The sequence below is a fragment of the Pantoea sp. Mb-10 genome (genome assembly GCF_021272205.1).
Classification (GTDB): domain Bacteria; phylum Pseudomonadota; class Gammaproteobacteria; order Enterobacterales; family Enterobacteriaceae; genus Pantoea.
This window is the reverse complement of record NZ_JAJSDX010000005.1, coordinates 285,679-343,349: the sequence shown is the minus strand read 5'-3', so window position 1 is coordinate 343,349 and position 57,671 is coordinate 285,679. Positions and strand designations below refer to the sequence as shown.

The 57,671-nt window shown below is 58.2% G+C and carries 44 protein-coding genes (1 of these 44 running past the window's edge); 18 read left to right on the top strand and 26 right to left on the bottom strand.

What is annotated here, in order from left to right; genetic code table 11:
- Nucleotides 1-63 precede the first annotated feature (63 nt).
- The 3 genes from LU196_RS12965 to LU196_RS12955 are packed head-to-tail and all read left to right on the top strand — an operon-like array spanning nt 64 to nt 6,763.
- Nucleotides 64-1,428 carry an SrfA family protein gene (locus tag LU196_RS12965; RefSeq protein WP_232757430.1) on the top strand — a complete coding sequence of 455 codons (1,365 nt, stop codon included), beginning with the start codon at nt 64-66 and terminating at the stop codon, nt 1,426-1,428.
- A 2-nt stretch (nt 1,429-1,430) separates the two neighbouring features.
- Nucleotides 1,431-4,403 carry a virulence factor SrfB gene (locus tag LU196_RS12960; protein ID WP_232757431.1) on the top strand — a complete coding sequence of 991 codons (2,973 nt, stop codon included), beginning with the start codon at nt 1,431-1,433 and terminating at the stop codon, nt 4,401-4,403.
- Nucleotides 4,400-6,763 carry a virulence factor SrfC family protein gene (locus LU196_RS12955; RefSeq protein WP_232757432.1) on the top strand — a complete coding sequence of 788 codons (2,364 nt, stop codon included), beginning with the start codon at nt 4,400-4,402 and terminating at the stop codon, nt 6,761-6,763. The genes LU196_RS12960 and LU196_RS12955 overlap by 4 nt, the downstream gene beginning before the upstream one ends.
- A gap of 79 nt (nt 6,764-6,842) precedes the next feature.
- On the opposite strand, the gene LU196_RS12950 is transcribed toward LU196_RS12955, so the two are convergent.
- Nucleotides 6,843-7,286, bottom strand: a complete 444-nt coding sequence (locus LU196_RS12950; RefSeq protein WP_232757433.1) for a ribonuclease domain-containing protein — start codon at nt 7,284-7,286, stop codon at nt 6,843-6,845.
- 87 nt (nt 7,287-7,373) lie between these two features.
- Entirely contained in the window at nt 7,374-7,721 is a 348-nt protein-coding gene (locus LU196_RS12945) for a helix-turn-helix domain-containing protein (protein WP_232757434.1), read from the bottom strand.
- A 290-nt stretch (nt 7,722-8,011) separates the two neighbouring features.
- Here LU196_RS12945 and LU196_RS12940 point away from each other — a divergent pair, with 290 nt between their 5' ends.
- Both LU196_RS12940 and oqxB read left to right on the top strand, forming a co-directional pair.
- On the top strand, nt 8,012-9,166 hold the full coding sequence (locus tag LU196_RS12940; RefSeq protein ID WP_232757435.1) for an efflux RND transporter periplasmic adaptor subunit: 1,155 nt from the start codon (nt 8,012-8,014) through the stop codon (nt 9,164-9,166).
- 18 nt (nt 9,167-9,184) lie between these two features.
- Nucleotides 9,185-12,337 carry a multidrug efflux RND transporter permease subunit OqxB gene (gene oqxB / locus LU196_RS12935; protein ID WP_232757436.1) on the top strand — a complete coding sequence of 1,051 codons (3,153 nt, stop codon included), beginning with the start codon at nt 9,185-9,187 and terminating at the stop codon, nt 12,335-12,337.
- A gap of 63 nt (nt 12,338-12,400) precedes the next feature.
- Here the strand turns inward: oqxB and LU196_RS12930 are convergent, their stop codons facing one another.
- Nucleotides 12,401-13,297 carry a LysR family transcriptional regulator gene (locus LU196_RS12930; RefSeq protein ID WP_232757437.1) on the bottom strand — a complete coding sequence of 299 codons (897 nt, stop codon included), beginning with the start codon at nt 13,295-13,297 and terminating at the stop codon, nt 12,401-12,403.
- Nucleotides 13,298-13,422: 125 nt separating this feature from the next.
- Between LU196_RS12930 and LU196_RS12925 the strand changes: the two genes are divergently transcribed.
- Both LU196_RS12925 and LU196_RS12920 read left to right on the top strand, forming a co-directional pair.
- Nucleotides 13,423-14,802, top strand: coding sequence for an MFS transporter (locus LU196_RS12925; RefSeq protein ID WP_232757438.1), 1,380 nt, complete (start codon nt 13,423-13,425; stop codon nt 14,800-14,802).
- Entirely contained in the window at nt 14,799-15,194 is a 396-nt protein-coding gene (locus LU196_RS12920; protein ID WP_232757439.1) for a DUF4440 domain-containing protein, read from the top strand. Before LU196_RS12925 ends, LU196_RS12920 begins: the two co-directional genes overlap by 4 nt.
- A gap of 36 nt (nt 15,195-15,230) precedes the next feature.
- Here LU196_RS12920 and LU196_RS12915 read toward each other — a convergent pair whose 3' ends face one another.
- Entirely contained in the window at nt 15,231-16,310 is a 1,080-nt protein-coding gene (locus tag LU196_RS12915) for a LacI family DNA-binding transcriptional regulator (RefSeq protein WP_232757440.1), read from the bottom strand.
- Between the two features lie 190 nt (nt 16,311-16,500).
- Between LU196_RS12915 and LU196_RS12910 the strand changes: the two genes are divergently transcribed.
- From LU196_RS12910 to LU196_RS12890, 5 genes are all read left to right on the top strand, one after another.
- A complete protein-coding gene (locus LU196_RS12910; RefSeq protein WP_232757441.1) occupies nt 16,501-17,322 on the top strand; it encodes an ABC transporter substrate-binding protein in 822 nt (273 codons plus the stop codon).
- 73 nt (nt 17,323-17,395) lie between these two features.
- Entirely contained in the window at nt 17,396-18,202 is an 807-nt protein-coding gene (locus LU196_RS12905; protein ID WP_232757442.1) for an amino acid ABC transporter permease, read from the top strand.
- A gap of 1 nt (nt 18,203) precedes the next feature.
- Complete coding sequence (locus tag LU196_RS12900; protein WP_232757443.1) at nt 18,204-18,950, top strand: amino acid ABC transporter ATP-binding protein; 747 nt, start codon at nt 18,204-18,206, stop codon at nt 18,948-18,950.
- On the top strand, nt 18,947-20,023 hold the full coding sequence (locus LU196_RS12895) for a Gfo/Idh/MocA family oxidoreductase (protein ID WP_232757444.1): 1,077 nt from the start codon (nt 18,947-18,949) through the stop codon (nt 20,021-20,023). Before LU196_RS12900 ends, LU196_RS12895 begins: the two co-directional genes overlap by 4 nt.
- A 29-nt stretch (nt 20,024-20,052) precedes the next feature.
- Nucleotides 20,053-21,174: an NAD(P)/FAD-dependent oxidoreductase gene (locus LU196_RS12890; RefSeq protein ID WP_370640998.1), complete on the top strand. Its 1,122-nt coding sequence runs from the start codon at nt 20,053-20,055 to the stop codon at nt 21,172-21,174.
- A 38-nt stretch (nt 21,175-21,212) separates the two neighbouring features.
- Here the strand turns inward: LU196_RS12890 and LU196_RS12885 are convergent, their stop codons facing one another.
- On the bottom strand, nt 21,213-21,467 hold the full coding sequence (locus LU196_RS12885) for an EexN family lipoprotein (RefSeq protein ID WP_232757446.1): 255 nt from the start codon (nt 21,465-21,467) through the stop codon (nt 21,213-21,215).
- A gap of 357 nt (nt 21,468-21,824) precedes the next feature.
- On the opposite strand from LU196_RS12885, the gene LU196_RS12880 reads away from it, so the two are divergent.
- A complete protein-coding gene (locus LU196_RS12880; protein WP_232757447.1) occupies nt 21,825-23,399 on the top strand; it encodes a methyl-accepting chemotaxis protein in 1,575 nt (524 codons plus the stop codon).
- A 506-nt stretch (nt 23,400-23,905) separates the two neighbouring features.
- On the opposite strand, the gene LU196_RS12875 is transcribed toward LU196_RS12880, so the two are convergent.
- From LU196_RS12875 to LU196_RS12805, 15 genes are all read right to left on the bottom strand, one after another.
- Nucleotides 23,906-25,558, bottom strand: coding sequence for a methyl-accepting chemotaxis protein (locus tag LU196_RS12875; protein ID WP_232757448.1), 1,653 nt, complete (start codon nt 25,556-25,558; stop codon nt 23,906-23,908).
- A 382-nt stretch (nt 25,559-25,940) separates the two neighbouring features.
- Nucleotides 25,941-26,252, bottom strand: a complete 312-nt coding sequence (locus LU196_RS12870) for a cupin (protein WP_232757449.1) — start codon at nt 26,250-26,252, stop codon at nt 25,941-25,943.
- A 184-nt stretch (nt 26,253-26,436) separates the two neighbouring features.
- A complete protein-coding gene (locus LU196_RS12865; RefSeq protein ID WP_232757450.1) occupies nt 26,437-27,327 on the bottom strand; it encodes a sugar phosphate isomerase/epimerase family protein in 891 nt (296 codons plus the stop codon).
- Between the two features lie 161 nt (nt 27,328-27,488).
- A complete protein-coding gene (locus LU196_RS12860; protein ID WP_232757451.1) occupies nt 27,489-28,658 on the bottom strand; it encodes a Gfo/Idh/MocA family protein in 1,170 nt (389 codons plus the stop codon).
- 10 nt (nt 28,659-28,668) lie between these two features.
- Nucleotides 28,669-29,592, bottom strand: coding sequence for a TIM barrel protein (locus LU196_RS12855; protein WP_232757452.1), 924 nt, complete (start codon nt 29,590-29,592; stop codon nt 28,669-28,671).
- Nucleotides 29,593-29,789: 197 nt separating this feature from the next.
- Nucleotides 29,790-30,812 carry a LacI family DNA-binding transcriptional regulator gene (locus LU196_RS12850; protein ID WP_232757453.1) on the bottom strand — a complete coding sequence of 341 codons (1,023 nt, stop codon included), beginning with the start codon at nt 30,810-30,812 and terminating at the stop codon, nt 29,790-29,792.
- A gap of 339 nt (nt 30,813-31,151) precedes the next feature.
- Nucleotides 31,152-32,459: an SIR2 family protein gene (locus tag LU196_RS12845; RefSeq protein WP_232757454.1), complete on the bottom strand. Its 1,308-nt coding sequence runs from the start codon at nt 32,457-32,459 to the stop codon at nt 31,152-31,154.
- Nucleotides 32,460-32,602: 143 nt separating this feature from the next.
- On the bottom strand, nt 32,603-33,832 hold the full coding sequence (locus tag LU196_RS12840; RefSeq protein WP_232757455.1) for a deoxyguanosinetriphosphate triphosphohydrolase family protein: 1,230 nt from the start codon (nt 33,830-33,832) through the stop codon (nt 32,603-32,605).
- Between the two features lie 583 nt (nt 33,833-34,415).
- On the bottom strand, nt 34,416-35,738 hold the full coding sequence (locus LU196_RS12835; protein ID WP_232757456.1) for a PAS domain-containing methyl-accepting chemotaxis protein: 1,323 nt from the start codon (nt 35,736-35,738) through the stop codon (nt 34,416-34,418).
- A gap of 200 nt (nt 35,739-35,938) precedes the next feature.
- Nucleotides 35,939-37,174, bottom strand: a complete 1,236-nt coding sequence (locus LU196_RS12830; RefSeq protein WP_232757457.1) for an MFS transporter — start codon at nt 37,172-37,174, stop codon at nt 35,939-35,941.
- Nucleotides 37,175-37,262: 88 nt separating this feature from the next.
- Nucleotides 37,263-39,617 (bottom strand): GNAT family N-acetyltransferase, encoded by a 2,355-nt coding sequence (locus LU196_RS12825; RefSeq protein ID WP_232757458.1) that lies wholly within the window; start codon nt 39,615-39,617, stop codon nt 37,263-37,265.
- Nucleotides 39,595-40,911: a lysine N(6)-hydroxylase/L-ornithine N(5)-oxygenase family protein gene (locus LU196_RS12820; RefSeq protein WP_232757459.1), complete on the bottom strand. Its 1,317-nt coding sequence runs from the start codon at nt 40,909-40,911 to the stop codon at nt 39,595-39,597. The genes LU196_RS12825 and LU196_RS12820 overlap by 23 nt, the downstream gene beginning before the upstream one ends.
- 9 nt (nt 40,912-40,920) lie before the next feature.
- Nucleotides 40,921-42,474 carry an aspartate aminotransferase family protein gene (locus tag LU196_RS12815; RefSeq protein ID WP_232757460.1) on the bottom strand — a complete coding sequence of 518 codons (1,554 nt, stop codon included), beginning with the start codon at nt 42,472-42,474 and terminating at the stop codon, nt 40,921-40,923.
- Nucleotides 42,475-42,894: 420 nt separating this feature from the next.
- Nucleotides 42,895-43,425: a GNAT family N-acetyltransferase gene (locus LU196_RS12810; RefSeq protein ID WP_232757461.1), complete on the bottom strand. Its 531-nt coding sequence runs from the start codon at nt 43,423-43,425 to the stop codon at nt 42,895-42,897.
- Between the two features lie 71 nt (nt 43,426-43,496).
- On the bottom strand, nt 43,497-44,564 hold the full coding sequence (locus LU196_RS12805; RefSeq protein ID WP_232758220.1) for a mechanosensitive ion channel family protein: 1,068 nt from the start codon (nt 44,562-44,564) through the stop codon (nt 43,497-43,499).
- A 546-nt stretch (nt 44,565-45,110) separates the two neighbouring features.
- Here LU196_RS12805 and LU196_RS12800 point away from each other — a divergent pair.
- Nucleotides 45,111-46,361 carry a sensor domain-containing diguanylate cyclase gene (locus LU196_RS12800; protein WP_232757462.1) on the top strand — a complete coding sequence of 417 codons (1,251 nt, stop codon included), beginning with the start codon at nt 45,111-45,113 and terminating at the stop codon, nt 46,359-46,361.
- Nucleotides 46,362-46,449: 88 nt separating this feature from the next.
- Here LU196_RS12800 and LU196_RS12795 read toward each other — a convergent pair whose 3' ends face one another.
- Nucleotides 46,450-46,935 carry an Rrf2 family transcriptional regulator gene (locus tag LU196_RS12795; RefSeq protein WP_232757463.1) on the bottom strand — a complete coding sequence of 162 codons (486 nt, stop codon included), beginning with the start codon at nt 46,933-46,935 and terminating at the stop codon, nt 46,450-46,452.
- A 159-nt stretch (nt 46,936-47,094) separates the two neighbouring features.
- Nucleotides 47,095-48,282, bottom strand: a complete 1,188-nt coding sequence (locus tag LU196_RS12790; protein WP_232757464.1) for an MFS transporter — start codon at nt 48,280-48,282, stop codon at nt 47,095-47,097.
- Between the two features lie 158 nt (nt 48,283-48,440).
- Here LU196_RS12790 and tus point away from each other — a divergent pair, with 158 nt between their 5' ends.
- Nucleotides 48,441-49,367, top strand: coding sequence for a DNA replication terminus site-binding protein (tus, locus tag LU196_RS12785; protein WP_232757465.1), 927 nt, complete (start codon nt 48,441-48,443; stop codon nt 49,365-49,367).
- Nucleotides 49,368-49,399: 32 nt separating this feature from the next.
- On the opposite strand, the gene fumC is transcribed toward tus, so the two are convergent.
- Complete coding sequence (fumC, locus tag LU196_RS12780) at nt 49,400-50,797, bottom strand: class II fumarate hydratase (protein WP_232757466.1); 1,398 nt, start codon at nt 50,795-50,797, stop codon at nt 49,400-49,402.
- 192 nt (nt 50,798-50,989) lie between these two features.
- Here fumC and manA point away from each other — a divergent pair, with 192 nt between their 5' ends.
- The 3 genes from manA to add all read left to right on the top strand — a co-directional run bounded on the left by manA (nt 50,990) and on the right by add (nt 54,985).
- Entirely contained in the window at nt 50,990-52,165 is a 1,176-nt protein-coding gene (manA, locus tag LU196_RS12775) for a mannose-6-phosphate isomerase (protein WP_232757467.1), read from the top strand.
- Between the two features lie 128 nt (nt 52,166-52,293).
- Complete coding sequence (locus LU196_RS12770; protein ID WP_232757468.1) at nt 52,294-53,793, top strand: YdgA family protein; 1,500 nt, start codon at nt 52,294-52,296, stop codon at nt 53,791-53,793.
- Nucleotides 53,794-53,986: 193 nt separating this feature from the next.
- Nucleotides 53,987-54,985: an adenosine deaminase gene (add, locus tag LU196_RS12765; RefSeq protein ID WP_232757469.1), complete on the top strand. Its 999-nt coding sequence runs from the start codon at nt 53,987-53,989 to the stop codon at nt 54,983-54,985.
- Nucleotides 54,986-55,042: 57 nt separating this feature from the next.
- Here add and LU196_RS12760 read toward each other — a convergent pair whose 3' ends face one another.
- The 3 genes from LU196_RS12760 to araH all read right to left on the bottom strand — a co-directional run.
- Entirely contained in the window at nt 55,043-56,083 is a 1,041-nt protein-coding gene (locus tag LU196_RS12760) for an oxidoreductase (RefSeq protein ID WP_232757470.1), read from the bottom strand.
- A gap of 74 nt (nt 56,084-56,157) precedes the next feature.
- A complete protein-coding gene (araC, locus tag LU196_RS12755) occupies nt 56,158-57,075 on the bottom strand; it encodes an arabinose operon transcriptional regulator AraC (protein ID WP_232757471.1) in 918 nt (305 codons plus the stop codon).
- Between the two features lie 78 nt (nt 57,076-57,153).
- Nucleotides 57,154-57,671: the 3' portion of an L-arabinose ABC transporter permease AraH gene (araH, locus tag LU196_RS12750; protein WP_232757472.1), read on the bottom strand. The gene runs 469 nt beyond the window's last position; only the last 518 of its 987 coding nucleotides appear in the window; its start codon lies off the right edge, out of view; the stop codon is at nt 57,154-57,156.

Sequence of the window (57,671 nt, the reverse complement as noted above, 5' to 3'; positions counted from 1 at the left end):
TGGCTTAAGATCACTTTTATCGCCAATCACACACCTCCGATAACCACCGATAAGGGCCAACGAGTGGCAAAAACTTTTCTGCGTAGCGGCAATCTGGACGCATTACTGGCACTGGGTGAAAACGGTCAGCCCGTCTGGAGCTCTGCGCTGCAAATCCGTGAAACGCTGCGCTTACGCGGCCACACTGGGCTCGCCGAGTGTCTGGCTATTCCGCAGGCTAACGAGCGCGGTGACCGCCTTGACTGGTATGCGCCGTTTCAGGGCAAAGTGAAATCCTGGCTGGCGGGCAGCGACCACGAGCGCCGCGACGCGCTGGCGCTGCTGAGCCTCAACCAGGAAGATTTACTGGCCCTGAGTCTGCGCGCACGCGAAGCGGACAACCCCGCCATGCGGCTGTTTGGCGCGCTGTTGGGCAAAACGCTGCAATTCCCGGATCAGCAATATGTCTATCTGGTCAATGGCAAACCGGTGATCACCTTTTGGGGGTTTGTGGATCCGCAGGCGCGCACGCGTGATGATGCGCTAGCCTGCCTGCGCGACACCCTGGAGGAGGCGCTACCGCCGCTGCTCGCTGAGCCAGCCGCGCCGATCCCGGCCCCTATCAGCGTCGCGCCGATCATTGCACCACTGATTGAGATCCCGCCGGCCGCTGCCGCGCCCGCGCCTGAACCGCAGCCTGAGCCTGAGCCCGCGCCCGAACCGGAAACGCCCGCATTGGTGCCGGAACCGTTACCGCAAGCCACCCATGCACCGCGACCGCACCCTGCGCGTCCGCTGCTGCTGTTACTGCCGGTCGCCGCCGCCGTCGCCGCCGGTGTGGCCTGGTGGCTGCATCAGGCCCCGACGTCTGCCCCGCCATCGCCGTCGCCAGCGGCACAGCAGAGCGTGCCCGCGCGCGCTGTCACACTGCCACCGGTAAGCAAACTGGCCGCCACCCTGCCGCAAAAACCGGCCAGCGTTATCGCGACGGCAACGGCCGCGGCGACGCCGGTAACGCCTCCCGCGTCGCCTGCAGCAATCGTGGCGGAGCACACCGAACCGGCCAAACCGGACGACCTGGTGATGACCGCCGATGATGCCCGCATTGGCTCGGTGAAATTTATCAACGGCACCTGGCGCGTGGTGCTGCGTCAGACTAATCTCCCCACCGGTAAGCCACCGAGCCTGCGCTACCAGCTGCGCAACGGCAAAGGCACCGCCATGATCACCCAAGGCGATAATATTCGCTGTAAAGCGGATGTGACCGCCGCCATGACCGTGGAAGGCACCATGGTGGTACGCAGCCGCTATACCGCCACCTGCAGCGACAAGTCGCGCTACCGCATGCCGGAATTGGTGTGCAAGGCTGGCGACGGTATCGCCAGTTGTACGGCGCAGTACGGCGCCGATCAGGTCTTCCCGTTGACGATTAAGCGTGAGAGTAAGTAACCATGTTGGCACCCCTCATCGATGACAAACAGAAAATCACGCTGATTGAAGACAGCGGCGTGCAGTTTCTCGATTTTGGCCTGCGCTTACCGGCGCTTCAGGCGCGTCGCCAGTTTGTGCGCCAGACCGCCAACGGCCCGCTGCTGCGCCTGCACGTTGATGGCAACAGCGGAAAGTTCCTGCTCTACCCGGAAGACGGTGGCGCAGCGGAAGTGGTGCGCCCCGAATCGGATATCGCCCTTGCCGATTCGCTGACGCTGCTGGCGCACCAGTGGCTGCCCCTGCCGGTGCTGCGCTGCACCAGCGGCCGCCGCTTTATTGGCGGCCCGGATAACTGGGCGCGGCTGCACCTGGCACCGCTGTCACAGCCGGATGCCGCAGGCAACACGCACCGCATCACCCTCGCCTTTGATACGCGCCTGGTGGCGGAGCAAGACGGCGGTGAGCAGCACGGCTTGAGCAAGGCGGATGCACAAAACGGCGTGAGCTTCGCGCTGGCCTGGCATAACTATGAGCTGGGCGAATTTCTTGATCACACGTGGGTTGACGGCTGGCTGCGCGAAACGTTTGCTCAGCAAGTGACCGCGCTGGAATCGCGCCGCGAGCAGGCAATCAACCAGGCGCTGCGGGAATTTGAGTATCAGGCCCACTACCTGAATATTCTGGAGCTGCTGGGCGAACAGCTCGATCTGGCCGAGATCGTGATTCAGGCCACGTCACTGCAAACCCCAGCGGTCAACGTCGATATCATTCTGGACGTCGGTAACTCACACACCTGCGGTATTTTGGTGGAAGATCATGCCGAAGAGAGCAACGGGCTGCGTCAAACCTATGAGCTGCAGCTGCGCGATCTCTCTGAGCCGCACAAAGTCTATAACGAGCTGTTTGACAGCCGCGTGGAATTTGCCGAACCGCGCTTTGGCAAAGCCAATTTTTCGCTGGAGAGCGGCCGGGAAAATGCCTTTATGTGGCCCTCGCTCACGCGCGTTGGCCGCGAAGCCAGCCGCCTGGCGCTGCAGCGCGCCGGCACCGAAGGCAGCACCGGGCTCTCCAGCCCGCGCCGCTATTTGTGGGATGAAGCCCGCTATCAGCCGGGCTGGCGTTTCAACGCCAGCGGCAGCAGCGACGAACCCGCTGCCACCGCGCTGCCCTTTACCCTGTTACTGAACGATGAAGGTCAGCCGCTGCACGCGCTGCCCGCCGACGAGCGCCTGCCGGTGTTTTCCGCCAGCTACAGCCGTAGTTCGCTGATGACTTTTATGCTGTGTGAACTGCTGGCGCAGGCAATGATGCAGATGAACAGCGCCGCGCAGCGCGCGCGCATGCCGCAGAGCCAGGCCCCACGCCAGCTGCGCCATGTGATCCTGACGCTGCCTTCCGCCATGCCGAAGCCCGAGCGCGAGATTTTCCGTCGCCGTATGCAGGAAGCGATCGCTTTGGTGTGGAAAGCCGAAGGTTGGCATCCTGCGGAGACGCCTTTCACGCCGGAGGAGCAGGCGACAAGCCGCCGCCCCGTGCCGGATGTGCAAATGGAGTGGGATGAAGCCACCTGCGGTCAGATGGTATGGCTGTTTAACGAAACGCAGGTGAATTTTGCCGGTCGCGCAGAAGATTTCTTTAGCAGCATGGCGCGTCCCGATCGCCCGCGCGACGCGGATGAGCTCGCGGGCAAGAGCCTGCGTATTGCCTCCATTGATATCGGCGGCGGCACCACGGACTTAGCCATCACCCACTACCGTTTGGATGACGGTCAGGGCAACAACGTGAAAATCACGCCGCGCCTGCTGTTCCGCGAAGGCTTTAAAGTCGCGGGCGATGACATTCTGCTGGACGTGATCCAACTGTGGATTTTACCGGCGCTGCAGCAGAGCCTGCAAAAGGCCGGACTGACGCTGGCCGAGCCGCTAATGAACAAACTGTTTGGCCATGACAGCCGTATGGACGGTCAGGCCACACTGCGCCAACAGGTGACGCTGCAGCTGTTTATTCCCCTGGCGCAAGCGGTGCTTGAGCGCTACGAGACGTGGGACCCGCTCGACAGCCACAGCGAGATCAATGCGCTGTTTGGCGAACTGGTGCCGCAGAAACCGGCCAGCAGCGTGCTGGCATTTGTTAACGGCGAGATTCAGCGCACCCTCGGCGGCACCACGCGCTTTGACCTGCTGGAGGTGCCGCTGGTGGTGAGCATGGCGCAGCTACATGGCGAATTCTTGCAGCACCGCATGGCGATCATCCCGGCGCTGCGCGCCATGTGTGAAGTGGTATCGCTCTATCAGTGCGATGTGCTGCTGCTTACCGGGCGCCCGTCGCGCTTCCCGGGCGTCCAGGCGCTGGTGCGTCATCTGCAGCCGCTGCCTGGCAGCCGCATCCTGTCGCTGGAGGGCTATCACACCAGCGACTGGTATCCCTTTAACAAACTGGGCCGCATTGATAATCCCAAATCCACCGCCGCCGTGGGCGCGATGTTGTGCCTGCTGGCGCTGGATCTGCGTCTGAGCAGCTTCTGGTTCCGCGCCGGGGACTTTGAACCCTACTCCACGATCCGCTATCTTGGCGTGCTGGATGAGACCGCCACGTTGAGCGACGATAATTTGTGCTACAGCGAAATTGACCTCGACAGCGAGAGCTTTGCGCTGGATCGCAAAAGCAGCTTCCGCATTCGCGGCAACGTCTGCCTGGGCTTCCGCCAGCTCGACAACGATCGCTGGCCCGCGTCGCCGCTGTATAGCCTGAGCATCACCGATCCGCAGCTGGCGCGTAAAGTGGCGGGCGAAAGCGTGCTGCGCATTAAGCTGGCGGTCGAGCCCGGCCCAGACCATGCCGGCCCTGAGCGGCTGGTGCTGAGCGATGCCCGACTGGACGACGGTACGCGCGTGCCGCTGTCGCAGTTAAGTTTGAAATTGAATACGCTGTCGGCTACCGGCAATGCCAACGCCCAATATTGGATCGACAGCGGGAGCGTCTGTAAACGATGAGAACGGCCAAGAAAAATACCGCCGCCACCCCGGCAAAGCGTCTGAGCCTGATGCAGGAAACCCTCGACAGCGCGCTGGGTTGGATTGACACCCATCAGGCACACGCCCCGCGCCTGGCGCTGGAGGCGGATACGCTGCGCCTCCAGCTGCGTCGCGCGCGCGTGGAGAGCCATGCGCTGGCACGTCAGCTGGCGCGTCCGGTGACGCTGGCGCTGTTTGGTCAGTCACAGGCGGGAAAAGCCTGGCTGCTCAGCGAAATGGTCGGCGATGCGCAAGGGCAGCTTTTGGCCCAGCTGGGCGACAAGAGTGTTAACTACTTTCAGCAAATCAATCCCGGCAACCTCGACTTTGCCACCGCCACGCGCTTCAGCCATCTCCGCGAGGCGCAATCCAGCGCTTGGCCTGTAGAGATGACGCTGCTCAGCGATGCCGAACTGCTGCGTCTGATGCTGGCCAGCGCCACCGTTGACGCGCAGCCGGATACGGCCACTATGGATGCCGCCATCCAGCGCCTGCAGCGCCATCGCCAGGAGGGGGTGCAGCCCGGTCTGGACAGCGATGCGCTGATCACGCTGTGGGCCTGGAGCCGCCGCCAGCACCGCCATGCCGACGTCCTGGATCGGCACTTTTGGCCGCAGGCGGTGGAGCTGGCACCGTGGCTGAGCGTGGACGATCGCGTACAGCTTTTTGCGCTGCTGTGGCCTAACCAGCGTGCGCTGAGCGAAAGCCTGCGTCAGCTGATGCATCTGCGTCACCAGCTGCGTCAGGCACCGCGCCTGCTGGCGCCGCTCAGTTTGCTGGTGGATGACACCGCGCTGCCCGCCGAAAAGCTGATCGGCAGCGAGGCCGACCTGCAGGAGATGATTGAAGTCTGTCCGGTGGTGGCCAACCGCATCAGTAAACCGCAGGCGGTGCCGCTGGGCTGGCTGGCCCTGCTGACGCTGGAGATCACCATTCCGCTCGGCTCCACGCCGCGTCAGGCGTTGTATGACGATGCGGATATGCTGGAGCTGCCCGCGCCCGGCACGCCTGCCGATGCGGAACACCAGCAGGACCGTGCCGCCTTGCAGCGGCGCGATCCGCTGCGCGCCACGCTGCTGGAACAGAAACGCGCCCTGCTGCCCGGTTTTTACGCCGCGCGTCAGGGCATCGATTTGATGCTGATTTGCACCGCAGCCAGCCAGCGTCAAGATGCAGAGAGGGCCGCCAGCGCCTTGCGCGAGTGGCATCTGCATCAGAGCATCCCCAACGGCGGTGAAAAACCGCGCCTGATTTGGGCTATCACGCCGCACGACGCGCGTCATCAGCAGATCAACGTGGACGAAGCGGTACAGCGTCAGCTGGGTCAGCCGGGACAGACGTGGGGGTCGATGCTGGCGCTGGATCGCGCGGGCGTGGATCGCATGGGGGCCTGGCTGCAGGACGAGATGCAGCCCGAGGCCAGGCGCGATCGGCTGGCGCAGCAGTTAAGCAGCCTGCAGCAAAAATTGGTGGCGCGCCTGCAACCGTGGACCGAAGCCAGCGCGACGCCCGAACAGGCCGCGCGCAAGCAAATCATCGCTGACACCTTACTAAAATGCCTGCAACACCGCACCGGCCTGCACGGCGAACTGCTCGAACGGCTGCAGCCGTCTCGCGAAGCGGTGCGCCAGCTGTGGCTGAGCAGCGGCAGCGCCGCCCTCTCCAGCAGCAAAAGTCCCGCAGCGGCGGAAGAGAGCTATTTTGGCATCGGCTTTGAGTTTGACCTGTTCAACGACCAGCCGGTAGCGCCCGCGGAGCCACGCCACGGCGGTGGCCAGCGCGATCAGCAGTTCCCGCAGCAGGTGTTTTCCCTGTGGCTTGAGCATCTGCGCCAGCTGCCGGAGAGCCGCAGCCTGCTGGCGCTGCTGAATGTGGATAAACCCACCCTGGAGCTGCTGGTTGAGGAGTTGATCACCGCCAGTTTCCGCCTTAACGTGCTGCAAAAATTGCAGCAGGCGCTCAACGAACCGGATGCGCAGGCCAGCGCCCACGACGCGCGTACCGATCGTCAAGTGTCACGCGCGATGACGGTACTGGGCGATTTTGTTGCCTGGCTGGGCTTTTTACAGCGTCCGGAAAGCGAGCGTCCCGAGAGCCGGGTAAACCGTGGACAACCGATTTTTGCCCGGCCGCCCGCGCCGAGCGTCAATTTCTCTGCCGGGCAGCGTCTGACGCGCCTGTCGGCGGCACCCGCGAATCACACGGCCTATTACATCTATGACTGGCTGGTGGGGTTAAACTCGGTGATTGTTGAGAACAATGGCTACACCGGCGGCGGCGATTTGCCCGCCAGCGCCCGTCAAACATTGACCATGCTGATCCTGCCGCTGCACGCGTAAGCTCCTTCACACTAAGCGTCGCGTGCACGTTGGCGCGGCGCCACGCCCATTGCGCACCTCAACGCGTGCGCGGGTATCGTCAAGGCCGTGCGTTTACTGGCTGAAAACTGCGGTAGTGATCGGTGGTGAGGAAGATGAGCCCATCGGACGAGTAGAGCAGCCGGTCGGCGTCGCGCCGTCCGCAGTCGTAATTCACATCGGCTTCATACCACTGCCGCCCCGCCTGCATCGGCAGACGGTGTTCGCGGTTGCTAAAGCGATCGCCGCCAATAGCGCGCCCCGGCAGCACCTCACACAGATTGCCTTTGGCCGGATCCCATCCCTGACGACGCGCCTGGCTTTTGGTGATATAGCCCTCGGGCAGCTGATGGTGCAGCGTAATCCAGCGCGCAACGGCGTGCGGCTCGGTAAAGGATGCAAGGGCGCCAGGATGAACGGGCGCGTGTGAGCCTAAATGGGGTTTCAGCCCGGCCCAGGTGGCTATCAGCGCCAACAGCAGACCTAGCCAGCGTTTTTTCGACATCGTGACATCCTCAACACAGAGGCGACGATGATAGCAGGTTTACGAGGGGAAAAACGCGGGCCAGCAAGGCTGGCCCTGGCGGCGGGGTTACTGCACAGCGCGGGGGGCGTGCGCGGCATGACGGCGCCATGCGCCCGGCGCCACACCATACTGTCGTTTAAAGCTGCGGTTAAACGACTGCTGCGAATCAAACCCCAGCGAAATGGCCACGTTCAGAATGGGCTCATTGGTGGTGGTCAGGCGATCCGCTGATTTCTTCAGCTTTTTCGCGCGAATGTACTCGCCCAGCGGATGACCGGTGTGCTCTTTGAACATGCGCTGCAGGTGCCACTTGGAGTAACCGGCGCGGTCAGCCACCGTGTCCAGATCCAGGCGGGCTTCGATATTGTTATCAATCCAGTCGATTAGATCGTGCATAAATGCGTCGCTCATCATCCCATTCTCTCCCATCGCCGTAGCGAAAAGTATCAGTATCAGTTGCAGTTACACTTTAAGGGTGACTGACTATGCCATTTAATGCAAGTTTTATTATTGCATTAAATGCCGCACTCGCAGTAGGGACTTTCTGCTGCCCGCCCAGGCGAGGATCAAAACCGCACGTAAAGTGTATCAGATATTCTTGCAGATGCAGTTCGCACAAGCCTACACTCCTCGCGTTTAAATGCAATCTTAAAAGTTGCAGATTTTTCGTACATCTCTTTTCACACCAACGCGGAATAACAACAATGCATCTGCAAACAAATGGGGTTCGTCAGGCGCTCAGCCTGTCAGGCGCGATCTTGCTGGGAAGCCTGCTCGCCGGCTGCGATCGCGGGGAGGCACAAAGCGCCCCGCCGCCGCCGCCCGAGGTCAGCGTCGCGCAGGTCGTCGAGCAGAAGGTCAGCCGCTGGGATAGCTTCAACGGGCGATTTGACGCCGTGGAGAGCGTGCAGCTGCGCCCGCGCGTGTCGGGCTATATCGACAAGGTCAATTACCGCGAAGGCGACGAGGTTAAAAAAGGTCAGGTGCTGTTTACCATCGACGACCGCACCTATCGCGCCACGCTGGAGCAAGCGCAGGCCGCGCTGAACAACGCACGCAGCCAGGCAGCGCTGGCGCGCAGCGAAGCGGCGCGCACCGACAAGCTGATTGGCACCAACCTGGTCTCGCGCGAGGCGTGGGAACAGCGTCGCTCTGCCGCCAGTCAGGCGCAGGCTAACGTCCAGTCGGCGCAGGCGGCGGTGGACATGGCACAGCTCAACCTGAGTTTTACCCGCGTCACCGCGCCGATTGACGGCCGCGCCAGCCGCGCGCTGATCACCACCGGCAACCTGGTCTCCGCCGGCGACAGCGCCAGCGTGCTGACCACCCTGGTGTCGCTTGATAAGATCTTTGTCTATTTCGATGTCGATGAAGCCACCTATTTGCAGTACCAGGCAATGGCGCGTCAGGGGCAGCAGCGCGGTGCGCTGCCGGTGGAAGTCGGCCTCACCGGTGAACGCGGCTATCCGCACCGCGGCAGCGTGGATTTCCTTGATAACCAGTTGACCGCCAGCACCGGCACCATTCGCATGCGCGCCACGCTGGATAACGCGCAGCGACAGTTTACGCCGGGATTGTTTGCCCGCGTCCGCCTGCCGGGCAGCGCCGACTTCACCGCCCTGCTGGTGGACGACAAAGCCGTCTTGACCGATCAGGATCGTAAATACGTTTACGTCATAGATGGCGAAGGGAAAGCCCAGCGCCGCGACATTCAGGTAGGTGATTTAGCCAACGGCCTGCGCATTGTGCAATCCGGCCTGAAGCCGGGTGACAACGTGATCGTCAACGGTCTGCAAAAAGTGTTTATGCCCGGTATGCCGGTGAAGGCGCAGCCGGTGGCGATGCGCTCCGCTCAATAACAATCGAGACTGCCCGTTATGGATTTTTCCCGCTTTTTTATCGACCGACCGATCTTCGCGGCGGTGCTGTCGATTTTGATCTTTACCACCGGCCTGATCGCCATTCCGCTGCTGCCGATCAGCGAGTACCCCAACGTGGTGCCGCCCAGCGTGCAGGTGCGCGCCGAATATCCGGGTGCCAACCCCAAAGTGATCGCCGACTCCGTGGCCACGCCGCTTGAAGAGGCGATCAACGGGGTGGAAAACATGATGTACATGAAATCGGTCGCCGGCTCGGATGGCGTGCTGGTCACCACCGTGACCTTCCGCCCCGGGACCGATCCGGACCAGGCGCAGGTGCAGGTGCAGAACCGCGTGGCGCAGGCGGAAGCGCGTTTGCCCGAAGCGGTGCGCCAGCTGGGTCTCACCACCCAGAAAATGTCGCCTACGCTGACGCTGGTGGTGCACCTGTTCTCACCGCACGGCAAATACGACTCGCTCTACTTGCGCAACTACGCCACTCTGAAGGTGAAAGATGAGCTGGCGCGTCTGCCTGGCGTCGGTCAAATTCAGATCTTCGGTGCCGGCGAGTACGCCATGCGCGTCTGGCTCGATCCCAATAAAGTCGCGGCGCGCGGCCTGACCGCGGGCGATGTGGTCAGCGCGATGCAGGAGCAGAACGTGCAGGTGTCCGCCGGGCAACTGGGCGCGGAACCCACGAAAAAAGCCAGCGATTTTCTGCTGTCGATCAACACCCAAGGGCGACTGGAGAGCGAAGCTGAATTTGGCAACATCATTCTGAAAACCGCCGATGATGGATCGCTGGTGCGGCTGCGTGACGTGGCGCGCATTGAGATGGGCTCGGGCAGCTACGCGCTGCGCTCGCAGCTCAACAATAAAGACGCCGTGGGCATCGGTATCTTCCAGGCGCCGGGCGCCAACGCCATCGATCTCTCTAACGCGGTGCGCGCCAAAATGACCGAGCTGGCCACCCGCTTCCCTGAGGATGTGCAGTGGGCCGCGCCTTACGATCCCACGGTATTTGTGCGCGACTCGATCCACGCCGTGGTGCAAACGCTGTTTGAAGCGATTGTGCTGGTGGTGCTGGTGGTGATTTTGTTCCTGCAAACCTGGCGCGCGTCGATCATCCCGTTGCTGGCCGTGCCGGTGTCGGTAGTGGGCACCTTTAGCGTGCTGTATCTGCTGGGCTTCTCGCTCAACACCCTCAGCCTGTTTGGTCTGGTGCTGGCGATAGGCATCGTGGTGGATGACGCCATCGTGGTGGTGGAAAACGTCGAACGCAATATCGAGCTGGGCCTGTCGCCGCGTGATGCGGCGCATCAGGCGATGCGCGAAGTGTCCGGGCCGATTATCGCTATCGCGCTAGTCTTGTGCGCTGTGTTTGTGCCAATGGCGTTTCTGTCGGGCGTGACCGGCCAGTTCTATAAGCAGTTTGCCGTCACCATCGCGATTTCCACCGTGATTTCGGCGATCAACTCCCTGACGCTGTCGCCCGCGCTGGCCGCCATGCTGCTGAAAGATCACGCCGCGCCCAAGGACCGCCCTACACGCATTATCGATCATCTGCTGGGCTGGCTGTTCCGCGGCTTCAACCGCTTCTTCCACCGCAGCGCCAGCGGCTATGAGTCGATGGTGGCGAAAACCTTGCGGCGGCGCGGCGCGGTGTTTGGTGTCTATGTGCTGCTGTTGGCCGGGGCCGGATGGATGTTCCATACCGTGCCGGGCGGGTTTATTCCCACCCAGGACAAACTCTACCTGATTGGCGGCGTGAAAATGCCGGAAGGCGCCTCGCTGGCCCGCACCGACGCGGTGATCCGACAGATGAGTGAAATTGGCATGCATACCGAGGGCGTAGCCTACGCGGTGGCGTTTCCTGGCCTGAATGCGCTGCAATTCACCAACACGCCAAATACCGGCACGGTGTTCTTTGGCCTGAAGCCGTTCAGTGAACGCACGCGCAGCGCGGTCGCCATCAACGCCGAGCTGAATGCCAAAATCGCCAAAATTCAACAGGGATTTGGCTTCTCTATTATGCCGCCGCCGATCCTGGGCTTAGGTCAGGGGTCCGGCTATTCGCTCTACGTGCAGGATCGCGCGGGGCTGGGCTACGGTGCGCTGCAAACCGCCATCAATACGCTGTCCGGCGCGGTGATGCAGACCCCCGGCATGATGTTCCCGATCTCGTCGTATCAGGCTAACGTTCCGCAGCTGGACGTGCAGGTGGATCGCGATAAAGCCAAGGCGCAGGGCGTGTCGTTGACCGATCTGTTCAGTACGCTGCAGGTGTATCTCGGCTCGGCTTACGTCAATGATTTCAATAAGTTTGGACGGACATGGCGCGTAATGGCGCAGGCGGACGGCGATTTTCGCGGCACAGTGCAGGACATTGCGAATCTGCGCACCCGCAACGATCGCGGCGAGATGGTGCCGATTGGCAGCATGGTCAACATCACCACCACCTACGGGCCCGATCCGGTGATCCGCTACAACGGCTATCCGGCGGCGGACCTGATTGGCGATGCCGACCCGCGCGTGCTCTCTTCTGCGGAAGCCATGCAAAAGCTGGAAGCGATGTCTGGTCAGGTGCTGCCCAACGGCATGAACATTGAGTGGACCGACTTGAGCTACCAGCAGGCCACGCAGGGCAATACCGCCTTTATTGTGTTCCCGGTGGCGGTGCTGCTGGCCTTCCTGGTGCTGGCGGCGCTGTATGAGAGCTGGACGTTGCCGCTGGCGGTGATCCTGATTGTGCCGGTGACGATGCTGTCGGCGCTGGTGGGCGTGTGGCTTACCGGCGGCGATAACAACGTGTTTGTGCAGGTCGGGCTGGTGGTGCTGATGGGCCTGGCATGTAAGAACGCGATCCTGATTGTTGAATTCGCGCGTGAGCTGGAGATGCAGGGCAAAGGGATTGTGGAGGCGGCGCTGGAAGCCTGTCGTCTGCGTCTGCGGCCGATTGTCATGACCTCCATCGCCTTTATTGCCGGCACCGTGCCGCTGATCTTAGGCGAAGGCGCGGGCGCGGAAGTGCGCGGTGTGACCGGGATCACCGTGTTCTCCGGCATGCTGGGCGTCACGCTGTTCGGGCTGTTCCTCACGCCGGTGTTTTATGTGTCGCTGCGGAAGCTGGTGGCGCGTAAACCGCTGCACACGCACTCGCCTACGCCCTAACCGGCGTGGTTAAGACGATCCGGGCCTGCGCCCGGATTTTTTTGCGCACCCGCGGTGAACGCGCTACGCCGCGTGAGCCAGCCGCGCGCACAGCAGATCGATGGCGGTGCGCACTTTTTCCGGGACGTGCCGCGTGTGGGGATAGACCGCGTAAATACCCTGGCGGGGAAAGCCATGATCCGGCAGCAGCGCCACCAGCTTCCCCTCGGCGAGCGCCTCGTTCACCAGCCAGTCGGGCAGCAGCGCAACGCCCGCTCCCGCCCGGGCAAACGCCAGCAGAGATGCAGCGCTGTCGGCCACAATCGCGGCGGGTGATTGCGCCTCAAACGCGACCGTTTCGCCTGCGGGCGTGGTGACTTGCCAGCTGAGCGGCGCGGTTAAACGGCTATGGGCAATCCACTGCGCTTCTGCCAGATCGGCGAGCTGCCGCACAGGATGGGTACGCAGATAGGCGGGTGACGCCACCGGCACAATCGCAAATTGGTCAATCAGTCTCGCGTGGTGCGTGGAATCGGCCAGCTGCCCAAGGCGGATGGCCAGGTCAAAACGCCCGGAAATCAGATCGTCACTTTGTGAAGAAGCGACGTGCTGGATGCGCAGCTGCGGATGCGCTGCGCGCAGTGCGGCCAGCGCGGGCACCACCACGCGAGCGCCATATTCCGGCGTGGTGGTGACACGCAGCAAGCCGCGTAATCCGGCGTGATTGCCGCGCACCTCTTCCAGCACGCGCGCCGCATCCTGCAGCAGCCCTCGCCCTTGATGGTAAAAGCGTTCGCCCGCCTCTGTTGCTGAGACGCGGCGCGTGCTGCGGGTGAGCAGCGCCACCGCCAGCTCCGCTTCGAGCTGTTTAATGTTCACGCTTACCACCGCTTTGGTCAGCCCAAGCGTATGGGCGGCACCGGTAAAACTCCCGGCGTCCACCACCGCAATAAAGATCTCAATGCGCTGCAGATTAAGCACAGCGTTTCCCTCTTCCTATGAACGATTGTCAAAAAATTTTTGACAGTGTAGCGGCTGCGGCTGGATTTATCTGCGTTTTTGCCCGCCTTATACTGCGTCGTCTGATCGGCTTGTTGGGAACGCTTATGCGTTATCGTGTCCAGGTGGCCAGCGTCTATTTGCTCGGCTTCTTTCTTGATTTAGTGAACATGTTTATCGCCAATGTGGCTTACCCGGATATCGGTCGCCACTTTAACGCGCCCTTAAGCCAGCTGGCGTGGGTGAGCAACGCGTATATGCTGGGCCTGACGCTGGTGATCCCCATCAGCGGCTGGCTGGCAAGCCGCGTTGGCGGGAAACGCGTGCTGATGGCCTCGCTGGCGCTGTTTATGCTGGCTACCTGCGGCGTTGGCGCCTCCGCGTCCCTCACGCAGCTGATCGTCTGGCGCGGACTGCAGGGCATGGGCGGCGGCCTGCTGATCCCGTTGGGCCAAACGCTGACCTACGCCCTGTTCCGCCCACACGAACGCGCCAAATTATCCTCGGCGGTGATGCTGGTTGCGCTGCTGGCACCGGCCCTCTCTCCCGCGCTGGGCGGCGTGCTGGTAGAGCATCTTGGCTGGCGCGGGGTGTTTTTGATTAGCCTGCCGCTGGCGCTGCTCACGTTTACGTTGGCGGGCTGCGGGCTCAAGCAGGAGCCGCCTACGCCCAACACCGAGCCGCTGGATAGCGTGGGCCTGGTAAGCGGCTGCGCGGCCTTAACCCTGCTGCTGCTGGGATTGACCTGGCTGGGCGAGGCGCACGCCGCTGCGCGGGGCGCGGCCACCCTGCTGGCGGGTGCACTTTGTCTCACTGGCTTTATCCGGCATAGTCTGAGGACGCGGGCACCGCTGCTTAACCTGCGCCTGCTCAACGCGCCGCGGTTGCGCACCGCCATGCTGCTGTATCACGGCGTGCCTGGCGTGTTTACCGGCGTGAATCTGCTGGCCATGCTCTATTTGCAGGGCCCGTTGGGAATGCGTGCGACGTGGGTCGGCGCCATGATGCTGCCTTGGGCCGCCGCCGCGTTTGTTGCAATTAGCCTAACGGGCAAGACCTTCAACCGCGGGGGCCCGCGTCCGCTGTTTCTTGCAGGCTGCGTGACGCAGGCGCTAGGGATGGGGTTGCTCGCCACCCTGGCTCACGACGGGATGGCGATACGCTGCGCCGTGGCCTTCGCCCTGATGGGCTTTGGCGGCAGCCTGGTGAGCAGCGCGGCGCAAAGCGCCGCATTTGTTGACCTTGCCGATGCCGACCTGGCGGATGCCAGCGCCCTGTGGAATATCAATCGTCAGCTGAGTTTTTGCGGCGGCGTGACGCTAATGAGCCTGCTATTTGCGCTTCTGCTCCTCACCGGGCAGCCGCAGGCGCATGCCTATCGTCTGTGCTTTATCTTCGCCGCGTGCAGCGCGGCAATCCCCCTGCTGTGCTGTATGCGTTTGGCAAACACGCCCGGCATTTCGCCCTTAACTCAGGAAAAAAAATGAACCGTTATCGACAGGAAGTGCGGGATGCGCACGTGCTGATTCAACGCTGGCTGAGCGATGCCGACGCCGATGACGCGGTGTGCGATGCGCTGCTGGCGCGCTTTAGCCCAACCTTTAGCATGGTGACGCCGCAGGGTGTCCTGCTTGATTTTGACGCGCTGCGCACCTTCTTTCAGGCGCAGCGCGGTGCGCGGCCGGGTCTGCACATTGCCATCGCGGAGGCGCGGGTGTTAACGGAGCACGCGCACGGCGCCACCGTATTTTACCGGGAATGGCAGCAGCTGCCGGGCCAGCCGGCGATACCGCGCTTTTCAACCGCTGTGCTAACCTGCGACGACGCAGGACACATTTTGTGGCAGCATCTGCATGAAACCGCCCAGCCCCTGGCCTGAGCCGCCGCGCGCGGCCTTCCTCACCGTTTCCGGCGCTCAGCGCGCCGCAAGCCGGTTTTCGCCGAGGGAGCCGCGCACCACCAGCCAGCTGTCGAAAACGGGCAACGGCCCAGGCGATTGCTGACGAATGTGGCAGATCAGCCTGCGCGCCGCTTCCCGCCCCATTTCATAGACCGGCTGCGCCACCACCGTGAGCGGCGGCGTCATCAGTTCCGTCCACGGGAAATCGTCGTACATCATAAAGGCGATGTCTTGCGGCACGCGCAGACCCCGTTTCGCCAAGCCGCGCAGCATGCCCATCGCAATCAGGTTGTCGGAGGCGATCAGCGCCGTGGGCGGATCGTCCAGCGCCAGCAGCGCGGTGAGGATCTGCTCAATGCTGTCATTGCTGGTGGCATTGAGCCGCACCAGGGCGGGGTCCAGTTCGCTACCCACAGCCTGATGCGCGTCAATCATGCCCTGCACTCGCTGCGCCACCGGCGTTGGCCCCAATGCCAGGCCGTGAGAATACGGCTGCGCGATGCGCATGCTGGAGACATAGGCGATGCGCTGATGCCCGGCGTTTAACAACTGCTGCGTCGCCTGCTTCGCCACGCTTAAAAAATTGGCCTGAATCGTTTCCACCGGCAGCCCTTCTACCGCGCGGTCAAAGGTCATTAGCGCGCGGCCCTCAGCCAGGACCTGATGCAGGTGATCGTTATCCGCCGCCAGCGAGCTACAAGGGGCCACAATGATGCCATCCACCCGCTTATCCAGCATGACGCGCACCGCTTCGCGCTCCTCCTCAACGGTTTCATCGCTGTTGCTCAGCAGCAGATGGAACCCGGCCTGACGCGCCACATCCGCCATGCCGCGCAGCGCCAGACCAAAATGCGGATTCTCGATATCGCCGACAATCACCGCAATGGTGTTGGAACGTCCGGTGTTCATACTGCGCGCCAGCTCATTGGGCCGATAGCCCAGCGCTTCTGCCGCCTGGGTGACACGGGCCTGCACCTCTTCACTCACGGCCCCGTAGCCGCCCAGCGCGCGTGCCGCCTGAGCCTTCGACACCCCGGCTTGTCGGGCGACGTCGGCCACCGTGGGCCCCCGCATCAGCGGCTTTTTTAAGGTCATAATTATTTCCAATCACAAGTTGATAACATCTACGTTGACGCTGAATAACACGTGTGCTTAATATCAGTATATCCACTTGAGACCGGTCTCACAACAAGAACGGTTTCGCTTTATTCTTCACTGAGACCGGTCTCAAGTCGTTCCGGATCGGTGAATCGTGTAGTTTCACCTGCAAATAGGGAAGCGCTTTATGACATCGCATAAACGTTCAACCTCGCTCACCGCCGCCCTGCTGGGCAGCGCGGTTCTGCTGTCAGCCACCTTCAGCGTCCGGGCAGCGAGTGACGCCAATCCGTACGGATTAATCGACCCCGGGCACCTGCGCGTGGCGAGCCTGGGTGATGCCAAGCCGTATACCTTCACCGATAAAAACGGCAATTTCACCGGCTTTGACGTGGAGTTCTTCAAAAATGTGGCCCACCGTATCGGCATCGATAAGGTGGATTTTGTTGGGCAGGACTTCTCCGCCATTCTGCCTGCGGTGGCCAACGGGCAATACGATGCGGGCGTCGCCGCTATCGGTATCACCCCCGCGCGGGAAAAAACCGTGGATTTCTCCACCGGCTATCTTGCGGGCTATTTAACGGTGTTAACGCGCAGCGACAGCGGCGTGAAGAACGTCGAGACGCTGGCGCACAAACGGCTGGGCGTGATTCAAGGGACGCTGCAAGAAAGCTATGCGTTGCAGCACTTCAAACAGACGGACCTGGTGCGCTTCCCGGATAACAATGCCGCCGTCTCCGCGCTGAACAACGGCACGCTGGATGCCATGTTCCTGGATTATGAAGCAGCGAAAGACTATGCCAGTCGCTTCAAACTGACCACCGCCGCCAATATCCCCTCTTTCGATGCCCCGGCTGGCGTGGCGATAGCCAAAAACAAACCCGCGTTTAAAGCGGCGCTGGATAAGGCCATCAAAGATGCGATGCAGGACGGCACGTGGAAACAGCTCTATCAGAAGTGGTTCCCAGGATCGCCTATGCCGGAGCAGTACCTGCCCCATCATCCTTAATTCCCGCGCCCCTTACGCGCGCGTAGGCACCCGGTGATGGTCGCTGTCCATCACCCGCAAATGAGAGTCGGCTATGGATCTGATTACGCTTCTTTCTCGTACCTTTTTCGATATTTCCGCTATGCGGGATGTGCTGCCGCAGCTGCTGACCACCGGGCTGGTGAATACGGTGATCATCTCGGTGGCGGCGACGGTGCTGGGCACCTTCTTTGGCTTGATTCTGGCGCTAATGGGCATTTCACCCGCGCGCTGGCTGCGCGTGCCCGCCCGGCTGTATACCGATCTGTTTCGCGGCCTGCCGTCGATCCTCACCATTCTGCTGATTGGTCAGGGTTTGGCGCGCTTCAGCTATCAGCTGTTTGGCCCCACCCCCTACCCGCTGGGCATTTTTGCCCTGAGCCTGATTGCCAGCGCCTACATGGGCGAGATTTTTCGCTCCGGCATTCAAAGCGTGGAACAGGGGCAGATGGAAGCCTGCCGGGCGCTGGGCATGAGCTATGGCCGGGCGATGCGGCTGGTGATTATACCGCAAGGGATCCGCCGCGTGCTGCCCGCCATCGTTAATCAGTTTATTGCCATCATCAAAGACTCGTCGCTGGTGTATCTGCTGGGGCTGATGACCAACCAGCGTGAACTGTTCCGCGTCGGTCAGGATGCGGCGGTGCTGAGCGGCAACCTGTCGCCGCTGATGCTAGCCGGGCTGTTTTACCTGGTGATCACCGTGCCGCTGACGCACGCGGTGAACTATATCGATGTGCGTTACCGCACCGGACGCCGCCGCGCCACGGCGCCGCAAAGCGGCTTGAAAGAGATCGATGAAGTCACGGTGAAACGGGCGGTTGCGCCCACGGCCTCCTTTACCAGCGGACAAGGACATTAACATGACGCCCACTTCTGCCTTTCACGGCGCCAGCCTCGAATTGCGTAATTTGACGCTCGCCTACGGCCCCATTGAGGTGCTGCGCAACGTTTCGTTGAACGTCGCGCCCGGCACCACCACCTGCATCATCGGCCCGTCGGGTTCGGGGAAATCCACCCTGCTGCGCGGTATCAACCGCCTGCATGAACCACGCAGCGGCGATGTGCTGCTGGGCGGCCGCTCGGTGCTAAAAGACAAACCCGACGCGCTGCGGCTGCGCATCGGCATGGTGTTTCAACATTTCAATCTGTTTCCCGACCACAGCGCGCTGGAAAACGTGGCGCTGGCTCCGTGGAAGGTGAAAGGACGCCCGAAAGCCGAAGCGCTGCAGATTGCCCGCCAGCGTCTGGCCGATGTGGGGCTGGCCCAGCGTGCCGACCATCGACCGCGCGATCTCTCGGGCGGCCAGCAGCAGCGCGTGGCTATCGCACGTGCGCTGGCAATGGAGCCCGAGGTGATGCTGTTTGATGAAGCCACGTCGGCGCTCGACCCCGAACTGGTCAAAGGCGTACTGACGTTGATGGCCGATCTTTGCCAGCGCGGCATGACCATGGTGGTGGTCACCCACGAGATGGGCTTCGCCCGGCGCGTGGCCGATCAGGTGGTGTTTATGGATGAAGGGGAAATTGTGGAGGCCGGGACGCCTGAACAGGTGTTTGAGCGCCCGCAATCGCCGCGCTTACAGCGTTTTTTATCGGAGGTGCTTTGATAACACATCGCAGGGTCGCAGGCCCGATTCGTACCGCGCTGGTGGGCTTTGGCGTGGCAGGCAGCGTGTTTCATGCGCCGCTTGTCGCCCACAACGCCGACTATCAGCTTGATGTCATTGTCACCCGCGATGCGCAACGCGTCGCAACAGCGAGGCAGCGCTACCCGCAGGCGCGCATTGTGCCCGACTGGGACGCGTTGATGCAGCTGATTGACTGCGGCACCCTCGCCGTGGATCTCATTGTGCTGGCGACGCCCCCTGCCCAGCATCGGGCGCAGGCGCTGCAGGCCAGCGAGCGCGGGATTCACCTGGTGGTGGATAAGCCGTTTGCGCCGGATGTCGCCGCCGCCGAGGCGATGATCCATGCGGCGCAGCAGGCTAACACGCTGCTGACGGTGTTCCACAATCGCCGCTGGGACGGGGATTTTTTGACGCTCAAGCAGTTACTGCAGGACGACGCGTTTGGCACGGTGCGAACCTTTGAATCCCGCTTCGAGTGGTGGCGCCCCGAGGGCTTTGGCAACTGGCGCGATCGCGTCTCTCTGGCGCAAGGCGGCGGCCTGCTGCTGGACTTGGGCAGTCACCTGATCGATCAGGCCATGCAGCTGTTCGGACCGGTGCAAGATGCCTACGCCGAGCTGGCGCGCCACAGCGGTGCGCAGTCGGACAGCGACGAAGATTGCTTTGTCTCGCTGCTGCATCATAACGGCGTGCGCTCGCGGCTCTGGATGAACGGCCAGGCCGCGCTCAATGCGCCGCGTTTTCACCTGCTGGGCAGCCAGCGCGCCTTTACCCATTGGGGGTTGGATAATCAGGAGCCGCAGCTGGCGGCCGGCATGTCGCCCTTAGACCCGCGCTACGGCGTCACCCCACCTGAAGGCGATGCGCGTATCGGTCTCCCTGGCGACGTCGAGGCGATCGCGCTGCAGCGCGGTAACTACCCCGCATTCTATCAACAGCTGGCTGTCGCGCTGCTGCACGGTGCGCCACCGCCGGTGGCGGCCGACGACGCGTTAGCGGTGCTGAAGCTGATTACGCAGCTTCATCAGCAACATCACGTGCGCGTGGCGTGAATAACGTCACGCTTTAACAGAAGGAAATAATGATGACGCAACACTCTGTAGCCAAAACCGTTGTGGTGCTGGGCGGCGGTATTTTGGGGGTTTCAACCGCCTGGCAGCTGGCTAAAGCCGGCGCCAGGGTCACGCTGGTCACTGAGGCGGCACTCTGTTCGGGCGCATCGGGGCGATCGCTCTCGTGGCTCAATTCGGCCGGAGAGCGTTCACAGCCCTATCACGCGCTGCGCATGGCGGGCATCGATCGCTATCGCACGCTGTTTGCCCGCCATCCCAACCTTGATTGGCTGCGTTTTGATGGCGCGCTGTATTGGGCCGACAACGACGAGGCGGGAACCCGCGCGCGGCATGCGTACGAAAAGGCACACGGCTACGCCTCGCAGCTGGTTGGGCTGGAGTGCGTCGGCGCGCTGGATCCGCAGGTTAACCGCGCGGCGCTTGCCGAGCTGGCCATCGCCAATCCGGGCGAGGGCTGGGTCAGCCTGCCGCATCTGGCGGCGCATTTGCTCGCGGAATTTACCGCCTGCGGCGGCGAGGTGATTGAACATGCGGGCCACGCCCAGGTCATGACCACTGACGGACGCGCTGTCGGCGTGCGCAGCGAGAAGCGCGGTGAATTTCGCGCCGATCGGGTGCTGGTGGCCTGTGGTCCGTGGACGCCAGCGGTGGTCGCGCCGCTCGGTGTGCATATCGCAAACGGATCGCCGGTGTCGATGCTGGTAACCAGCACCCCGCAGCCTGCGGACGTGCGCGTGGTGATGAATACACCGCGCGCGGCGATCCGTCCCAATCCAGGGAATACGCTGGCGGTGGATCACGACTGGTATGAGCACGATATTGTGGCACACCCTGACGGCGAGTACAGTCTCGACCGCGCGGTCATTGATCAGCTGATGGTCGAAGCCGGTCGGCTCGTCGGTGCGGGGAAACCGCTGGAGGCGGCAAGCTGGAAGATCGGCCTGAAGCCGATTCCGGGTGACGGTGAACCGGTGGTCGGCGAACTCGCGCGCGTGCCTGGCTGCTTCGTGGCCTTTACCCACTCCGGCGCCACGCTGGCGCTGATTCTGGGCGAGTTGCTCACGGATGAGATCCTCACCGGCATCAAACACCCGATGCTGGCGACGTTCCGTGCGGAACGATTTAACTGATCGGTCCCCGCGCCATCGGAAGGTGGCGCGGGCGCGCGTTAGTTTTTCTTGACGTCAAAACTCCAGAACTTCGGCTCCGAATGTTTGATGTTATCGTCGGCTACCGCAGCGGCATCGATGGCGTTGCGGCAATCTTCCGTGGCGCGTGGTTTGGGATCTTTCTCGCAGGTCGCCACTTTTTCGTTGCGCTCTTTAGCGTGTGCTTTATACCAATCGAGGCTCTGCGCCTCTTCCTTACATCCGGCCAGCAGCGCGGTACCCAGCACAGTCAGTAGCAATAGCCCCGTTTTCATACTCAATTCCTTTTAATGTTTTCGTCTGGCGGGGAGTATAGCGCCACGTCTCCTGACCCGTAAATTGGCCCGGGTACTTGCAAGAAAATTCCGATCGCGCATCAGCGCATTTTCTTATGGCTCATTGCAGAAAAGGGCTTCACCTCACCTCTCCTCATCCTCTGCCGCAGGCGCCGCGCCACGTGCGCACGCCCAGTCATCGCGTTCGCTTATGGGTAATCTCTTAAAACGTGATCGCTGAGGCGCTGCTGCTGTTTTATTCATCAAGCGGCGCGTAAATAACCGCTCTGCTTTGCCGATAACCGCAACGTAAGTGCAGTAAAAAAAATAATAGATATCACTTTTTCGGGGAATCGTATGAAAATCACAACCGGCCGTAAAATCGCTTTGGCGTTCGGCATCATCGTTATCGTCTCACTGATTGGCAGCAGTTTATCCATCCTCAACTTTCTCAAGTTGCGTCAGGCCAATGGCTGGAACGTGCACAGCTATCAGGTCATGAACCTTAGCGACGCCATGCTCGCGGATATGATCAATATGGAAACCGGCGTGCGCGGATTCCTTATTTCTGGTCATGATAGTTATTTGGCGCCGTTTAACAGCAGTCGATCGGCGTTTGATGACAAGCTCAATCAGCTGCGGAGCCTGACCGCGGATAACGCCGCGCAGCAGCAGCGGCTGGATGATCTGCTCGCGCTGCATAAGAATATCGAGGCCATTGATCTGCAGCTGATCGCCCTGCGGGGCGACGTCAACAGCGGCAAAGTCTCGTTGGAATCGCTGGTCAGCGTTTTTCAGGAGGGTCGCGATAAAGCCTTTATGGATCGCTACCGCGCCCTTGCCGCTGAATTTAACCATGCGGAATCCTCACTGCTGGCACAGCGCTCTGAAGAGGTGAACAGATTGGCGCTGGACACCAAAGTGACGCTCAGCGCCGCTGGTCTCATTACTATTTTGCTGTCGGTGGTTTTGGGCTATCTGATCACGCGCAGCATTCTTCGCGCGCTGGGCGGCGAGCCGAGCACGGCGGCTGACGTCGCCAGCCAGATCGCCAAAGGGGATCTCACCATGGCGATCGCCGTTCCTCTGAACAGCCAGAGCAGCCTGATGGCGTCGCTGGAAGCGATGCGTCAGCAGCTCGTTACCATTGTCAGCGGGATCCAATCCTCCGCCGAGCGCATCACCCTCTCTGCCAGTGAAATTGCGCAAGGCAATATTGACCTGGCGCAGCGCACCGAAGAACAGGCCGCCGCGCTGGAACAAACCGCCGCCAGTATGGAGCAACTGACCGCCACCGTGCGCCAAAACAGCGAAAACGCCCGCCAGGCCAACCATCAGGCTGATTCAACCTCGCAGGTCGCGGTTCAGGGCGGCGACGTGGTGAATCAAGTGGTGGAGACCATGCGCGCCATCTCCGACAGCTCGGGCAAAGTGGCGGAGATCATCGCGGTGATTGAGGGGATCGCGTTTCAAACCAATATTCTGGCGCTGAATGCCGCCGTTGAGGCCGCGCGCGCGGGCGAAGGCGGTCGAGGTTTTGCGGTGGTGGCCGGTGAGGTGCGCTCGCTGGCGCTGCGCAGCTCTACCGCCGCGAAAGAGATCAAGGATCTGATTACCCTGTCCGTTGATCACGTCACGCGCGGATCGGGCCTGGCGCTGCAAGCGGGTCACCGCATGGAAGATATTGTGAAATCGGTGCAGGGCGTGAATACCATCATGGGCGAGATCACCATTGCCTCGGACGAACAGAGCAACGGTATCGGTCAGGTGAGTATCGCGGTGAGTCAGATGGATCAGGTGACGCAGCAGAATGCGGCGCTGGTACAGGAGGTTTCCTCTGCGGCTAAAGGCATGGTGGAGCAAACCGCCATGCTGCGCGAGGCGGTGTCGATTTTCCGTATTGAACCGGCGCAGACGGCGGCGGTGCAGTAATTACTGCCTGCCATCATAACGGCGCTATGCGCGGCAACCTCCTTTTGCGGGGTTGCCGCGCTATCCTCTCCGCTCCCTGACCCACGCCCGCCACGCGCCGTCTCTCAGCACGCGTTTTCCGTGGTGAACCTGTTTCCATGGGCCTCCGCATGATGGCCGAGCACGGCGTCATCACAGCACGTTGGCGACACCTGTGCCGCCCACGCAATCCCATCCCATGGGTCTGTACAATCCTCGACCTTAACGGCCCGGCTTAACCCGTTTTAGGGTGGCGCTTCCGCGGAAGCGTGGAACCGATTATCCCCTTGATACAGACTGCTAATCCCCGCCTGACGCACCTTTCAGCCAGGTTAAAGGCGCGGCGTACGGGTCGCCTTTATGCTTTATGCTCTCTGCACGCAATGACCCGTGCGCCAGGGCGCGTGGTTACCTGACTGGACGATGGATAAAAAAAAAGCGCTGACATCGCAGCGCTTTAAAACAGAGAACGGTGAAGGCGTCTGGCTTTAGAAGCTTTCCCAGCTCTCCTGACTTTGCGCGTGGCTCAGCCGCGCGGGAGCATGTTTGACCGCCGGCGCAGGATGACGCGGTACCGCCACCGCCACCGATGCGGCACCGTTGTCCAGAATAAAGGTGGCAACCAGCTTCGACAGATTCTCCGCTTGTTCCTGCAGCGACTTCGAGGCCGAAGACGCCTCTTCCACCAGGGAGGCGTTTTGCTGAGTCACCTCATCCATCTGGCCGATGGCTAAATGCACCTGCTCAATGCCTTTGCTCTGCTCAGATGTCGCCGCCGCAATTTCGTTGACCAACGCCGCCACTTGTTGAATGGCCGCGCTCACGTTCTCGGTGTTACCGCCCACCTGGGTCGCCTGCTCAAGCCCCTGCTCAACCTGGGACACAGAGACAGAAATCAGCTCCTTGATTTCGCGTGCAGCAGACGAGGAGCGCTGAGCCAGATTACGCACTTCAGATGCCACCACGGCAAACCCTCTGCCATGCTCGCCGGCGCGCGCCGCTTCAACGGCCGCGTTCAGCGCCAGGATATTGGTTTGGAAGGCGATACCTTCAATTAAGCCGGTGATTTCGGAAATTTTAGCGGAACTGCCGCGAATATCTGACATGGTTGCCAGCATCTGGGTAACCGCACTGCCGTTTTTACGGGAGAGCGCGTTCGCATCGTTTGCCAGTTCGCTGGCCTGTACGGCGCCTTCGGCGTTCTGGCGCACGGTCTCACTCAGGGTCGACATACTCGCCGAAGTCTGCTCCAGCGAGGCGGCCTGCTCCTCAGTGCGCGACGACAAGTCTTCATTACCCGCAGCAATTTGCGTGGAGCCGGTACTGACGGATTGTGCCGTGTGGTTGACTGACAACAGCGTAGTGGAAACGCGATGCAGTAAATTGTTGAAGGCCACCGCAGTTTGCCCGATTTCATCATTGCGCGACACCGCGGCGCTGCGCGTTAAATCCAGGCTGCTGCTGACGTCAACCATGGTGCTTTTCATACTATTAAGGCTGCGCTTAATACCCAGAATAATATTGATGGAGAAGATACCGAGCACGATAATGACCAGGATCGATGCGCTGCTCATAATCCACAGCGTTTTCGTGTAGATTTGGCCGTTTTGCACCCGCAGGTCATCGCCAATTTTGATATTGAGATCAATCTGCTTGGTAAACTCATTTTCCATATTGCGTGCCGCCGATCCTACACCGCCCTCGCCTCTGAGCATCCCCAAGGCAAGCGCGCTATTGTGACTGCGTGAAGCTGCATAAAAAGCCGGTAGCGACGCCCGCACGGCATCAATATTGTGGTATGCGTCCTCGGTCATACGCTTGTCTTCATCATTGGAAATATCGTTTGCCATGTAATAATCAGTGAGGGATTTCAGCGTATTGAGCAGACCCGTGATCTTCTCTTCTGCCGTGGTTTGTTCTTCGCTGGTCGCGGCAGTGACGTGACGGTAGAGCGCGATACCTAACTGGTTGGTGGTGCTGATGGATTTATTGAGGTCTTTAATACTGGGTATCGCATTTGCCTGCACATATTCAAATCGCGCCTGGAAGCCAGAAATCACCGACAGTGAAGCGGCAACGAGCGCGCAGAGGGATAACGCCAGCAGAAAAAAAGCCAGCAACAAACGCTGTGTAATAGTCATAAATAGCCCGGAGTAAACGTTGGTAGGTGTGAGTAGATTTATCGACGCGCGATTCAACGGCTTTAGTGCTTTATTTAAAGATAATTTCTATTTTTATTATGGAAAGTTTTCCTTAATCGACTAGCCCGCCGTTGCGATTAAAATACCGCGGATCAAGCTTCAATAAAAATAATGAGTTAATCCTTTTTATTAGTAAAAAAAGCAACACCTGGGAATAATCGGGTTGTTGTCGTCGCTGGCAATGAATGCGCGGCGGAGGGAGGGACATAATGTGGGTGCGATTGTTTTTGTCTCACGCTACGCGTCAGTCTCAACCGTGCGGCGGGCACCGGGCGGCGGTTTAGCGGCGTCAACAGCCCGCCGGTTATGCCGGTAAACCGTGCTATACGGACCCCTGTTTTTCAATGACCAAAATCCGAGCTTCGCCTTGGGGACAGGCAATGTGCTCGGTGCCTTCACTGGCATAAAAAATATCGCCAACGTGCAGATTTTTACTTTTAATCTCGCCATTTTCTTTGTACTGCATTTCTACGCAGCCATCCATAACGGCAAAAACTTCTTGTCCATCATTGATATGCCACTTATAAGGACGGTCGGTCCAGTGAAGTTTTACGGTAGTATCGCCAAACTGCGTAATGGGCTGGGCTTCCCACGCTTGCGATCCGGTAAATGCTTTGCTGCGATAAACTTTCATCTTCTTGTCCTTAAAATTGAGTATGACGCTGCAAATTAAAAAACGTGAATGACTTGGCAGGCGCGTTAATTATAAAAATAATGCGTTAATACGTTAACGGCATCATTACCCCGGTAAATTATCGCTATTTTATAACGAGTGGGTAACCCGCACGCGTTAATCAGCGGTCTCATGGTAATCGTCCTTAGCGGTGAGGTGCAAGCAACTCTCTTTCCAGTCGCTCGCGCGTCTCAACGGCCTGATACGCCATTTTTTCCGGATAGCCGAACAGCGAGGCGGCCACTATCGATTCGCCGCCAATAGGAAAGGTCCGCTCCGCAAATTTCATCGCGCGCATCACGCGGAACAAGGTGTCGAAATCAACCTCGCCCTCACCGATACCCACATGCTGGTGGATGGTGGCGTCAACGCCAGGGGGATTGACAATGTAGCGGCAGTGCCGAGTGTGATTCATGGTATCGGCGATCAGGACATGAGAAAGATCATCACCGGCATGACGCAGCATTTTCTCGATATCGCCCTTTCCTTTGTCGTAAAAAAACGTGTGCGGCACACTGTAAAGGTATTTCACATGATCGCTTCTGAACGATTTGACCATATTGACGGTTTCATTGTTTTCTTCGCAGAAATCCCACGGGTGCGCCTGAATTTCAACGCGAAGACCTTCACGCTCAAACAGCGGGAGCAGCGCTTCCATTGAGCGGTAAAACATCTCATCGCAAATTTCGGGCTGGTTAGGGTCACCAGCCAGTTCCGTATTGATCACTTGCACATCCATCTCCACGGCGATTTCAATCATCCGCTTCCAGTTTTTCACCGCGGCCTGGCGGCGTAATTCATCCGGACCGGACCAGCGGTAGACACAAATAAAAGGGGAGATCGCCAACCCGGTCTCCCGCAGGGCATTTTTATATTCCGCCAGAATGTCACGACTGGCTCGGGGGTGCTTGTAGAACGGGTTAATCTCCGGATGCGGCGACTGCTCGATATAGCGATAGCCCCAATCAGCCACTTGGTGGACCATTTTTCTAATACCCAACTCTTTAATGACATCGACATCAAATGCGATTTTCATTGCTGTCACCTTATGACATGTGGTCTGAATTCGCGGCGCTGTTCAAGCCGCGTAAAGCGAGTGCGAACACTCGCTGCGCCGCCATCGCCTGATTGGCTCCGTGATCAGCCCTCGCGCGATCGCAGCGGGCATGCGGTTCATTGCCGTCCCGCACGCGGGGTCTAACACGTCACCCAGACCGAACCGGCCTCTGCTGAACGCACGCAGTCTTCTACCCAACGGACGCCGGTCAAACCGGAATGGACATCCGGGTACCAGAAATCGTTGAGAAACGCGATATCACCGCGATCGGTGGCGTCCATGGCGATAGCGAACCGTCGATAGAGGTTGGCCCAGGCTTCGAAAAGTCCCTCAGGGTGGCCGCCGCCGATACGGTCATCTGCACGCGCGCGCGGGTGAAGATAATCCATGCCCCTTTCGAGAATGCGCACCGGCTCGCCCTGCACTTCATAGCGCAGCTGATTGGGCTGCTCATCCCACCACTCAATGCTGGCTTTCTCGCCGATGATGCGGATTTTCTGACCGTGCATCGAACCACAGTTGACCGCCGACGCCCATAGGCTGCCCACGGCACCATTTTCATACTCCATCAGGACAAACGCGTTATCTTCGAGCGGCGCGCGGCTTTTGACAAAACTTTGCCGCGAACAGAGCAGCCGGCGGATTTTCAACGCCGGCGCCATGGTTTCTGCAAGACATAAAGGATGAGTCGCCAAATCTCCCAATACATAACTCGGCCCCACAAGGCGTGGATCAACGCGCCAGCGCGTGCTGGCGTTGTGCTGCTCCACCGAAGCATTGTGAAAACCGTGCGCAAACTGCATGTTGACGATGCGGATTTCCCCTAGCAGGCCTTGGGCTATCATTTCTCGCGCCTGGTGAATAAGCTGATGACCCGCATACCCATAAGTCACACCCACAATCTTCTTTTTCTCGCGGCTGAGCCTGACCAGATGCGCCGCCTCTTCCCCGGTGAAACACAACGGCTTCTCGCATACCACATGCAGGTTGGCTTCCAGCGCGGCGCAGCACACAGCAAAATGAGTATTGTTGGGGGTGGCAATGGAAACCGCCTGAATGCCGTCCTCGCGTTTCGCCTCTTCTGTAAACAGGGTCTGGTAGTCGGCATAGCAGCGTTCCGGCGATAACCCCAGCGCCTCGCCAAACGCACGCCCGCGTCCGGCGTCAATATCAAACGCCCCGGCGACCAAAGTAAACGTATTATCACGCAGCGCAGACGCGCGGTGGATATAACCAATCTGGCTGGTCTCTCCGCCGCCTACCATGCCCCACCGTAGCGAGCTTTCGAGAGGTTTTATGCCATTAATCATCGCATTCTCCTTAAAAACCGACCGACTGCAGATACTGTAGACTGGCGGTCACATCCCCCAGGCTGCCATCCGCATGGCGCGGATCCCGCTCCTGTTCAATGGTGACCCACCCCTGATAGCGACGCTTGCGCAGCAGTGCGTGCACGGCCTGATAATCAATGTCACCGCGGCCCAGCGGACACATAACGCCCATGGCACAGGCAGAGAAAAAATCTTGCTCCTGACTGACCACCTCACGCCAAATCGCCGCGTTAACATCTTTAAAGTGCAGGTAATCAATGCGCTCCCAGTAATGATCAAGCGCGGCGAGGGGATCCATCCCCGCGTAATAAAGATGCCCCGTATCCAGGCAAAGTCCGGCAACGTGATGGGGAATGTCGCGCACTAACTTTTCCAGTTCATCGGCAAATTCAATGCACCCTCCGGCATGCGGATGTACCACCGGCCTTACCCCGTACTCTTGCCAGGCGATTTCACTCAACACAGTGATGTGGTCCATCAAAGCGCACCATGCCGTTTCGCTAAGGCGCGGGGCTTTATGGGGCTGTCCCGCCGTGGCGGCGCGATGCGGATTGCCAAAATCGATGATAACCAGATAGGGCGCAGGCTGACTGATGCCGGGACGATCCTCACGCTGGCCAAGGGCTTGCAGGTTTCGGCAGATATTGTGGGTGCGTTCGACCATCGCCGGAAAGTGTGCGTCGCTCACCAGATCGTCAAAAATCGTCCCCGCGATAATGGACAGATCGTTGGCCGCCAGCGCCGCGCTCAACGCAGAGGCCTCTGTGGGAAGATAGCCCCACGGCCCTAACTCCAGGCTTTTGTAACCCGCAAGCGCGGCCTCTCTCAGTACCCGCTGCCAGGGCGGTAAATGGGGATTTTTTGGATCATCCACGCCCCAACAGCAGGGTGCGGTTGCAATAGAAAGCCTCATCTTTTCTCTCCTGATGCGACAAGGGGGTTTCGCGATCGGGATATCGGATCAGCCTGAACGCGTAGGCGCAGTATTGCGCCGGCATTTGATAGCCGGCAACCATCAGGATTGATTTATTTGAGGCAGATCGTGATTTAAAACATCATAAATTTGATAGCTTTTCATCAAAAGCAGGTGCTGCGCGGGTTGGTGCTGAATCAAAGATTCTCACGCGTGATCACGTCAAACGGGACCATCGTGTTACGCGATCCTCCTTCCCTGTGCCGGTGAGAGTGGATAAACACTGAAAGGATTTGCGCTGCGATAGCGTCGATGCGATGACGCAGCATCACCTCTACCCGTCCTGCAATGAGTGCCATTTCGTCGCCAACAAACGGGCCGTGACACACAATTTTAATCTCCGGACGCGCGCGATCGGCCAGGGCGTCGAGAACCCCTTCAATACCGCCGCAGGGCGCATAAATCAGCGCGATATCGGGATGTTGCTCAAGCAGTTGCACCGTCGCCTCGTAGCCGCCCGCAATGCTTTCATGGGTTTTCAACGGCTCTAACACCCTGAGCGCTTTTTTTGACTCGCGTAAATAAGACCGAAAACTGATTTCGCAACTTTCTTGACAGTTAAAACGGTGGTCTCCAAGCAGCACGCCAATGACACCCTGCTGTTCGAGCAATCGCTCGGCAAACCACCCTGCAGTGCGCCCTGCTTTCAGGTTATCAAGACCGATATAACCTGACTGACCGCAGGGGGAGAGATCGGAAAACAGCGTAAAAATATGCACGCCCGCGGCAGAGATTTTTTTGATGGCGTGGCGGATAAGCGGATTATCCAGCGCGATGAGTCCGATGCAATCGACCCGTGCTGCGAGCGTCTCAAGCGAAGCAACCACGCTCTCTGCGTCGTCAATATCCACCCACACAAACACGGGTTCGGGTTGCCCTTGCTCTCGGGCAAGGCGGGCGAGCTCGTCACAAAGCTGCTGATAAAACGAATAGTCTTTCGAAAGCAGAATAAAACCTGTACGCATCCCTGCCTTCATCATGCCGCTTTGGTGAGTCATGGCGTTACGCAGATCTTCACGATAGCCCAGCGCCTCGGCAGCACGCAGCACCTTTTCACGGGTTTCCTGCCGCACGGACGCTCGATTGTTTAGCACGCGGTCAACGGTCGCGACGCCCACGCTTGCGGCTTTGGCGACCGCTGACATGGAGATTTTTTTCATGATTGCGCCTGAAATGATAGGTTTCTATCAATTTAATCACAAAAAGCGACAAGCAGTAACAGGAATGATTTGCGAGTGGCAAAGAATCGTATCGTACTAAAGTAAAGCTGCAACCTTCGGATGCTGGCGGCATTTCCTCAAGTCATTTCTTCTGACGTGCAAAAGGTTATGGCCGTGAGGTTGTTCATCTCACGGTCCCGGCATAACGTCTACTGCCCGCATCTGGCCCGTGTTTTGATCACCGCGATGAGGACGCATTCAACCGCGTCCAAAATGTAAAATCGCAAAAGGGACTGATTTCCCCATCATCGCTTGTGAAGGGCTCGCGTTAATATGTGTTTATTCTATGCCATCCACGATTGTTAGCGCATCCTGGCGCGGATTATTTACTTTAATATGCTTTCTTATCAAAATCCGATTAGAAACAGTGATTGATGACCAGCGCTCTTGCCATGATTTGTATGCATTCCATGAATAGCCAAAAGAGTAATCTTTACTCATTGTCGCCATAGATCGGATTACAGCATCGAGGTATTTATCTTCTATCGTTGTGCCTTTTAATTCAAAAATAGCGCCCAGGTAAATGAGCCAACGGGCCAGGTGCTCATATTGAACCCAGGCATTGTTCTCTCGAGTGAAATCTGTTTTCCGTTCGATGATATCGCCAATCACCTTCACGACAGCCTGGTTGTTCCAGCTCAAACCTTCCGCAGAAATGGCAGAGATGATTTGATAAAAAGAGTCTTCAAGTTTTAAGTAATCATCGGTAAAAGCATAATTTTCATACACTACTTGCCGAATGGATTTCAACGATTCTACAGACACCTCTTCCGCTTTCGGTATGGCAGCATTGAGTTTGTCAAAGAAAGACTCAAGCTCAAGCGAATCTAACACCCGAATACCATAGCAGTGGGAATAATAATCTTTAACATTCTGATCAACGACGCTTCTTGAAACGAGAAATATATTTGAACCCACTACATGACTTTTCGAGAAACCTTTGTAATCATTGATAATTGCCTTCAGGTTTGTGTCGCCAAGCGAGTAACCTAAAATGACAACCGTGTTTTCATGTAGAACTGTGCTTAATTTTCGCGAAAAATAAGAATCAGCGTTTAAGAACTTAAAGTAGTCGTCTGAGGTAATCACCATGTTTTTGGGTGAGTCTATAGAGCCATGCACATGATAAACTTTGATATTTGCAGAAGATCTTGGGATGGGCAGCCCGGGCGTAATCGATTGAACACTATTTTCAGCCGTCAACGTTTCCGCGAGTTTATCGTAGTTGGTCGTGACAATTCGAAATGGACGGTTTTGAAAGAACGCGCTGATGTTTTTGTTTTCACCGCTCAGCGTGATGGCTTTGATAATATCAGCAACTTCATTATAGATATCCTTATCTTCCGCCGCTAATTTTAGAGAAATGATTTGTGCCGCTTCTTCCAGGCTCAACGCTGAGGGTTTATCTTTGGGAAAAAGCGACGCCTTGAATTTTGCTGAGTTGGGTATGGCGTCACATAATTTTTCCAGCAGTCCTTGCCATGTAGGGGCTGTTCCACCTGATACTGCTTTTGAAAAGCCAGTCCCGGTAAATAAACAGAGTCGATTCGTTGCTGCTGCATAAGCGATTTCAAATATTTCACTCATTGAGAATTCCTTTTATTCATGATGAATGGGAAAATTTTAAATGCACATAAACAATATTAGGAAAGGCGCCAAATAATTTTGGCGCCTTTGGATAAATATGGCACGAGACACGCATTATTTATCGCGATACTTCGCACACTCTGTTATTTACGACAGTGGGTCTCCCACTCTTTTATCGCAAAGGTATCCATCATGCCAGAGATATAATCCACTACGGCACGCTGCTTTTTAGGTTCGAAATCATCACTTTCTTTCTCCGGCAATGAAAACTTCAACTCCGGTGACAGAAACTTATAATTTTCGCCAGAGGTATAAAAGCAATACAACTCCTTAAGGATCGTGTTGCCCTTAAACTCGTAAGTGAGGATATTCCTTTTGCGCATGATCACTTTGAACAAACGTTTCTTCAAACCTTCAGAGAGTTTTTGTAATTTCCCAAAGCCAAGCTCTTGGAATCCAGACTCGCCCGACACAACGGAAATATCCCTCACCAGGCGATTAACGATGGTGGAGGTGAGCTCTTTACGGAAGATCATGGCAAATTCTTCTGAAGACCTCAGCGAAATGGCTTGGCTGGCTATCTCTTTTGAGGTGCTGACGATATCGCAGAAATCTTTTAAGGCGTCTTGATACTCTTCAGAGATACGAAACTCGTACTCGATATCCTCGATCGTCACCATATTTCTGCTGAGTGCATCTTCGAGATCGTGTGCGGCGTAGGCGATTTCATCGGCCAGATCCATAATCTGGGCATCGATGGTTTTCTCGCCGGGTTCAAGCTGTAAATTGCCGTTTTCAACTACTCGCTTATAAAACGCATAGTCATCGTTGTAGAGAAATTTCTCCACGCCTTCTTTTTTCTCAAGCGGGTACTTGATCACGGCAAGTAAACTGCGATAAGTCAGATCCAGCCCCGCACAGTGCGCATATTTTTTTTCCAGTTTGCGTAAAATACGCAGCGCCTGTGCATTCCCCTCATAACCGCCAATGTCTGAAGAGAGTTCATTCAGCAATTTTTCCCCTGAATGACCAAAAGGCGGGTTACCGATATCGTGCGCCAGCGCGGCCAGTTCGACGACAACATGGTTTTGAAGCCCCAGATCCGCGGCGATGCTGCGTGCTATCTGCGCGACTTCGAGGCTGTGCGTTAAGCGGTTTCGGTTGAATTTTTCCGGATCAACTTCGAAGAGCTGCATTTTACCCTGAAGCCGCCGAAACGAAGACGAGTACAAAATGCGTGCATAATCGCGCTGATAACTGTCCCTGTCGCGAACTTCATCGTATGAATCCGGGTGCTCCCGCTTGTTGCCCAACGCGTCGATGAGCTTTTGCTCTTGTGCTTGAGCAAATTCTTTTATGTCTTGATCGTACATCGTACTTCCTTGTGGATTTTTATAAATAAGAAAAAAGCGTCTAGCTTTAAAAGGCAGGGATTATTCGCTGCAGATTAATATATCTTTAAGGTCATAAACATTTCAATACTTACCGAGGTGATGCCCCGAAAATTATACTGACCAGTAACGCCGTGATGCGTTATTTTGTTGCAATAACGGCGTCTTTTTTATGAATGCAGCAAGTAGCACGCGCGATGCCAGTCCTCACGATGCCCTGGTTAAGCAGGCACTGAGGGTGCCAGATAAGATTTTCACGTCATGCTGAGGCGCAATAAACACCTTGCATTAAACGTTCAGCGACCGTATTAAAGACGGCGTTTTTTTGCGTTTTTGTTACCAGAGAGTATTGCGCTGTCGGTTTCTCGCCGTTTACGCCGCGTAACAGCGGCTTGCTACGGATTAATGAAAGCCGTGACGATCACAAGGTATAAATGCGTCGGCTGGAGTGCCTTGAAGGGGTTATTGGCAGTATCGAAACGATCGGCATCTTTTCGCGCTCACGCTTTGCACCGCGGCAAAGCGTGAGCGCGTATTGCACAGTCTATGCTTGTCCAACGCGCCTTTATTCCGCCTCCGCGGCGCGAGCCACCTCTCTGACGGCGTTTTCCAGCTGTGCGGAGTGGTGCTGAATGCTGGTAATGACTTCCCCGGCTTCGCGCATAAACGCCACGCCCTGCACCGTGTTGGTCAGGGTGCTTTCAATGCCGCTCAGCACGTCGCGCGCCAGCTGATGATTGGCCGACACCACGCGCTCTATCTCCTCCGTGGCGTGGCTGACGTTGGCCGCCAGGCTGCGCACCTCTTCAGCCACCACCGCAAAACTTCGGCCGGAGGCGCCCGCGCGCGCCGCTTCAATGGCGGCGTTAAGGGCGATTAACCGCGTCTGCATCGCAAAGCCGCGAATGGTGCTCACCATGCCGTCAATGCTGTCGGACTGGCTATTCAGATGCGTGACATCCGCAGAAACCAGATTCATGTCCTGGGAAATTTGATCGATCATCTTGATGCTGCTGGTGATCACCGCACTGCCGTTCTGCGCGCTATCGCGCGTCTGCACCGCCATATTCCAGGCATCGACGGTGGCCTCTTTCTCCTGCTGGTTACGCAGCACTTGTTCGGTGACGTCGGAGGCAAACTTCACGATCTTGTACAGCTCCCCTTTGCTGTTAAACACCGGATTGTACGTCGCCCGAAGCCAGAGCGGCTCGCCGCGGCGGTTACGTCTTGGAAACTGGCCGGAGAAAAACTCGCCCTGATTGAGCCGTTCCCAGAACTGGCGGTACCCCTCACTGCGGGAGAGAGTGTCGGAGCAGAACATGCGGTGATGTTGCCCCACCACCTCTTCGCGTCGGTAGCCGGTGACCTGCAGGAAATTGTCGTTAGCATCCAGCACAATACCGGCAGGATTAAAGGAGATCACCGCCATGGAGCGCCCAATCGCCGTAATCACCGCTTGTTGTTCCAGCGCCGTCTCCATGCGCGCGGAGATATCTGCCGCTATCTTGATGATTTGCACCACGTTGCCGCGTCGATCGGTCACCGGGATATAGCTGGCCTCCAGCCAGACGGTGCGGTTTCCCTTCGCCAGGCGCATAAACTTATCGCTAAAATGTTCTCCCGCCGCCAAACGCTGCCAGAACTGCGCATATTCCGGTGAATGCACCAGCTCGGGCGGACAGAACATGCGGTGATGCTGGCCAATAATTTCATCGGCGCGATACCCCATGGCGCGCAGAAATTGCGGGCTGGCTTTTTGGATAATGCCATCCGGCGTAAACGCAATCACCGGCATGGTACGGAACAGCGATGCAAAGGCGGCGGAAGACCGCAAGCCATGCCGGCCGGAAAAGAAAACAGAGGCGAAATTCAGGAGGGTTGAAAACATAGCGGCAATCCGATCGTATTGAGATTGCTCAGGTTATCGGCCATTTTGCCGCCCACATCATTTATCACTGTGATAGTTGCGACTTATTATTATGTGATTTTGTTAAAACCCACGTAATTCAGTGCTTTGCGTCATCAATAACGGGGTTCTCAGCACCCCGAGACCGTAGCCTCAGGGTGCTGATTCGATGTCAGCACGCTTCACGCAAGAGACAGTGCCTGTTGGCGGCGTCGGTGCTCCCGCAGAAAACGCGCGGTCAATGCCAACCACAGCAGGCCGCAGGCGAGGTTAATCAGGCTAAAGCCTGCGGCGGAAAAAGAGAAATACGCCGCTTTCGCCGCCTCAATGCCCAGCGCAAACACCAGGATAGTCACCATGCCGACCAGGGCCGCCACGCTGCCCTTGCCCGCCGCGCTGGAAAACAGCGTCATCCGGTACAGCCCCGCGCTGACCAGCCCGGTGCCGAAACCATACAGGCTTAGGCCGACCACCAGCCACAGGTAGGGCTGCGCCTGAAACACGCTTGCGGCGGCGGCCACCCCCAGCCCAACGATCAGCGGCCATGCGCCCATGCGCAGCGGCTGCGTGACGGGCAGCCTACTGGCCAAACGCCCCAGCGTGAGGTTCCCCGCGATCATCGCCAAAAAGACCGGTAGTTGCAGCAGCGCATAATCCAGGCGGCTGAGGCCCGCACCCTGCATCAGCATCACCGGAGAAAGCGCTACCCACGCCAGACAGGGCACGGTAACCAAGCCGATCGCCAGCGCGCCGCGCATTACCTGGCGATCGCGTAGCAGCCGGGCGTAGTTTTTACCGAGTGCCGGAAGGGAGATCGACGTGGTCTTGTCACCCGCGGTTTCTGGCATGCCAATCCCCAGCCCCACCAGCGCCAGCGCGGCTAAGCCGCCAAACAGCCAGAACATGACGCGCCAGTCGCTCACCGTCAAAAACAGCGCGCCGGCCAGCGGCCCTGCCAGCGGTGCCAGCAGCGCCACGTTGGCCATCAGCGCCATGATCTTGATACTGCGCGCTTCATCAAAAGCCTCCTGGATGGCGGCGTAACCCACCGCGCCAATAAAGCACAGGCTGATGCCCTGCAAGAAACGCAGCAGTATGAAGTGTTCGATGCGCGTCACCCAATGCATACCCACGCAGACCAGCATAAAAAAGGCGACGCCCGTCAGCATGACGGGTCTACGGCCAACGCGATCGGAAAGCGGCCCCAGCAACCATTGCAGCACCATGCCGCCCATCAGGTACGCGGTGAGCGAGGTGGATACCCACTCAGGCCCGACGTTGAACTCGCGGGTCACTAACAGCATACCCGGCTGGATCATGTCATGCGCGATATAGGTGGTAAATTCAAACAACACCAGCGAAAACGGAAACAGACAGTGGCGCCAACGGCGTGGCATCACCGGTGAAGAAAGGGACATTGCAAAAATCCTTGCGCAAAAAATAGAGCGGCGCGACCGCCAAAACGATCGCGCCAGCCAAGGTGACAACGTCACGCATAGCGCGTGATTATCGCCACGCGGCGAGGGGGTTGGTCAGGGTGCCGGCGAATTTCAGGTTTTCCGCCGGGTCGGCCAGATTGATCATTTGCTGGTTGTTCGCCAGCTGCAGGCGATTAAGGCAAGAGCGCGTAAATGCAGGCGTAAACAGGTCGTAGCGCGCAAATTTGCTGGCTAACTGCGGATGTGCCTGCTGATACGCTTTCACGCACTGCGCCACGGCATGCCAGAACTGCTCCTGCGGCAGGGCGCCTGATTGGTGCAGGATCGCGCTGATGAAGCGGAAAATGCAGTCGAACACGTCGGTGAAAATCGACAGCAGTTTGAGCTCGTCCGGCACCGTGACCGCCAGCCGCGTCACCTTCTCCGGCAAGACGGCCTCCGGGTCCATCACGGCGATCTCTTCGCCGATGTCTTTCATGTAGGCACTCACCGGAACATTGTTTTCCAGCAGGATAATCAGGTTTTCGCCGTGCGGCATAAACACCAGGTCATGCTGGTAGAAACAGTGCAACAGCGGGCTGAGATAGCACTCAAGGTAGCGCGCTACCCAAGCCTCTGCCGTCAGGCCAGACGCCGCAATCAACGCGGGCAGCAGCGCCTGCTGGTGGCGATCCACATGCAGGAAAGACGCCATGGTCATCAGCCGCTGTCCCGGCTGCAGGTTGGCTGCAGGATTGTCGCGCCACAGTGCGGCAAACATCTTCTTAAAGGCGGAATCGCCCGTAATTGCCTGTTCGTAGTAACGGTTGTGGTAGCCCACCGCCGCCACCTCGCGCAGAATGCGGAAATTGCAGCGCTGCAACCACGCATCCCCCGCCACCCGCTGCGCCAGCCATTCGTTGATCGCCGGCGTGGTCGCCATGTAATACGGCGACAGGCCGCGCATAAAGCCCATGTTGAGTACCGACAGCGCGGTTTTTACATAGCGCTTGCCGGGCTGGCTGCGGTTAAAGAAGGTGCGTATCGATTGCTGTGCCTGATAGCTGTCGCTGCCTACCCCAAGATAAACGATGTTCTGGTTGGCGATATCAGCCGCAAATACCGTCAGCAATTTATTCTGCCACTGCCAGGGATGCACGGGCATCAAAATATAGTCACTGACAGAGAGCCCTTTCTCGGTTAACTGCTGATGAAACGCATCCAGCGTCTCCGCGCCCAGTTCGTCGCGCATCAGCTGTTCATAGCTGAGATCGCTCAGGCTGGAGAAATGGGCGTTGCGCTGATGCACTGCCACCCATACCAGCTGCACAGGGGCGGCGGCTTCCGGCGCATAGGCGAGATAGTCTGCGGCATCAAAGCCGATACGGCCGTTGTTCGCCACAAAGCAAGGGTGCCCCTCGGTCATGGCGGCCTCCACGGTTTGGAAATCCGCATTGACCAGCGCCTGCGCGTTCTGGTTAGGCTTGGACAGCTTATAGGCGCTGCTGCAGAGCGTACTGCTGATCTCTTCCATGTAGGTCGCCAGCAGCGACGCCGGAATCCCCAGCTGCGGATGAAACTCCACGATAAACTGCAGCGCGTCCAGCGCGAGCGGGCGTCCATTCTCATCCTTGGTCAGGGAGTCGACCTCAATTTCCCAGTGGTCCAGCGCCAGGCGCTGCGCGCGGAAGGCGTAAACGATTTCCGATCCCGGCACCGCCAGCGCAAATTGGCCTGCGGCACTCTCCTGTGGCGAAATCAGTTTTTCATGGGCGAACTCGGCAATGGCTTTGCGGATCAGCAGTCGGTTTGCTTGCGTCCAGTTATCGCCCGCTAAATGGGCACCGGTAAGAAATGAGGATGATTGGGTCATGGTCAGCGGATCCTGCTGTCGTGCGTGTTCATAGTCAGCCCGCTGGCAGAACGCCAGCCAGGCGGTTTTGTTTTCCATATCAATAGTGTGCTGGTAGCGGAATCCCGCGCGCCGGTTCAGGCGATGAATTTTTTCATTGCGCACATCTGGCTCCACCACCACGCGCCCCACCTGCGGCAAGCTGAAGAGATAGTCCATGGCAACGGTGAACACCTGCCAGCTGAACTGCTTCACGGGGTGCGTGGCCGGCGCGATAAGGATATGCAAACCATAATCGTCCGGCGCGGCCGGATAATGTCGCCCGACCTGATCCTCTTGTGCGCGGTAACACTCGATCAGAAAAACCGGGATGTCATCGCAGCAGCCGATCAGCGCTGCATGCGGATTGGACGTCGTGAGCGTGCGGTAGAAGTGCGCTACCTGCTCAACGCTGTCGTTCTGCATGCCCCAAAACCGGGCATAGTCGCGCGTGACCCAGCGGTGAATTAACGCAGCGTCGGTCTCTTGCCACGCCCGCAGGGTAAAGCGTCCGGCAGGACGCTCGGCGTTAAAAAGCGGTTGTGCGGTCATGGCAATGCTCCGTGGGGGCCGGAAATGTTTGAAAAGCAATCTGCGTCTCAATGGGATAGACCTCGCGGCCGGTGAGCGCACGCAGAATCACCGCGTTGCGGTAACAGGCCATGCCTAAATCGGGCGTGACGAAGCCGTGGGTATGTAATTCGGCGTTCTGTACAAAGATTTGGTTGTGGTGGTCGATGCTGTAGTTGCGCTGTACGTCGTACCGGCCCTGCTCATCCCAGCGCAGGCGCGCGCTGATGCCCTCCAGGAACATTGGCGGACGGTAATGATAGCCTGTCGCCATGACCAGCCCTTCCGTGTGATGGGTAAAGGCCCGCTCCTGCTCCTGATGATAAAGCGACAGCTCGAATTGCCCTTCAGGCAGCCAGCGCATCTCGGTCAAGGCGGCGTGGGTATGCAGGTTGACGTCTAACTCGCCATCGAGCTGCTTGACGTAAAGCAGGTCGTAAATGTCGTTGATCAGCGTACTATTAATGCCCTTATAAAGGTTTTTATGCTGCGCGTTGAGCCGATCGCGTTTTGCGGGCGGCAGGCCGTGAAAATAATCCACCCACTCCGGCGAGGTCATCTCCAGCGTCAGCTTGGTATATTCCAGCGGGTAGAAGCGTGGCGCGCGGGTGATCCAGTTAAGCTGGTAGCCAAACTTATCAATATCCGTCAGCAGATCGTAATAGATCTCGGCCGCGCTCTGACCGCTGCCGAGCACGGTAATGGCGCGTTTCTGCTGCAAGGCCGCTTTGTTGGCGAGGTACTGGCTGGAGTGGCAGAAGCGCTTGCGGTACGGTTGCGCGCATTCCGGCACCCATTCCGTGGGGCCAGTACCTAACACCAGATGGCGCGCCCGCCAGGTTTGGCTTTGCCCATTCTGCGTATCCGTGGTGCGCACGCGGTAAATGCCCTGCTGCGCATCGTAGGTGACGTCAGCGACGCGGCTGTTCCAGCGCAGATTACTCAGAAGCGAACAGGCCCACTGACAGTACTGGTTATACTCTTTGCGCATCAGGAAAAAATCTTCGCGGATATAAAACGAATAGATCTTGCCCTTCTCTTTCATGTAATTGAGCAAACTGTAGGGGCTGGTGGGATCGGCGAGCGTCACCAGATCCGCCATAAACGGCGTTTGCAGATGCGCATTTTCCAGCATCATGCCGGTGTGCCAGTCAAAGCCGGGATTCTGGTCGAGGAAGATGGCGTTAAGCCCCTCAATCGGTTCACTCAGGCAGGCCAGGCCAAGATTGAACGGACCAATGCCAATACCAATAAAATCGTAGATTGTGTCATTCATTGTGGTGCCTCACTGCGTAACCGCACTCAGGGTGAACGCGCGCGTATGCTCGCGTCCGTAGTGCACAATAAGCTGGATAACGTCGTCGAGATCGGCGGCGGTGGTTGCGGGATTGAGCAGCGTGAATTTCAGATACTGCCGTCCTGCCACGCGCGTGCCCGCCACAATGGCATTGCCAGAGCGCGACAAGGATTTGCGGATCGCCGCGTTGATCTCATCGATACGGCTCTCGCTACACGCTTTTTGTGGGACAAAGCGAAAGACTTGGGTACTCAGCTCCGGGGCGTGCAGTACCTCAATGGCCGGATGGTCGCTCAAACGCTGGTGCGCCACCTTCGCCAGGGCCAGTACCGCGTCAAACGCTTCGCCCAGCGCGGCAGGTCCCATAATGCGCAGCGACAGCCACATTTTCAGCGCATCGAAGCGCCGCGTGGTCTGAATACTTTTATTCACCAGATTAGGTGTACCTTCCTGCTGCGCACTGAGCGGGTTGAGGTAATCAGCATGGTGGGTGACGTACTTAAGGTGCGTTTTGTTACGTACAAAGAAGGCGCCGCAGCTGACGGACTGGAAGAAGGATTTGTGATAATCCACGGTGACCGAATCGGCGCGCTCAATACCGTGCAGGCGCTGACGATGCTGCTGGGAAACCAGCAGTCCGCAGCCGTAAGCCGCGTCAACGTGCATCCATACCCCATTGCGCTCGCAGAGATCGGCGATGGCGTCCAGCGGATCGATACTGCCAAAGTCCGTCGTGCCGCCGGTCACCACCACCGCGATCGGGCAGAGCCCCTCTTCACGACAGCGCTGCATCTCGCGCGCCAGCGCAGTGACGTCCATGCGGTAGTGTTCGTCATGGTCCACGGCGACCACGGCGTCATAACCCAGTCCAAGAATGGCCATGGATTTTTGAATACTGAAATGACTTAACTTGGAGGTAAACACGCGCCATTTGCTGGCGTCACGGGGAAAACCGTGCTGTTTAATCAGGTGACCGCCGTGATGCGCCTCGCACCAGCTGTCGCGCGCCAGCAGCATCGCCATCAAATTGGACTGCGTGCCTCCGCTGGTGAAGATACCGTCTGCCGTTTGCGGTAGCCCGATGCGTTCCAGCGTCCAGTCGATGACTTTCTGCTCAATTAACGTTCCCCCGGCACTCTGGTCCCACGTATCAACCGAGCTGTTAACCGCCGCCATGATCTGCTCAGCCATCAGCGAGGGCAGCACCACCGGGCAGTTGAGATGGGCAAGGTATTTGGGATGATGGAACCAGACGGCATCGCGTAAATACAGCTGATGCAGCTCGTTTAACGCGTCTGTCTGATTACCCAAGGGACGTTCAAGGTCCACGGTTTTAAACTGCGTTGCCAGTTCAGCGGGCAGGATGCCGCTAAAGGGTTTTTCGACGCCCTGCACTGTCTGCGTGAGCATGGCCAGCACCGCCTGCGTCTGGTTGTCCCACGCGCCCAGCTGTTCGTCATTAAAAAACCAGGCTGGGGCGGCAGTTTTGTCCGCATCGTCAGAAAACGCTGACGCGGATTGAGCAGATGAACGTGTAACCATTTTTATTCCTTTCCGTTAGTTCTTAAATTCCTGCCTGCTGAGGGGGCAGCGGGTCTTCCTCGCGCTCACGCCCTTAACCGGACCAAATGCGCGAGTTCAACGCTGCGCGCGGCGTCCGGCACAACGGTCACGCGCAGCGATGCTAATGAGATTACCAATGATAATCATTATCATTACTTGATCCACTATTTTCGTCAACCCATAAGCGTTGCTGATGGCTTACGGTGAGCAGGGGTATCGTGGTGTGATTTTTTAAGGCATTGAAATAGAAGAGGAATCATTAAGCGCGACCGCGTATTTTACGCTGCTGGGGGTCGCGATATTAAGAATAATCTGGTGCGCTGCGGCGGCACGCAACGCTGCGCGGTGAGCGAGGTTAATGTGATAAAGGTGTGTATATGAATTAGCGAGGGTTTTAGCTCAGCTAAACGTAGGGTTCAACAGACCAAAAATCCAGTCATCGTGCCAGCGATCGTGCAGGAAATAGTTTTGCCGCAGTGTCCCTTCCTGCTGAAAGCCCGCGTTCAATAAGGTGCGGCGTGACGCGTGGTTGCCCGCCGTGACCGTGGCGGTCAATTTGCGAAAACCCTGAACCTCAAAGGCATAGCGAACGATATCCCGCAGGGATTCACTGCCAACTCCCCTGCCCTGATACGCTGGCGCCAGCAGAAATCCCACCTCGGCAATACCGTCGCCGCGGTCAATGAAACCGGTTAGCCCCATCGGCACATCGCGGCCTCTTGGATGTATGACCAGACATAGCCAGTGCGCGCAGCCCTTCTCCCACGGCGGCAAACGCGGCTCGAACGTCTGCTGCCTGATGACGTCCTCCGCGCGCAGCGCGCTGATGAAATGCATTACGCGGGGATCCTGCTGCAGCGCCAGAAAAAAAGGCCAATCGCGGGCCTCAAGCGGCCGATAATCCAGCCGCGCAGACCTCACTGCTTTCATCCACGTTCCTCCTCTCTTTGGGCAAATAAGGCACGCAACGGCGCGTCCTTGCGCAGCACCCCTTTGTGGTATTAAGGCGCGGCGGAATCGGTCAAGGTCGCTCGCACGTGCGGCAAACTCTGCGGATAGTGCTGCTGAATAAACGCAATCATCTGTTCGCGCACGTGGCAGCGTAAATCCCAGGCCGTGGGCGAATTTTGCGCCGTCATAAGTAAGCGAATGGTCATGGTTTTTTCACTGGTGTCGGTAACCTGCAGCACTTGAGTTTCACGATCCCACAGTTTGGTTTCACTGAGCACTTTTTCAAAGTGCGCGCGCAGCACATCCAGCGGCATGGAATAATCCACATACAGAAAGACCGAGCCTAATATCTGCGCATTATTACGCGTCCAGTTTTGAAAAGCATTCTCAGTGAAATAGGTAATAGGCAACACCAGCCGCCGCAAATCCCAAATGCGCACCACCACATACGTCAAATTGATCTCTTCAATCCAGCCCCACTCTTTTTCCACCACCACGGCGTCATCAATTTTAATCGGCTGCGTAAAGGCGATTTGAATACCGGCAAACAGATTGACCAGCGATTTTTGCAGGGCAAAGCCAATAATGATCCCGGCCACGCCAGCGCCCGCCAGAATGGTGGTGCCAAATTTACGCACGCCAGGAATACTGAGTAAAATCAAGGTGACGCAGAACGAGACCAGCAGGACGATAACGATTTTTTTGACATACATTAACTGCGTGCGGATTTTTCTGGCGCGCAGGTTATTCGAGAGATTAATGTCATAGCGTAAAAACAGCATATCCTGCGCAACGTTGGTGAGCTTTATCAATACCGAACACAGCGACAAAATAATAAAAATGTTGAGCAGCGTGGAGAGGAAGTTTTGTGACGCTGGCGCGACATTAATGTAATTCATTCCCACATTAATCAATATTAAGGGAATAAACAGAAACAGCGATCCGCGCAGGTGCTTTTCCAACGATTTAAACAGTTTCCTATCACGCTTTTGCCAGTAGCGAATAAAGCCAAGCAGAATGAAGCGGGCCAAAAAACCCACAATCAGCGACAGTGTGACGAGTAACACAGCAGGCACCCAAGAGGGCATACCTGATAACTCACCCAAGATAAACGGCATCATTTCCCCTTTTTAATCCGCAAACAACGCAACGTTGTTCAATGATCAAACCAACCAGTAACCTTATCGTTTGGGTTATCTGTGAGCAGTACATAACGCCCATAAGTGTATGAAACATTTCGCGCTCTCACCGTCTGATACGCTAAAAAACGCCGATGACAAGGTTTACCAAACGTTAGCTCTCCTATAACGCATTGGAAAGAATAGCGTAAACCGCTTCACCGCCTCCGTTACGGCGGTTGCGTGGTCGCACTTCGCCGGCAGCACCGCAAGCACGTGGCGTGGGCGACACCGATCTGCTTTACCCGCGTCATGATGCCCTACCGGTGAATTAAAGATTGTGGAACGGGTTACCGATAAACAGAGACGGATACACTTAACCTGGCTCGATGGCTTCGCGCATTCACGTCCTGTCTGCATGACGTTGTGCCGCAGACCGCGTTTCTGGCTCTCCACATGCGGGTACGCGGTTTGCCGCGATCGTGGAGCCTGTAAGGCGCGAGCAAGGCCAGTGCATCCCCTGAGTCAATAACGGAGCCGACTACCATGAACACCGTGAGCACACCTGGCCTTTCTGCCGTTTGGTCGACTGACGCGCAGGGAATTTGCATCGCCAGCCGGGAAAGCCCCGCCGGGTTGATGCCTGCCCTGAACGGGGTGACGCTGGCGGAATGGCTGCGCATCGCGCAGGCGGATGACGATGCCGGCGTTGCGCTGCAACTCACCGCGGCGCTGGAGGGGCTGGCGCCTTTTCATATTGAAGTGCCCATTCAGTGTCTGGACGGCACGCTGCGGCATGTGATTGTATCCGGCTTGCCAGCGAGCGTTTCTGACACCTCGCCGTCGCAGTACAGCGGCTTTGTGCTGGACATTACCGGACAGCGCAAAGCGCTGGAGGACGCGCTGCGCACGGCAATGGAGTATCGCCTGCTGATTGAAAACAGCACTGACTTGATTGCCCACTGTGACGCCAATGGCCGCTACGTCTCGATCTCCCCTTCTTATAGCGAAATGATTGGCTGGCCTGCTGATGAGATGATCGGGCAGCCGGTAGTGAATTTTTTACACCCTGACGATCGCGCTGCGGCGAGCGCGGCCTTACAGCATATTTTCAACGGTGGCGTGCAGCCGGATGTGATTGAGGTGCGTAAGCAGCACCGCGACGGGCACTATTTGTCGCTGGGCACCAAGGCCTGCGGCGTGAGCGATCCCTCAACCGGGAAGAACATCGGTGCGGTGCTGGTCTCTCGTGATATTAGTCGGGAAAAAGCGCGCATCCGCCAGCTGGAAAAATTGGCCACGCGGGATGCGCTAACCGGCCTGCACAACCGCGCGTGGATTATCGAACAGGTTGACGCGCTGCTGGCGCAAGAGAACGATCCGGCCTACACCGCCGTGCTGTTTATCGATCTCAACGGTTTCAAAGCCGTTAATGATTCGATGGGCCACGCCTCTGGCGATGCGCTGTTGCAGCAGGTCAGCAAACGACTACAGAGCCGCATCCGTCCGAATGACGGGCTGGCACGCTTGGGAGGAGATGAGTTTGTGGTCGCTGCCAGGTGCACCACGCGCCACGCCGCTGCCGCCATCGCCGAGCATTTGCTCGACAGCCTGAAGGCGCCGTTTACCCTTAACGGCCGCGCGATCTGGATTGGGGCAGCCATTGGCATTAGCTTAGCCCGTTCCGGTACGGTATCGGCCAACGCGCTGTTTGAGAAAGCAGATTTGGCCATGTATGCCGCCAAGGCGCGGCGAGACGGTTCGTATCAGTTTTATCCGCCTTCCCCGCTGCCCTAAACGCGATAAACCCTGTTAAGCGGGCTTTGCTTGGGCGTGATAAACAAAAAGGCCGTCGCGATGACGGCCCGATTCGTTTGGATGTGCATTAAAGAGGCTTTTTCGCCGACACCTCGTGTTCCGGCACCGGCAGCGGCTCGCAGTTACTGGTGTCACGCTTTTTCAGCTCGGCCAGCGCGTCGGCCACGGTGCGGGTCTCCAGCACTTTCAACGACGCCTCTTCGGCCTCGGCGGCAATGGATTTAAAATACCAGCATAGGTTGGCGCTCACGATGCAGCGCGGAGCGACATCGGGGCGTGATGCCCAGAGCTTTTTGTCTTCAATCACGGAAGTGTAGATGTCACGCAGCGTGATGTCAGCGGCCGGACGGCCCAAATGAATCGAACCGGTGCGACCGAGCGTCGAGACGATAATGCCATCTCGTGTCAGCGGAACCATCAACTTTCGAATGAAGCTGGGGTTCGCTTCAAGACCGTAGGCCAAAATAGCGCTGGTCGAGCGTTTACCCAGTTGCTCCGCCATCGCTACGCTCAAAACCATCTGCAAAGCTGTCGGGAAGCGGTAATCAAGCATTTCTTTATCCTGAGTTGCGACCTATCTTGTTGTTTTTATGCCGCGGCAGTGAGTAATCAATGAGCAATAAATATAACAAACACTGTTGCTTTTTAGAAGCCGAGACGGGTTCACAGGGCACGTATTCATCATTATCTAAGCCAGAAGCGCACAGGCTGCTTAGTTTACCGCGTTTGCTGCGGATGCCGTGAGCTTTTGCTGTAACGCCGCCACGAGTAGCAGGTTAATGAGCGCTAATCCGCACAGTAACCACAGCGTGGCCTGCGCCCCGAGTTGTTGAAACACGTATCCGCCCACCAGCGGCGTCAGCGCCTGGCCCAGCAGTGCCGGACGCGCCATGCGCCCCACCACAACCGCGTAGGCTTCAGGTTTGACCATCACCAGCGGCAAGGTGCCACGCACGATCGCGCGCAGACCATTCCCGGCACCGTAAAGCACCATACTGAACACCGCCAGGGCTGGATAACAGGCCAGCAAAAGCAATCCCAGCGCAACGAACCCAACCGAAAACCAAGTGGTACGGATCGGGTGACTACGGCGAAACGCCATATCAATCAGTCGCGATCCTACCTGACAAGGCCCGAGAATAGCGCTGATTGCCAGCGCAGAGGCAAGGGTATGCCCGCTCGCCTGCAACAATGCGATCAGCTGAACGGATACCGCCGTCATGATTACCGAGGCCAGCGTGAAAATGGCGCACAGCAGCCAGAAGAGCACGGGTGCGAGGTCGTGCTTCGCGGAGGTTTTACTGACGTTCTCCGGCACTGCAAGTGTGGATCGGTTTGGCAGTGCGAACCAATAGGTCGGCAACACCGCGAGGCACAGCAGCGCGGCAATGGCCAGGCAGGCATCGCGCCACCCCAACATGTGAATAAGTAGCGCGGTGCCAGGCCATACCAGCGAGGTACAGAAGCCCGAAATCAACGTAATGCCGGTGATGGCGCCGCGCGCCTGTATGCCGTACACCGTGCCCAGGGTGGCGAACAGCGCATCATACAACCCCATCGCCATACCCACGCCGAGAATGCCCCACGCCAACAGGAACAGCGCCAAATGGTGGCTCAATGCCATGATCGTCAACCCCAGCGCCATCACTCCCCCGCTTGCGGCCAGTAAAGTCCGCCCGTGACGCCGGGAGATCACGCGTCCACACCAGGGTGCCAGTAAGCCCGAGACCAGTATCCCCAGCGACAGCGCGCCATAAACCCACTGCTGCGACCAGCCTGTTTCCGCCACAATGGGCGCGGCCATCACCGCCATCAAATAGAACGATCCGCCCCAGGACAGAATTTGTACCAGACCGAGCGCGACCACTGCCGCAGGCGAAGGTTTTATGTGATACGTCACAGCAAATTTCCATTAACAGACAAAACAGCCTTATAGCACGGGCCTGTCGCAGGAAAAAAGCGCCCGCTGCTGTTTGAACCTATTTTGTACACCATGCTGGCACAATGGCACCCGTTAGAATAAAATGCATTGGTATGTTGTAACTATCAGGAGGATGGGTGATGCGTTATGATTTGGTTGCCGATTTACATGCCTGCGCGAACGCGCTGGAGCGGGAGTTAGGCCAGCTGCGCGCGCAGGTTGAGCAACAGCCGCTGCTGATTGCCCGTGTGTTTAGCCTGCCGGAAATTGAAAAAGGCCACGAAAATGATGAGGTCACGCACATCGCGGTGACGCAGCACCTTGGCCAGAAAGCGCGCGACATGGCGCTGGCGCATTACTGCCGACTGTTTATGCAGCATCAGTCGGAAAAAATCAGCACCAAAGCGGCGGTACGCCTGCCTGGGGCAATTTGCATTGAGGCCGATGAGTCGGCTGCCGAGCAGATTTCCCAGCAGGTAGGCACGATTAACCAGCTCAAGCAGCGCCTCGAGCAGTTGATTACCGTGGAGTCCGGCCTGCCGAGTGAAGCGCGTTTTGAGTTTGTGCACCAGCATCTGCGCGGATTGATTACCCTCAACGCGTACCGCACCATCCCGCTGCTTAACGCGCCCGATAGCCTGCGCTTTGGCTGGGCCAACAAGAATATCATCAAGAATTTGACCCGTGACGCGGTGGTGGAACAGCTGGATCGCAGCCTCAAGGCCAATCGCGCCCAAGCACCGTGGACGCGCGAACAGTGGGCGGAAAAAGTGCAGCAGGAGCGCGAAGCCATTCTGTCGCTTCCGCCGGATGCGAAACTCAAGATCAAGCGGCCGGTAAAAGTGCAGCCCATTGCGCGCGTGTGGCGCGCCAGCGAGAAAAAACAGGTGCAGCTCGCCTGCCCTTCTCCCCTGTTAGTGCTGTGCCGCGACAAAACGCAAGTGCCGGTGCTCGGTGAACTGCTGAACTACGATGCGGAGAACGTCACGCACCGCTACAAACCACAGGCGCAGCCGCTGCATTTGGTGATCCCGCGCCTGCACCTGTGGAGCGATAAACTGTAAGGGACGGGCGGCAATTGCCCGCCCGCCATCGCTTACGACTTCATACTGCCCACCATCTCTTCCGGGCGCACCCACTCATCAAACTCTGCGTCCGTCAGGTAACCCAATTTCAGCGCAGCCGCTTTCAGCGTCAGCCCTTCCTTATGTGCTTTTTTGGCGATTTCAGCCGCTTTGTCATAGCCAATGTGCGTGTTGAGGGCCGTTACCAGCATCAGCGATTCATTGAGCAGCTGATCGATGCGCGCGCGGTTGGGCTCAATCCCAACGGCACAATGATGGTTGAAGCTGTCCATGCCGTCCGCTAACAGACGAATGGATTGCAGAACATTGTGGATCACCATTGGGCGGAACACATTCAGCTCGAAGTTACCGGATGCGCCGCCCATGTTCACCGCCACATCATTGCCCATCACCTGACAGCACAACATCGTCAGCGCTTCGCACTGCGTGGGATTCACTTTACCCGGCATGATTGAACTGCCTGGCTCATTTTCAGGAATGGCGATCTCGCCAATGCCGCAGCGCGGACCGGATGCCAGCCAGCGCACGTCGTTGGCAATTTTCATCAGCGACGCCGCCAGCCCTTTCAGCGCGCCGTGCGCGTGCACCAGCGCGTCGCAAGTGGCGAGCGCTTCAAACTTGTTCGGTGCCGTCACAAACGGCTGCTGCGTAAGCTCGGCCAGCGCCTGGGCCACGCGAACGGCGTATTCGGGATGGGTGTTCAGACCGGTGCCCACCGCCGTGCCGCCCAGCGCCAGTTCAGTCACGTGCGGAACAGCGTTTTCAATGTGCCGCAGATTGTGCTCCAGCATCGCCACCCAACCGGAAATCTCCTGCCCCAGCGTCAGTGGCGTCGCATCCTGCAGGTGGGTTCGTCCAATCTTAACGATGTCCTTGAACGCCTCCGCTTTATCGCTCAGGGTCTTTTTTAGCACCGTGATCTGCGGAATGAGCTGCTCGCGCAAGGCAATCACGGCCGCAACGTGCATTGCCGTTGGAAAGACATCATTTGAGCTCTGGCTTTTATTGACATCATCATTGGGGTGCACCAGACGCGACATACCGCGCTCACCGCCGAGGATTTCGCTGGCGCGATTGGCCAGCACTTCGTTCATGTTCATGTTGGTCTGCGTACCTGACCCGGTCTGCCAAATCGCCAGCGGAAATTGATCGCTGTGCCGATCTGCGAGCACTTCGTCCGCTGCTTGCACAATCGCGTCAGCGCGGTCGGCGGGCAACAAGCCGAGATCGCGATTCACCTGCGCCGCCGCACGTTTGGTCAGCGCTAGCGCATGCACCAGCGCCACCGGCATTTTTTCGGTTGAAATGCGGAAATGCTCAAGCGAGCGCTGCGTTTGCGCCCCCCATAGCTTATCGGCGGGCACATCGATGGGTCCCATTGAGTCTTTTTCAATGCGGTTGGCTGCCATGTCGTCTTCTCCTTTGCGCAGAACATAAATGGTCGCCAGCGTTGTGACTCACCACGCGCTGGCGACGAGATTGTCACACATGCGAAGTAACCAGTATGGGAGCCGTTCGCGTTTCTTGCACATGCTCGTATACTCTGGACGGCAGGTCAGCTTTACAGCACCTGAATACGCACGGTTAGCGAGGGTTAGATCATGTTTAAGATGAATAATTCGCTGCAACACTATGCCTGGGGCAGCAAAACAGCGCTTAGCGAACGTTTTGGTATCCCTAATCCAGCGGCATTACCGATCGCAGAAATGTGGATGGGCGCCCACCCCAGAAGCTCGTCCACCATCACCCTAGGCGGTGAGCAGCGCACGCTGCGCGAGGTGATCGATGAACAGCCCATCCGTATGCTGGGTGAGGCCGTTGCCGCGCGCTTTGGCGAGTTACCGTTTCTGTTTAAAGTCCTTAGCGCCGCGCAGCCACTCTCCATCCAGGTGCATCCCGCGAAAGCCGCAGCGGAAGCCGGTTTTGCGCGCGAAAACGCCGCAGGCATTCCGCTGGATGCGCCAGAGCGAAACTACAAAGACGCCAATCACAAGCCCGAGCTGGTTTACGCCCTCACGCCGTTTCAGGCGATGAACGGCTTCCGCGAGCGTCATGAGATGGTGGCGCTGCTGGCCACGATTTCAGGCGCGCATCCGCACATTGCGCGCTTTCTGGAAACACCCGACGACGCCAATTTGGCCACGCTGTTCTCCACCCTGCTCGCGCTGCACGGCAGCGAAAAATCGCGCGCGCTGGCGATCCTGCACGCCGCGCGTCAGACGCAGGAAGGCGAGCCGTGGCAAACGCTGAACGCCATCGCCGACGTTTATCCCGACGATAGCGGACTGTTTTCGCCGCTGTTACTCAATGTGGTCACGCTGCAGCCCGGTGAAGCGATGTTCCTTGATGCTGAAACGCCCCATGCGTATCTCCACGGCGTGGCGCTGGAGATCATGGCCAACTCGGACAATGTGCTGCGCGCCGGCCTGACGCCCAAATTTATGGATGTGCCTGAACTGTTGGCGAATCTCGCCTTTCATGCCAAACCTGCCGACGGTTTGCGCCTTGAGCCGCTTAGCACGGATGATACGCAGCGGTTTCCCGTGCCGGTGGACGATTTTTCCTTTGCCGTACACACGCTCAGTGCCACTGAGCACACGCTGAATCAGCCAAGTGCCGCCGTGCTGTTTTGCATTGAGGGGGAGGCCACGCTGACGCGCGCCGATGAACGCCTGACGCTTCGGCCCGGTGAGTCCTGTTTTGTGCCCGCCTGTGACGCGCCGATACAGGTCACAGGACGTGGGCGGCTGGCGCGCGCGTTTAACGACCTGCACTGAGCGGCTGACGGCTCCGGTAAGAACTGCTATCCTTTCACTCTATTAATTCAAACGCCTACGGGCGTTTTTTCTTCACTCGTCGCACCCGCAGATCGGTGTGCGCACGCAAGGATAAGGACGACTCAGCGATGAAAAAAACCAAGGTTGCCGTAGGTGTCATTGTAGCGCTCGGTGTGATCTGGACAGGTGCCGCATGGTTTACCGGCAAACAGTTAGAAAGCCACCGTGACCAGATGCTGCAAAACGCCAATGCGCAGCTCAATGCCTACGCGCCCAACAGCCGCCTGACGCTGAGTTTCCAGGATTATCAGCGCGGTGTGTTCACCAGTAAGACCAAACTGGTGGTGCAGGCCAGCTCGCAAACCGTAGACAATCCAATTCTCAAACCGGGTCAGACGCTGGTGCTGAACGAGACCATCGATCACGGTCCGTTCCCGTTCGCGCAGCTCAAGCGCGGCAACCTGCTGCCGTCCATGGCTTCGGTGCACAGCGAGCTGGAAAACACCGATGCGGTGAAAAAGCTGTTTGAGCTGACGCAAGGTAAATCGCTGGTGATGGCCGATACTCGCGTGGGCTACGGCGGCGATACCGACACGGTGCTGCAGCTGCTGCCGGTGGACTACAGCAACGTGCAAACCGGCGATCGTTTAGCCACTAACGGCGGCACGCTGGAGGTCAGCGCCGACAGCAAAGGCGATAAAGTGAGCCTCAACGGTGACTTTTCCAGCCTTGCGGTGACCAGCAAAAATCAGGTCGCGCAGCCGGTGCTGTTTACGCTAAACGGCCTGACGCTGAAAGGTAACACCCACCTCAGCCCAGAGGGCGTGCGCGTAGGCGATCAGGACATTAAGCTGGATAAAATCAATGCCAGCATTAATGGTCAGGAAGGCATGTCGCTGGAAAAACTTAACATTGCGTCCTCTTTTGACAATAAAGACGGCAAAATCGGCGGCCAGCTGAACATGGACAGTGACAGCGTCACCTTACAGAAGCAGCCTTTTGGCTCAGCGAAGCTGGCGATGAAATTTGCCAATTTCGATGCGCAGGCGGTAAAAACCTTCTCGGATAGTTATCAAGCACAGATGCAGGATCTGCTGAACCAGCCCGGTGTGGCCGACGATCCGGTGCGTTATCAGGCCGGCGTACAAACGATTCTGCGTAATAACCTGCCCACCTTGCTGAAAGGCGCGCCCACCGTGAGCGTCGCCCCGCTGAGCTGGAAAAACAGCAAGGGCGAAAGCACCTTTACGCTCAACGTGGGCTTTAACGATCCGGCTACGGTGACAGGTGAACCACAAACGCTGGGTGCGGCGGTCGATCGCGTGCTCAAAACCCTGGACGGCAAGCTGGTGATTAATATGCCAATGGCAACGGAAACCATGCGCCACGTGGGTCTGGCAGAAGGTTATCAGGGCGACGATGCGCAGAAGCTGGCTGACCAGCAGGTGAAAGGCCTGGCGGCGATGGGCCAAATGTTCCGCCTGACGCAACAGCAGGATGACAACATCCTCACCCAGTTGCAGTACAACAATGGTCAGGTCAGCATGAACGGCGATAAAATGTCACTGGAGCAGTTCCTGTCGCGCTATATGCTGGGCGCGCCGACCAGCGAAGGTATGCCGCAGTAATACCTCATGATGTAAACGGCATGCTTCCCACCCTCGCCTCGGCGAGGGTTTTTTTTGCCTTGAACGCTGCGCGTTCTCTTCGCCAGACTGTATAGAAACCCATCACCTGCCACCGCGTTTGCGCAAATTGCTGGCGCAGTTGCGCAAGATGTCCTTAAATAGTCAGCTTTCATCCTAATCAAGCTGAAGCGACATGATTGATCCTAAACTTCCTTTGACCGATATCCATCGCCACCTTGATGGCAACATCCGCGCCCAAACTATTCTGGATTTAGGCCGCCAGTTCAACCTCACGTTGCCCGCTACGTCGCTTGAAACGCTGCGTCCGCACGTGCAGGTCACCAGTAATGAGCCGGATCTGGTGAGCTTTTTGCAGAAGCTTGACTGGGGCGTGAAGGTGCTGGGCGATTTGGACGCCTGCCGCCGCGTTGCGCTGGAGAACGTCGAAGATGCCGCACGCGCGGGCATTCACTATGCCGAACTGCGCTTTTCACCGGGTTACATGGCAATGACGCATCAGTTGCCGATTGCCGGTGTGGTGGAAGCGGTGATCGATGGCGTGCGCGCCGGCGTGCGCCAGTACGGGGTGCAGGTGAACCTGATTGGGATCATGAGCCGCACCTTCGGTGAAGAGGCGTGCCTGCGCGAGCTGGAAGGCTTGCTGGCGCACCGCGATGCCATCACCGCCGTGGATTTGGCCGGCGACGAGCTGGGCTTCCCCGGCAGTGAATTCCTGAGCCATTTCAACCGCGCGCGCGATGCCGGTTTCCGCGTCACCGTTCACGCGGGCGAAGCCGCCGGGCCGGAGAGTATCTGGCAAGCCATTCGCGAATTGGGCGCTGAACGTATCGGCCATGGTGTGAAAGCCATTGAAGATCGTGCGCTGATGGATTTCCTTGCCGAACAGCGCATCGGCATTGAGTCCTGTCTGACCTCTAATGTGCAAACCAGCACCGTCTCCGCGCTGACCAAGCACCCGCTGAAGGCGTTCTTGCAGCATGGCATCCTCGCCACCCTGAACACCGACGATCCGGCGGTTCAGGGCATTGAGCTGGCGCACGAATATACCGTCGCCGCCGTTGAGGCGGGTCTGAGCGCCGCAGAGGTGCGTCAGGCGCAGGAAAATGGTCTGACTATCGCCTTCCTGAGCGACGCCGAAAAAACCGCCCTGCGCCAACGCGCGGTGGCCTGATTCAACGCCATGCTCCCACAAAAAAGCGGCCTTGAGGCCGCTTTTTTTATGCTGCGCTTATTTCAGCGTCAGCGTTTGCCGTTTTTCCGCCGACTGCAAGCCGAGCTCAATCAGTTCCATCACCTGAATCGCCTCTTCTGCCGAAACCGGATTGGTCCCGGTGCCTGCAATAGCGTCGCGGATCGCGGCGTAATAAGCTGGGTAGTTCCCCGGCTGTGTTAGCAGCTCTTGCTCAACCATGCCGTTGCCGTCCGCCAGCGTGACGGTGCCGTTGCGCATGTCATACCCCCAGTCCTCCTGTGGCGGACGGGCGCCGGATTTGAGCCGGTCTTCCTGCGGATCAAGGCCATATTTCACAAAGCTTCCGCGCGTGCCGTGCACCACAAAGCGCGCCGACTCTGCCGCCGCCAGCATGCTGGCGTGCAGCACCACGCGTCGCGTTGGGTACGTTAGCACCGCGTGAAAGTAGTCGGTGGTTTGCGCGCCTGGGCGCAGCTCGGCCAAATCCACGTTGATGGCCACCGGCGGCCCAAACAGCTGCAGCGCCTGGTCCAGTACATGCGGTCCCAAATCATACCAGATACCGCTGCCCGGCCCCTTCATCTCGCGCCAGCGCTGACGCACTTCCGGGCGGAAGCGATCAAAGTGCGATTCAAAGTAGCGCACCTCGCCTAACGTGCCTTCAGCCAGCAGATTTTTCAGCGTCAGGAAATCGCTGTCCCAGCGGCGGTTATGAAATACAGAGAGCAGCAAGCCTTTGGCTTTGGCCAGCTGATCCAGCTCGCGTGCCTGTGACAACGTCACGGTGAACGGTTTATCCACCACCACGTGTTTGCCGGCATTCAGTGCGGCTTTGGCCAGGGGAAAATGGGTATCGTTGGGCGTGGGGATCACCACCATCTGAAGCGTGGGATCGTCCAGCAGCGCCTGCGGATCGGCCACCACCTGCACGCCCGGCCAGTCGGCGTGCACCTTGGCGGCGTCACTGCTGGAGATCGCCGCCAGCTCCATCTCTGACGTACCGGCGATCAGGGGAGCGTGGAAGGTTTTACTGGCAAAACCGTAGCCCATCAGGCCGACACGTAGTTTATCGCTCATGTTCATTCCTCTTGTCCGTTTGTGTGATTTAAGACGATCGCACGGGGAAGAACAAGGCGGAATCCCCTGAAAAATCAGGATATGGCGCGCCGCTCGGGTTGCCAGCTCTCCTGCGCCACCAGCGCGTCATGCGCATCCTGACTCCGGCGGCGGAAGTCGCTGGGGCTCACGCCCACGCGCTTGCGGAACACGCGCGAGAAGTAAAGTTGGTCGTCGTAGCCGACTTCCCGCCCCACTGACGCGATGGGCTCTTGCGTGGTTTGCAGCAGCAGCTTGGCGCGGATCACGCGCTGATCTTCCCGCCAGCGTAGCAGGTTGATCCCCATCTGCTCGCGGAACAGATGCGCCAGACGCGACGGCGACAGACACACGTGGCGCGCCACTTCGTCGATTTTTACTTCACTGGCCAGATGGCTGGTCATGTACTGGCACGCTTCAATGACGCGCGGGTCGCGGATTTGCTGATGACTGCGCGGATCTTCCTCTACGGCGCGCAGCAGCAGGCGCTCCAGCAGGTTCATCGCCAGTTCCTCGGCAAAACGGCGACCCGAGTTGTGGGTTTGCTCGATGCTGGCGAACAGGCGATCAAACTCTGCGCGCAGGGATTCCGGCAGGCGCAGGCGCCCTACACCTTGGTTCTCATCCTGCCACTGCAGCCAGTCGGTCCAATAGGCGCGTGGCCGGAAGTAGACCCAGCGGTGAAACCAGCACGGGCTGTCGGGTGCACGACCATAATAGTGCGGCGTTTTCGGCTGGAACAGCAACAGATCGCCAGGCTCGCAGTCAAAAGCCGATTCGCCGTCAAACACCCGACCTGTGCCTTTAATGGTGAGATTGAGGATGTAGCCTTTCATGCCCAGCGGGCGATCGATAAAGAAATCCAGCGCGTCATTGGCGGTAATCGGCGTTAAGCCCGCTACCAGCCAGGCGCTGAAAGGATAGCCAGGCAACAGCGGATTTTGCTGCTCATTGGGGGGTTCACGATGATACATAGCGCCCTCACGGTCACGTCAATATGCAAGCAAGTACAGGCGGCCCGCAGGCCGCCACGACAGCGGGTTATTCGCCCCTCAGACGGCGCGATTTTTCTGTTTGTAGCGGTCAAAAATCACCGCAGCTAACAGTATCAAACCGCGTACCACATACTGTGAGAATGGCGAGATATTCAATAAATTCATCGCATTCTCAACGGTGCCTAAGATCAGTACGCCAGCCACCACGTAAGAGATTTTCCCAATGCCGCCCTTGAGCGACACGCCGCCCAGCACGCAGGCCGAGATCACAATCAGCTCATAGCCTATCGACGTCATGGGCTGGCCGCTGGTCATGCGTGACGCCAGGATAATGCCTGCTGCTGCCGACACCAGACCGGAGAGGATGAAAATGATGATCCGGGTGCGCACCACCGGCACGCCCGCGAGGCGCGCCGCCTCTTCGTTACCGCCAATGGCCAGCGTATTGCGGCCAAAGGTGGTTTTGTTAAGCAGGAAGCCAAACACGATCATCGTGGCAATAGTCAGCCAGATTGGCGCCGGTAAGCCCAGCCAGTTGGCGTAGCCGAGGGTGAAGAACCGTTCATCCTCAATGC

What these genes read in the sequence shown, in the direction of transcription:
- LU196_RS12860 (WP_232757451.1), bottom strand. Translation starts at nt 28,658, where the DNA reads ATGATTAATGGCATAAAACCTCTCGAAAGCTCGCTACGGTGGGGCATG.
- LU196_RS12805 (WP_232758220.1), bottom strand. Translation starts at nt 44,564, where the DNA reads ATGCCGTTTATCTTGGGTGAGTTATCAGGTATGCCCTCTTGGGTGCCT.
- LU196_RS12830 (WP_232757457.1), bottom strand. Translation starts at nt 37,174, where the DNA reads ATGTCCCTTTCTTCACCGGTGATGCCACGCCGTTGGCGCCACTGTCTG.
- LU196_RS12880 (WP_232757447.1), top strand. Translation starts at nt 21,825, where the DNA reads ATGAAAATCACAACCGGCCGTAAAATCGCTTTGGCGTTCGGCATCATC.
- fumC (WP_232757466.1), bottom strand. Translation starts at nt 50,797, where the DNA reads ATGGCAGCCAACCGCATTGAAAAAGACTCAATGGGACCCATCGATGTG.
- LU196_RS12845 (WP_232757454.1), bottom strand. Translation starts at nt 32,459, where the DNA reads ATGAGTGAAATATTTGAAATCGCTTATGCAGCAGCAACGAATCGACTC.
- add (WP_232757469.1), top strand. Translation starts at nt 53,987, where the DNA reads ATGATTGATCCTAAACTTCCTTTGACCGATATCCATCGCCACCTTGAT.
- LU196_RS12875 (WP_232757448.1), bottom strand. Translation starts at nt 25,558, where the DNA reads ATGACTATTACACAGCGTTTGTTGCTGGCTTTTTTTCTGCTGGCGTTA.
- manA (WP_232757467.1), top strand. Translation starts at nt 50,990, where the DNA reads ATGTTTAAGATGAATAATTCGCTGCAACACTATGCCTGGGGCAGCAAA.
- LU196_RS12890 (WP_370640998.1), top strand. Translation starts at nt 20,053, where the DNA reads ATGATGACGCAACACTCTGTAGCCAAAACCGTTGTGGTGCTGGGCGGC.
- LU196_RS12800 (WP_232757462.1), top strand. Translation starts at nt 45,111, where the DNA reads ATGAACACCGTGAGCACACCTGGCCTTTCTGCCGTTTGGTCGACTGAC.
- LU196_RS12940 (WP_232757435.1), top strand. Translation starts at nt 8,012, where the DNA reads ATGCATCTGCAAACAAATGGGGTTCGTCAGGCGCTCAGCCTGTCAGGC.
- LU196_RS12920 (WP_232757439.1), top strand. Translation starts at nt 14,799, where the DNA reads ATGAACCGTTATCGACAGGAAGTGCGGGATGCGCACGTGCTGATTCAA.
- LU196_RS12960 (WP_232757431.1), top strand. Translation starts at nt 1,431, where the DNA reads ATGTTGGCACCCCTCATCGATGACAAACAGAAAATCACGCTGATTGAA.
- LU196_RS12840 (WP_232757455.1), bottom strand. Translation starts at nt 33,832, where the DNA reads ATGTACGATCAAGACATAAAAGAATTTGCTCAAGCACAAGAGCAAAAG.
- LU196_RS12810 (WP_232757461.1), bottom strand. Translation starts at nt 43,425, where the DNA reads ATGAAAGCAGTGAGGTCTGCGCGGCTGGATTATCGGCCGCTTGAGGCC.
- LU196_RS12955 (WP_232757432.1), top strand. Translation starts at nt 4,400, where the DNA reads ATGAGAACGGCCAAGAAAAATACCGCCGCCACCCCGGCAAAGCGTCTG.
- LU196_RS12865 (WP_232757450.1), bottom strand. Translation starts at nt 27,327, where the DNA reads ATGAAAATCGCATTTGATGTCGATGTCATTAAAGAGTTGGGTATTAGA.
- LU196_RS12885 (WP_232757446.1), bottom strand. Translation starts at nt 21,467, where the DNA reads ATGAAAACGGGGCTATTGCTACTGACTGTGCTGGGTACCGCGCTGCTG.
- LU196_RS12905 (WP_232757442.1), top strand. Translation starts at nt 17,396, where the DNA reads ATGGATCTGATTACGCTTCTTTCTCGTACCTTTTTCGATATTTCCGCT.
- LU196_RS12945 (WP_232757434.1), bottom strand. Translation starts at nt 7,721, where the DNA reads ATGATGAGCGACGCATTTATGCACGATCTAATCGACTGGATTGATAAC.
- LU196_RS12825 (WP_232757458.1), bottom strand. Translation starts at nt 39,617, where the DNA reads ATGACCGCACAACCGCTTTTTAACGCCGAGCGTCCTGCCGGACGCTTT.
- LU196_RS12910 (WP_232757441.1), top strand. Translation starts at nt 16,501, where the DNA reads ATGACATCGCATAAACGTTCAACCTCGCTCACCGCCGCCCTGCTGGGC.
- LU196_RS12915 (WP_232757440.1), bottom strand. Translation starts at nt 16,310, where the DNA reads ATGACCTTAAAAAAGCCGCTGATGCGGGGGCCCACGGTGGCCGACGTC.
- LU196_RS12850 (WP_232757453.1), bottom strand. Translation starts at nt 30,812, where the DNA reads ATGAAAAAAATCTCCATGTCAGCGGTCGCCAAAGCCGCAAGCGTGGGC.
- LU196_RS12925 (WP_232757438.1), top strand. Translation starts at nt 13,423, where the DNA reads ATGCGTTATCGTGTCCAGGTGGCCAGCGTCTATTTGCTCGGCTTCTTT.
- LU196_RS12820 (WP_232757459.1), bottom strand. Translation starts at nt 40,911, where the DNA reads ATGAATGACACAATCTACGATTTTATTGGTATTGGCATTGGTCCGTTC.
- LU196_RS12795 (WP_232757463.1), bottom strand. Translation starts at nt 46,935, where the DNA reads ATGCTTGATTACCGCTTCCCGACAGCTTTGCAGATGGTTTTGAGCGTA.
- LU196_RS12855 (WP_232757452.1), bottom strand. Translation starts at nt 29,592, where the DNA reads ATGAGGCTTTCTATTGCAACCGCACCCTGCTGTTGGGGCGTGGATGAT.
- LU196_RS12900 (WP_232757443.1), top strand. Translation starts at nt 18,204, where the DNA reads ATGACGCCCACTTCTGCCTTTCACGGCGCCAGCCTCGAATTGCGTAAT.
- LU196_RS12770 (WP_232757468.1), top strand. Translation starts at nt 52,294, where the DNA reads ATGAAAAAAACCAAGGTTGCCGTAGGTGTCATTGTAGCGCTCGGTGTG.
- LU196_RS12950 (WP_232757433.1), bottom strand. Translation starts at nt 7,286, where the DNA reads ATGTCGAAAAAACGCTGGCTAGGTCTGCTGTTGGCGCTGATAGCCACC.
- araC (WP_232757471.1), bottom strand. Translation starts at nt 57,075, where the DNA reads ATGTATCATCGTGAACCCCCCAATGAGCAGCAAAATCCGCTGTTGCCT.
- LU196_RS12760 (WP_232757470.1), bottom strand. Translation starts at nt 56,083, where the DNA reads ATGAGCGATAAACTACGTGTCGGCCTGATGGGCTACGGTTTTGCCAGT.
- LU196_RS12835 (WP_232757456.1), bottom strand. Translation starts at nt 35,738, where the DNA reads ATGTTTTCAACCCTCCTGAATTTCGCCTCTGTTTTCTTTTCCGGCCGG.
- LU196_RS12870 (WP_232757449.1), bottom strand. Translation starts at nt 26,252, where the DNA reads ATGAAAGTTTATCGCAGCAAAGCATTTACCGGATCGCAAGCGTGGGAA.
- LU196_RS12815 (WP_232757460.1), bottom strand. Translation starts at nt 42,474, where the DNA reads ATGGTTACACGTTCATCTGCTCAATCCGCGTCAGCGTTTTCTGACGAT.
- oqxB (WP_232757436.1), top strand. Translation starts at nt 9,185, where the DNA reads ATGGATTTTTCCCGCTTTTTTATCGACCGACCGATCTTCGCGGCGGTG.